This window comes from Arthrobacter globiformis NBRC 12137 (assembly GCF_000238915.1).
GTDB lineage: Bacteria > Actinomycetota > Actinomycetes > Actinomycetales > Micrococcaceae > Arthrobacter > Arthrobacter globiformis.
Window position 1 is genome coordinate 113253 of record NZ_BAEG01000080.1, and the last position, 57671, is coordinate 170923.

Below are 57671 nucleotides of genomic sequence, written 5' to 3' on the forward strand. Positions count from 1 at the left end.
GCAGCCGGATCTGGTGGACGTGGTGGCCGGGCTCCCCGCGGACCCCGCCGCAGCAGGACCCCAGACCGGCGGCGAGCCGGGCGCCGCCGGTGCCTCCGCCGTCGTCGTTCCCTTATTGCTCAGCGTGGGCTACCACGTGAAGGTGGACATTGCGAAGGCCGTTAAGAGCCGGCCAGGCACGGTGGCTGCGGCGCCGCTGGGGCCCGACCCCCGCCTCGCCGCCCTGTTGGACCAGCGACTGCGGGAAGCAGGTGTTACGGACAACGACGCGATCGTCCTCGCCGCGGCGGGTTCATCCAACGCGAACGCCGCCCTTAGTGTCGAGGAACTGGCCGGGCAGCTGAGGGATCTCCGCTCCAACCGGATTGTGCCCGCGTATGGCGCCTCGGCCAAACCGTCGGTGCCTGAAGCCGTCGCCATGCTCCGCGAGGAAGCCGCGGGTGGCGCTGGCGCGGGGGAGTCGGCCGGGGGCGTGAGTGTTGGCGGGCGCGTGGTGGTGGCCTCGTATCTCCTGGCGCCGGGCTTCTTCCACGACCAGCTCGCCAAGGCCGGGGCGGACCTCGTGACCGAGCCGCTGCTGCCCTCGCCGGTGCTCGCGGAGATCGCGCTGGAACGGTACGACGCCGCCTTGGCCGCCCAACCAGTTAAGTCCTGAAAGCGCCGGGAAGCAGGCCGCCGGGAAGCACAGCCGGCGGCGCCGTTCAAGGCCTCCCGGCGAGTCATGACGAAATGTTTCCTTAGGTGACTTAGCATTTCCGGTCCTTTGTGACGTATTTCGGCGCGGCTCTACAGTCGATGCATGACTGATACAGCTCTAGCCGGAGCGTCCACGGACAAGCCCGCGCGCCCCGCCCGTGCCTCCCGACCCGCCGCCAAGCCTCACGGCCAGTGGAAGGTGGACGGAACCACCCCGCTTAACGCCAACGAAACCTGGAAGCAGGAAGACGATGGCCTCAACGTCCGCGAGCGTATCGAGTCCATCTATGCCAAGGAAGGCTTCGACGCCATCCCCGGCCAGGACCTGCACGGCCGCTTCCGCTGGTGGGGCCTCTACACGCAGCGCAAGCCCGGGATCGACGGCGGCAAGACCGCAACGCTGGAGCCGCACGAGCTTGAGGATAAGTACTTCATGCTCCGCGTCCGCATCGACGGCGGTGCGCTGACCACCGAGCAGTTGCGCGTCATCGGCCAGATCTCCGTGGACTTCGCACGCGATTCCGCGGACCTCACGGACCGCCAGAACATCCAGCTGCACTGGATCCGCGTGGAGGACATCCCCGAGATCTGGCGCCGCCTCGAGAGCAACGGCCTGTCCACCACCGAAGCCTGCGGCGACGTTCCGCGTGTCATCCTCGGCTCCCCGGTGGCCGGCATCGCCAAGGACGAGATCATTGACCCCACCCCGCTCATCGAAGAGCTGGGCGAGCGGTTCATCGGCAACCCGCTGCTCTCCAACCTGCCGCGCAAGTACAAGACCGCCATCACCGGCCACCCCAGCCAGGACGTGGTGCACGAGATCAATGACTTCGCCTTGGTGGGCGTCAAGCACCCCGAACTCGGCATCGGCTACGATCTCTGGGCCGGCGGCGCACTGTCCACCAACCCGATGCTCGGCAAGCGCCTCGGCGCCTTTGTGAAGCCGGAGCAGGCCGCGGATGTGTGGCTCGGCGTCACCAGCATCTTCCGTGACTACGGCTACCGCCGCATGCGCACCAAGGCGCGCCTGAAGTTCCTCATGGCCGACTGGGGCCCGGAGAAGTTCCGCCAGATCCTCGAGGACGAATACCTCGGCTACAAGCTCGCCGACGGCCCCGCTGCACCCAAGCCGTCCACCCCGGGCGACCACGTGGGCGTGCACGAGCAGAAGGACGGCAAGTTCTTCATCGGCGCCACCCCCATCGCCGGCCGGCTCTCCGGCACGCAGCTGGTGAAGCTCGCGGACACCCTCGAGGCCCGCGGCTCCTACCGCCTGCGCACCACCCCGCACCAGAAGATCGTGGTGCTGGACGTGGAGAAGAACGAGGTGGAGCCGCTCGTGGCCGAACTCGACGCCCTGGGCCTCTCCGCCCGTCCGTCCGTGTTCCGCCGCGGCACGATCGCCTGCACCGGCATCGAATACTGCAAGCTGGCCATCGTGGAAACCAAGATGACCGCCGCAACCGCCGTAGCCGAGCTGGAACGCCGCCTCGCCGACCTCGCCGACAGCGGCCAGCTCCCGCAGGCACTGTCGCTGCACATCAACGGCTGCCCCAACTCCTGCGCCCGCATCCAGACCGCGGACATCGGACTCAAGGGCATGATGCTTCCCACGCCCGACGGCGACCCCACCCCGGGTTTCCAGGTGCACCTGGGCGGCGGGCTGGCTTCCGCCGACCGCGAGGAGGCCGGCCTGGGACGTACCGTCCGCGGCCTGAAGGTCTACGTCGCTGACCTGCCCGACTACGTCGAGCGGGTTGTCCGCAAGTTCGTCGCCGACCGCGCCGAGGGCCAGACCTTCGCCGAGTGGGCCCACGCAGCAGACGAGGAGGCACTCCAGTGAGCAAGCACGCAGCGGGGATTGACCCCGTAGTTGAGCCTGCCGTCGCCTCGGCCGAGGGGACGGCATCGCCTGCCGCGGCGCCCAAGCTCCGCAGCCACGACGAGCTCAAGGCCCTGGCCGAGGCCGGCGCTGCCGAGCTCGGCTGGGACGCCCCCGCCCGCGACGTCATCGCCTGGGTCGAGCGCAACTTCGACATGCCCGCCGTCGCCGTCGCGTGCTCCATGGCCGACGCCGTCCTGCCGGCACTGGTCGCTGACCAGCTGCCCGGCGTCGACGTCCTGTTCCTGGAGACCGGCTACCACTTCCCGGAAACCTACGCCACGCGCGACGAGGTGGCCGCGAACCTTCGCGTCAACGTGGTGGACGTGCTCCCCGAGAACACCGTCGAGCAGCAGGACCGGCTCCTGGGCAAGGACCTGTTCGCCCGCGACGCCGCCCAGTGCTGCGCCCTCCGCAAGGTGGCGCCGCTGCGCCGCACGCTGTCCGGCTATGAACTGTGGTTCACCGGCGTCCGCCGCGACGAGGCCCCCACCCGCACCAACACGCCGCTGGTGACGTGGGACGAGGCCAACGGCCTGGTCAAGGTCAACCCGATGGCCGCCTGGACGTTCGACCAGCTGGTGCAGTACTCCGACGACAACCTCCTGCCCGTCAACCCGCTCCTGTCCCAGGGCTACCCGTCCATCGGTTGCCAGCCCTGCACCCGTAAGGTGGCTGCCGGCGAGGACCCCCGCGCCGGCCGCTGGGCAGGAACCAACAAGACAGAATGCGGACTACACGTATGAGCACTTTCCTAACTGAGGAGACCACCCTGGTGACCGACGCAGCTGCCACAACGCGCCTCTCCAGCCTGGACACCCTCGAATCCGAAGCGATCCACATCATCCGCGAGGTTGTCGCCGAGTTCGAGAAGCCGGCGTTGCTGTTCTCCGGCGGCAAGGACTCCGTGGTCATGCTGCACCTTGCCACCAAGGCATTCTGGCCGGGCAAGGTCCCGTTCCCGGTACTGCACGTGGACACCGGCCACAACTTCCCCGAGGTCATCGACTTCCGCGACCGGACCGTTGAACGGCTGGGACTGAAGCTCGTCGTCGGCTCCGTGCAGGAATTCATCGACCGCGGCGAGCTGGCCGAGCGTGCCGACGGCACCCGCAACCCGCTGCAGACGGTTCCGCTGCTGGACGCCATCCAGTCCAACAAGTTCGACGCCGTCTTCGGCGGCGGCCGCCGCGACGAGGACAAGGCCCGCGCCAAGGAGCGAATCCTGAGCCTGCGCGACGAGTTCGGCCAGTGGGATCCGCGCAACCAGCGCCCCGAGCTGTGGAACCTGTACAACGGCCGCCACACGGTGGGCCAGCACGTGCGTGCGTTCCCCATCAGCAACTGGACCGAGCTGGACGTGTGGCGTTACATCGAGCGCGAAAACATCGAGCTGCCGGGCCTGTACTACGCCCACGAGCGCGAGGTCTTCGCCCGCGACGGCATGTGGCGCGCCGTGGGCGAGGTCTCCCAGCCGCTGCCGCACGAGGACGTCATCACCAAGACTGTCCGCTACCGGACCGTCGGTGACATGTCCTGCACCGGCGCCGTCGAGTCGGCCGCCGCCACAGTGCGCGACGTCGTGATCGAAGTTGCCGCCTCCACCATCACCGAACGTGGCGCCACCCGTGCGGATGACCGCATCTCCGAGGCCGCCATGGAAGACCGCAAGAAGGACGGCTACTTCTAATGACTACCGACATTGACACCGCCCGCGCCGCGGCGCTCCTGGACGAAGCCCCGCTCGCTTCCGCCTCGCTGTTCCGCTTCGCCACGGCAGGATCGGTCGACGACGGGAAGTCCACTCTGGTGGGCCGGCTCCTGCACGACTCCAAGGCCATCCTCGCCGACCAGCTCGACGCCGTTGCCCGCACCTCCGCAGACCGCGGCTTCGGCGGGGCGGCCGGCGGCATCGACCTGGCCCTCCTGACCGACGGCCTGCGTGCCGAGCGCGAGCAGGGCATCACCATCGACGTCGCCTACCGCTACTTCGCCACGGACCGCCGCAGCTTCATCCTGGCGGACTGCCCCGGGCACGTGCAGTACACCAAGAACACGGTGACCGGCGCGTCCACCGCGGATGCCGTCGTCGTACTTATTGACGCCCGCAAGGGTGTCCTGGAGCAGACCCGCCGCCACCTGTCCGTGCTGCAGCTGCTGCGCGTGGCCCACGTGATCGTCGCCGTGAACAAGATCGACCTCGTGGACTTCAGCGAGAGCGTGTTCCGCGAGATTGAAGCCGACGTGCAGCAGGTGGGCCGCGAACTGGGCCTGGGTTCGGACGGGATCACCGACCTGCTGGTGGTTCCGGTGTCCGCGCTCGACGGCGACAACGTGGTGGAGCGCTCGGAGCGCACCCCCTGGTACACGGGCCCGGCTCTGCTCGAGGTGCTCGAGACGCTGCCCGCAGCCGATGAACTCGAAAGCCACCTGGAGAGCTTCCGCTTCCCCGTGCAGCTGGTGATCCGGCCGCAGGGTGCGCTGGCGCCGGATGCCGTTGCCGGCGGGCTCGACGTCGAGGAATACCGCGACTACCGCGCCTACGCCGGGCAGATCACCGAGGGTTCCGTGAAGGTGGGGGACAAGGTTTCTGTGCTCACGCCTGGCCAGGACCCGCGCACCACCACGGTCACCGGCATCGACTTCGCCGGTTCCTCACTGGAGGAGGCCTCCGCCCCGCAGTCCGTGGCGATCCGCCTTGCCGACGAGTTCGACGTCGCCCGCGGTGACACCATCGCCGCCGCCGGTACCGTCCGCGAAAGCTCGGCCGACCTGTACGCGCAGCTGTGCTGGCTGTCGCCGAAGCCGCTCCGCGAGGGCGCCAAGGTCCTGGTCAAGCACGGCACCCGCACCGTGCAGGCCCTGGTCCGCAGCGTCAACGGCAAGCTGGACCTGGCCACCTTCAAGCTCGAAGGCGCCTCCAGCCTGGAGCTCAACGACATCGGGCACGCGCAGCTCCGGCTCGCCGCGCCGCTGCCGCTTGAGAACTACCTGCACCACCGCCGCACCGGTGCGTTCCTGGTGATCGACCCGCTCGACGGCAACACCCTCGCCGCCGGCCTGGTCAAGGACCACCCGGGCGACCACGAGGACGAGCGCTACTCGATCTGATCGCGTGTACCAAGCAGAGGCCCCGGTCCGGAAGTCATTTCCGTCCCGGGGCCCTTCTGTTCCTGCAAGACCTGTTTCCGCAGGACCTGTTCCCGCAGGACCGGTCTGCTAGGCGGGATCGCTTCCGGTCGCCGCGCCGGCTTCGAGGATCGACTTGAGCTTGTGCAGGTCCTTGCGGGTTGCCCTGCTAATCATTGGCGCCATGAACAGCCCCGCCAGCTGCGAGAATCCTGACGGCTCCAGGGGCGTTGTCCGGGTTCGCGGCGTAGTCGGCCACGTCGTCCCGCCGACGCCGGATCAGGATCTCGGTCTGAACATTCACCATGCTTGCGTCTCCTTCGGTAGGACCGGGGTTTAGCCTTGAACCTACGTTAGTCCCCGTTCATCCAATGGGAGGCCGCTGGTGGAGACCATCAACAGCAAGCTCATCAACTGGGCATCGATCCTGGACGAGAAGACCCGTGAACAGGCCCTGACCACCTCCCGGCTGCCCTTCATCTACCCGCATCTGGCCCTGATGCCGGACGCGCACCTGGGCAAGGGCGCAACGGTGGGATCCGTCATCCCGACGCTCGGCGCGATCATTCCGGCCGCCGTCGGGGTGGACATCGGCTGCGGCATGATCGCGGTGCGGACCCAGTACACCCTCAAACAGCTGCCGCGGGACCGGAAGCCGCTGCGTGAAAGCATCGAGCGCGCCATCCCGCTGTCCGCCGGTCACAACAACCGCAGGGTGGCGCACACCGCGGAGCCACGCATCGCCGAGCTGCACCGGCGGGCCGACAAGGCTGGGTTCAACCCCGCGCAGTACGTGGCGAAATGGGATCTGCAGCTGGGATCGCTCGGCTCCGGCAACCACTTCATCGAGGTCTGCATCGACGAGACCGACGCCGTCTGGCTGTTCCTGCATTCCGGCTCGCGCGGCATCGGCAACAAGATCGCCCAGCACCACATCAGGGTGGCCCAGGGAGTGGCCCGCGACAGGCGCATCACGCTCGAAGACCCGGACCTCGCGTACCTGGAGGAGGGCACGCCGGAGTTCACCCGGTACATCAAGGAACTGCGCTGGGCCCAGCACTTCGCCCTGCTGAACCGCGAGGAGATGATGGACCGCGTGATCCGGCAGTTCGGCGATTGGGTCGGCGGATCAGTCAGGGAGACGGAACGGATCAACTGCCACCACAACTTCACCCAGCAGGAGACGCATTACGGCAAGTCGGTCTGGGTGTCGCGCAAGGGCGCCATCAAGGCCGAAGCCGGAGACCCTGGCCTGATTCCGGGGTCCATGGGAACGGCGTCCTACGTCGTGGAGGGACTGGGCAACACCACGTCCCTGAATTCTTCGCCGCACGGTGCCGGCCGGGAGTATTCGCGTAATGCTGCGCGCAAGGCCTTCTCGCTGGCGCAGCTCAAAGAAGCCATGCACGGCATCGAATTCCGGGCCACCGAGGCGTTCATCGACGAGATCCCGGCAGCCTACAAGCCCATCGACCAGGTCATGCGTGACGCCGCGGATCTGGTGAAGGTGCGGCACCGGCTGCGCCAGCTGGTGAATGTCAAGGGGGATTAGCCCCGTAATCCCAAGGGCCCGCAGGCAGGCGGATTTTTGTGGCCGAATGTGACGTTGCATGAACCTGCGTGACCCCGGGTTTCCGCTCCGTTGAACCCCGTTTATGCCAGTCCCTATGGTGAATCCATGAGTACTTCCAGGCCGGGCATGACCCGCATTGTGGCCGGCGAAAGCCAGACGCCCAAGCGCCGCCGCGCCCTGGAAGTGGCGCTGGCCGTTGGCCTCGTCCTGCTGATCAGCGTGGGCGCGGTTGTTGCATCGGCGGTGGCCCGGGATTCCAATGCCACGGCGGCCCCTGACGCCGCCACCACCCCAGCGGCCGAGCTGAAGCTGGGCTACTTCGGGAACATCACGCACGCCCCGGCGCTGGTTGGCGTCCAGAAGGGCTTTATTGCGAAGGAGCTGGGCGGCACCAAGCTGAGCACGCAGGTGTTCAACGCCGGCCCGGCGGCGATCGAGGCGCTGAACGCCGGCGCGATCGACGCCACGTACATCGGCCCGAACCCGGCCATCAACTCGTTCGTCAAGAGCAAGGGCGAGTCCGTCAGCATCATCGCCGGGACGGCCTCCGGCGGGGCGCAGCTGGTGGTCAAGCCGGAGATCAAGACCGCGGCCGACCTCAAGGGCAAGACCCTGGCCTCCCCGCAGCTGGGCGGCACTCAGGACGTGGCACTGCGCGCCTGGCTGGGCAAGCAGGGCTACAAGACCAACACCGACGGCGGCGGGGAGGTTGCGATCAACCCCACCGAGAACGCCCAGACCCTGAAGCTGTTCCAGGACGGCAAGCTCGACGGCGCGTGGTTGCCTGAGCCGTGGGCCTCCCGTCTGGTGCTCCAGGCCGGAGCGAAGGTCCTGGTGGATGAGAAGGACCTGTGGGACGGGTCGCTGACGGGCAAGCCCGGCGAGTTCCCCACCACCATCCTGATCGTGAACAAGAAGTTCGCCGCGGAGCACCCGCAGACGGTGGAGGCCCTGCTCAAGGGCCACGTCGGGGCCGTGAAGTGGCTCAACGACACCCCGGCCGCCGAGAAGGCCGCCGTCGTCAACGCCGCCCTCAAACAGGACGCCGGCAAGGCACTGGCCCAAAATGTCATTGACCGTTCGCTGAAGAACATCGTGTTCACGGTGGACCCGCTGGCGGGAACGTACAAGAAGCTGCTGCAGGACGGCGTGGACGCCGGCACCACCAAGCAGGCCGACCTCAACGGCCTCTTCGACCTCCGGGCACTGAATTCAGTGGCCACGGAAAAAACCACAGCTGCAGGGCTGGGCCAGGACTAGCCCGGCCCGCATCTGCACCGCCGCATAAAACGCACCACGAACAAAGGACGGGACCATGCCAGTCGTACTGGAAAACCTGGGCAAGCGCTTCGGCGAGGGCGCCCCGGTGCTGGACGACGTCAACGCCACCATCGGCAAGGGCGAGTTCGTCGCCCTCCTCGGTGCGTCCGGCTGCGGCAAGTCCACCCTGCTGAACATCATGGCGGGACTGGAGCTCCCGACGTCGGGCGCCCTGGAGGTGCCCAGCGACGGCGCCGCCTTCATGTTCCAGGACTCAGCCCTGTTCCCGTGGCTCACTGCCCGCGAAAACGTTGAGCTCGCGCTGAAGCTGCGCGGCGTCGGCAAGGCGGAGCGGCGGGTCAAAGCCGCGGAGCTGCTGGAACTGGTCCACCTGGCCGAGGCGGCGGACCGGCGTCCGCACGAGCTCTCCGGCGGGATGCGCCAGCGCGTGGCCCTGGCCCGGTCGCTCGCGCAGGACCGCCAGCTGCTCCTCATGGATGAGCCGTTCGCGGCCCTGGACGCCATCACCCGCGACCTGCTGCACGACGAACTTGAGCGCATCTGGAAGGAAACCGGACGCACTATCGTCTTTGTGACCCACAACGTCCGCGAGGCGGTCCGGCTGGGCCAGCGCGTCCTGCTGTTGTCCTCCCGGCCCGGCCGTGTGGTGCAGGAATGGGAAGTCACCGAAGAACACCGTACCGACGCCGGTCTTGCCGGACAGCTGACCGGGGTCATCACCGCCCGGCTGCGAGAGGAGATCCGCCGCCATGCCAAATAATTCATCTCCCGTGGCCGAGCCTGTGTCCCCGCCGGTCGAGCCTGAGTCCCCGCCGGTCGAGCCTGTCGAGACCAAGGATCCGACCAGTGCTGCTGAGAAGGTCCATGCCGCGCTGACCCGGTCCTCCACCGGCTCGGCGGACCTGCGGGAACTGGAGTCCGGGCTGGACTCGCTGCAGTCGGACGCGGTGCGCAAGGCCCGGGTCGACTGGAGCCGCGTTCTGCTGCCGGTCGCCGCCGTCGTGGTGCTCATCATCATCTGGCAGTTCTACGTCTCGCTGGGCCTCAAGCGCCGCGACCAGGTTCCCGGCCCCATGGATGTGCTGGAGCAGTTCGGCACGCTGTGGGCTGAGGGCTCGCTGCAGGAGGCTGTCTGGACGTCGCTGCAGCGCGGGCTCCTGGGGTTCCTGATCAGCGTGGCGATTGCGACGCCGGTCGGTCTGCTCCTGGCCCAGGTGGCGCCGCTGCGCAGGGCGTTCGGTCCGCTGATTTCGGGCCTGCAGGTTCTGCCGTCAGTCGCGTGGGTGCCGGCCGCCATCATCTGGTTCGGCCTCACCGACGCCACCGTGTACTTCGTGGTGTTCATGGGCGCCATCCCGTCGATCATCAACGGCCTGATCTCCGGTGTCGACCAGATCCCGCCGCAGTACCGCAGCGTGGGCACCGTCCTCGGTGCGTCGCGGCTGCAGATGGCGGTGCAGATCATCCTTCCCGCAGCACTGCCGGGCTACCTCAGCGGCCTCAAGCAGGGCTGGGCCTTCTCCTGGCGTTCACTGATGGCCGCGGAAATCATTGCCGTGGGCGGCACCATCGGCTTCGGCCTCGGTTCCATGCTGAACCAGGGCCGCGACCTCGCCGACATGACCATCGTGATGTCCGCCATCCTCCTGATCCTGGCCGTGGGCATCCTGATCGAGCTGCTGGTGTTCGCACCGATCGAGAAGCGCCTGCTCCAGCGCCGCGGCCTCCTGGCAGGCAGCACCCGCTAAGCACCCCCAGACTGAACGTGAAAGCCCGACGGCGACTCCCGCCGTCGGGCTTTCTGCTGCCCTGCCGCCTGCACCCGCGACCAAACAGGGCGCCCGCGACAAACTGGGGCACATTGACCCGGGACACGCCGAGGATTGGCCGGATACAGGCCGACATCCCGGCCAAAGTGCCCCACGACGGCATGGGCCTTCCGGCCCCCAGGCACAAGAAAGCCCGACGGCGGTAATCGCCGTCGGGCTTTCAGCTAACCAAGGTCAGCCGCGGACCAGTGTCCCGCAGCCTTGGACCTCGAAGCCCTTTACCCAGGACGGAATCGTCACGATAACCCAGGCTGAACCCAAGTAGTTGTCGTAGATCTCGTCAAGGGTTCCGCCGAAGCCGCTCAGCATCGCCATGTAACAGGAACTGCCGGAGCCGTAGCCGTAATAGTCGCCGGGCAGGATGTCGATACCAACCCGGTAGGTTCCGTCTTTAGTGATGCTTGTTGCCTTTGCACCCGTGGACGGGACAGTGGTCCAAGCGCCGCAGCCACTGGACCTGAACCCTACGTCGCCGGGAAGGATCTGGACGTACGTCCGGGCGGACCCGTAGTAGTTCGCGTTGACGTAGTCCAGACTGCTGCCAAAGCCATTGAGCCGTTCCCAGTAGCAGCCGCTGCCCGTTCCCGTCGCCTTGTACAGGCCCGGCTTGATCTGCGTCCCCACCCGGTACGTGCCGTCTCCGCGAAGGACCGTCACAGCCCAGACCGGCAGCTTCAGCGCCGGGCTCATCGTGACCCGCGTGTCCGAGTAGATGAGGCTGGCGGAGACGCGGACCGTGATGGAGCGGCCGTTGTCCGCGGCAGTGAGGCGGTAGGTGCGGTACCGCGCGCCGGAGATGGCGGCACCGTTGCGGTACCACTGGTATGCGTAGGCGGACGGCGCGGGGGAGTAGGTGCCGGGATTGGCTGTGAGGACCGAGCCCAGCGATGTTGCGCCGGTGATGCGCGGCGCCGTCTTCAGGGTGATGAGCGCCCTGCCAACGGTGACTGCGCCGGTGGTTACCGATCGTGTTGCATAGCCTGGCTTGGAAACTGTGACCTTCACGTTCACCCTGGACCCGATGTAGCTGGGGTTGAAGTACAGCGCGTACCCGGTGCCGCCCCTGATTGCTACGCCGTTCCGGTACCACTGGTACCGGAACGTCGTGCCGGAGGGCCAGCCCTGGGACACCTTCACGGTGTTGCCGTAACGGTGGGTTCCCACCACGCTCAAGGGTTTGGTGGCAACAATCGTCCCGGCCGCAATGGTGCGTGCCGCGGAGAAGCGGTCAACGGTGACGAAGCCGGCCTTGGTTGCCCGGACCCGCACCTTGAGTGCTTTGCCGTAGTCGGCAGCGGACGTTGTGTACGTACGCCCAACCGCTCCAGCGATGGCCGCCGTTCCGCGGTACCACTGGTAGGACAGCGCGGCACCTCCGGGAGCCCACGTTCCTGCATTCGCCGTCTGCACCTGGCCCACGCGGGCGGTTCCGCTGACGGTGGGTACGGGCGCGGTCACGAAGGTTGCGCTGACTCCGGTGACCTGAACGGAGGACAGTTCCACCGAGGTGAAGCCGGGCGCGGACAGCGTCACTTTGGCCCACAGCTTCTGTCCGACATCGGAGGCTGTGACGGTGTAGCGGGAGGTGGTGGCCGATCCGATGGCCAAGCTACCGCGGAACCACTGGTAGGCCAGGGCTCCCTGGCTGGCGGAAGTATCCCACTGCGGTGTGCCCACCGACAGCTCCTGGCCGACGGCAGGCCTGCCGGTCACGGCGTTGCTCCAAACGACCCCTGTGAAGGCGGCCGGGCGTACAGTGACGGCCGCCGCTGACACTTCGGTTCCGGGAGCCTGGGCCTCCGTCGACGCCACCACAGTGAGCAGGATGCTCTTGCCCGCCATGGACGGGACAATGGCCAGAGCATCAGCTTCGCCGACCCCGTGACCTGCGGTCTGGACCGGAACGCCGTCGATGATCCAGCTGTACTGGATCCAGCCGGCGCCGTTCCACTGGCCGCCCGTGGATGTGAGGGTGCCGCCGACGACGGGGTCCCCCTCAATGGCCGGAAGGCTGATGTTTTCGGGAGCGGCCGGTGCCACTTCCGCGGGCACTGTTTCCTCGGGTGTAACCTCGGCGGGCGCTGTTTCCGTCGGCGTGGCCTCGGCCGACGGCTGTACTTCGGCAGCCGGACCGGCCGGTGCCGGGTCAGCCGGTGCCGGGTCTACGGGAGCCGGTGCGGGCTCCGTAACACTGCCGGTTTCCATCGGCAGCGCCTGTGCTGCCGGAGCCATCAGAAGTCCGGCAAGCAACGCCATGCTGCCGGCTATGGCTATGCTCCTGGTCGGCAGACCAGGGCGCGTCCGCGTACGGACGTTTTCGTGCAGAGACAACTAGTGTCCTTCCCCCATGTTGAGACCGATCGGTGATCCCGATCGGAGATATTGTAGGGCTCAGCACGGACAATTCCGGTCTGTCAGCCGCGTGCCAGTCAGCCACAGGACACTTGTCGGAATGTGACGCAGCGTTACCTTGCGTGAACTGGTGTTTCCGTGCCGTTGGTTGGGCCCGTAACACAGCCCTACCGTTGATTCATGGCAATTCAGGACATTTACCCCACGGCGCTGCGCCTCCTCGGCCGCCCCGTGCTGGTGGTGGGCGGCGGACGCGTGGCTGCGCGCCGCGCGAAGGGCCTGCTCGACGCCGGTGCCCGCGTCACCGTGGTTGCCCCCGAGGCCACCGCCGCGCTCCGCGAACTCGCCGATGCCGGCCTTCTCACCTGGGAGCCCCGCACCTACCGGTCCGACGACGTCGACGGCGTCTGGTTCGTTCAGACTGCCACCGGCGATCCCGCCGTTGACACCGCGGTAGCTTCCGACGCCGAAGCGCAGCGCGTCTGGTGCGTCAACGCCTCCGACCACGAATCCTCCGCAGCCTGGACGCCCGCCGTCGCCGTGGTGGACGACGTCAAGATCGCCGTCAATGCCGGGGGAGACCCGCGCCGTGCCATGGCCCTGCGCGACGCCGTCGCCACCGCCCTGGAATCCGGTGACCTGCCGCTGCGCCGCCGCCGCATATCGAAGGACAGTGCCCACCGGGGATCGGTTGCCCTTGTCGGCGGCGGCCCCGGAGACACCGGCCTCATCACCGTCCGCGGCCGCCGGCTGCTCGGCCAGGCCGACGTCGTCGTCGCTGACCGTCTCGGCCCGCGTGAGCTGCTCAACGAACTTGCGCCGGACGTGCGCGTCATCGAGGTCGGCAAGACCCCCGGCCACCACCCCGTGCCGCAGGCCGACATCAACCGGATCCTCGTCGAAGAGGCGCTCCAGGGCCACCGCGTGGTGCGCCTCAAGGGCGGCGACCCGTACGTCCTGGGCCGCGGCGGCGAGGAAGCAGAATTCTGCCGCCAGCACGGCGTCGAGGTGGAAGTGGTTTCCGGAGTGACATCCGCCATCTCCGTCCCCGCGGCCGCCGGCATCCCGGTCACGCACCGCGGCCTGGCGAAGGGCTTCAGCGTGGTCACCGGCCACGAGGAACTCTCCGAGGTCCCGGCCCGCGCCGACCACACTGTGGTGCTCCTCATGGGCGTCGGCCAGCTGCGCGAATCCGCGTCCGCCCTCGGCAGGGCCGGGCTGCCCCGTGACACGCCAGTTGGTATTGTGGAAAACGGCTACCTGCCGGACCAGCGCGTCACGATCGGCACCCTCGGCACCATCGCCGACCAGGCCGAGGCCGCGGGCGTCGCCAATCCTGCAGTGATCGTCATCGGTGACGTTGTCCGCGTCAGCCCCTTTGCGCCGTCGCACTTCAAAACCGCCGACTACAGCACCACCAGCCCCAACAAGCCCCGCACCAGCACCACCCGCGTTCTCACCCCCTGAAACCCATCGATTGCTCCATAACTGCCCTTATGAAGGTTCAAAAGGGCGTCTACGGAGCAACCGATGCAGAAGAAAAGGAACACAGCCGTGTCAACCAGCACCACCGTAGGAACCGCCGCCCGCCCGTTGCGCGTGGCCGTCATCGGATCCGGCCCGGCCGGCGTCTACGCAGCGGACATCCTCACCAAGAGCGAGGCCGTCAAGAGCGGCGAGCTGACCGTGAGCATCGACCTCTTTGACCGCTACCCGGCACCCTACGGCCTGATCCGCTACGGTGTGGCCCCGGACCACCCGCGCATCAAGGGCATCGTCAACGCCCTGCACAAGGTCCTGGACCGCGGCGACATCCGCTTCTTCGGCAACGTCGACTACGGCACCGACCTCTCCATCGAGGACCTGCGCACGCACTACGACGCCGTCATCTTCGCCACCGGCGCCATCAAGGACGCTGACCTGAACATCCCGGGCATCGAACTCGAGGGCTCCTTCGGCGGCGCCGACTTCGTCTCCTGGTACGACGGACACCCGGACGTTTCCCGCGAATGGCCGCTGGACGCCAAGGAAATCGCCGTGATCGGCAACGGAAACGTGGCCCTCGACGTGGCCCGCGTCCTCTCCAAGCACGCCGACGACCTCCTGGTCTCCGAGATCCCGGACAACGTCTACGCCGGCCTGAAGGCATCGCCTGTCACCGACGTCCACGTCTTCGGCCGCCGCGGCCCCGCCCAGGTGAAGTTCACCCCGCTGGAGCTGCGCGAGCTGTCCCACTCCAAGGACGTGGACATCATCCTGTACCCGGAGGACTTCGAGTTCGACGAGGAATCCGACCGCCAGATCCAGAGCAACAACCAGACCAAGACCATGGTCGGAACGCTCACCAACTGGATCGCCGAGCAGCCCGAGGATGTCTCCGAGCTCAAGGCCTCCCGCCGCCTGCACCTGCACTTCCTGCACAGCCCGGTGGAAATTTACGACGACGCCGAGAACCCCGGGCGCGTCAGCGGCATCAAGTTTGAGCGCACCGAACTGGACGGCACGGGCAACGCTCGTGGCACCGGCGAGTACATCGACTACCCGGTCCAGGCCGTCTACCGCGCCATCGGTTACTTCGGTTCCGCGCTGCCGGAGATCGAGTTCGACCACAAGAAGGGCGTCGTCCCGAACGCCGGCGGCCGCGTCCTGGACGCCTCCGGCGAGCACGTCCCGGGCATCTACGCGACCGGCTGGATCAAGCGCGGACCGGTGGGCCTGATCGGCCACACCAAGGGTGATGCCCTCGAAACCGTGACCTTCCTGCTGGAAGACCGCGAGAACCTGCCGGTTGCCGAAGCACCCGCTGCCAGCGCCGTCGTCGACCTGCTCGAAAGCCGCGGCGTGGAATACACCACCTGGGAAGGCTGGCTGGCACTCGACGCCCACGAGCTCGCCCTGGGTGCCGAGGCCACCGCTGCCGGCGGCTCGCACGGCGTTGAGGTTGTGCGTGAGCGCATCAAGGTGGTGCCGCGCGAGGACATGGTCTCGATCTCCCGCGACGGGATCGCCGCCAGCGTCTAACGCCTGACAGCGATGGGGCCCGCACCGACAGGGTGCGGGCCCCATTGGTTTAAGCGCCCGCGCCGCCGGCGGCCATGAGCTCGAGACGCTGCAGGGTTTCCCGGTTGCGCACCGTGATGATCGGGTCGCGAAGCGCCTTGGGAACAGCCAAGCCCGGGCCCCTGACCGCGTCCTCGGCCATCGTGACCCTGCACCGCTCGCCCAGGTCCTCGAGCGTGATGACCACCTTGGCCTCGCCGATCGGCCAGCCTCGGGCAATCAGCTCCAGCCGCTGTCCCGGTTCAACCGCCGTCACCTTGGTTGAATCGTTGATGAGCAGCGGCCAGGCGCCCACCGAGTGATGGAGCAGGGCGCCGACCTGCGGCCAGCGCGCGTCCACGGAACGGATTCTCGAGGCGCCCACCACCCAGCCGGAATAGAGCCAGCCGTCCGCGATCACGGTCCAGACTGCCGAGGCCGGTGAATTGAAGACCTGCGTGACGGTTGACATGGTGTTCCTTTCATCGGCCGAACCTTGACGCCGGGTGGCGGAGCTCCGGTCTGCGGCTTTCAGCCCGGCGGGGTGCGGGTCGCCGGAAACGCGCGGAGCGAGGCGCCGAGCGGCACGGTAGGAGCGCTCCCGGAGCCGGCGTGCCCAGGGATAGGTCCCGGCGCCGGGCAGGGGATGCTTTAGGGGATCGAAGCGGATGGCCGTGTCTCCGTGGGCCGTGCCTCCGCCAGCCGTGTCTCCAATGGCTGTTCCTCCGCCGGTGGGAGCGGCCCTCAGGTGCAGCACGCCGGCCTGCACCCACCGGCCTGTCGGGCTGGCGTACGACAGCGCCAGGCTCCAGTCACCGGTGGCCAGCGACTCCTTGAAGTTTCCGTCCGTGTCCGCCCTGCCTGTGGCGAGCCCCGGCAGGGACAATGTGCGCAGCCCCAGGAGGACGGGGCCGTTGGCACCCTTGTACGGCATCAGCGTGGTGAACCTGGCTGTGCCGGCATCCAGCTTGGGCAGCAGCATGAACCGGGCCGGCACACCCCAGCCGGTCGAGGCGAACAGGACATCGGCGACGTCGTCGGAGTCGCCAACACCAGTACCCACCCGAAGCGCCAGACCCAGAATATCCGGCAGCGACTCAGGGAATCCGACCGAGCGGGAGAACCGCCCGCGCACCTGGCGCGTCCCGGCGTCGTCGAGCCAGGAGATTCCGCTGGGCCCCGGGAGACCTGCTGCGGTGCGGCCTGCAGCACCGGTGAGGGTCAGTTCCCCAACCAGGCTGATACCCCGCGGATGAATGGGGCGGAAGGGGCGCACTCCCTTGACGGCGCGGAACACCGCGGCAAAACCGCGACCGGCGACCTCGGCTGCCCGCTCCGTCGCCCCTCCTGCCTGCGTCACCGTGCCACTGCTCGATTGTCCCCTCATGCGCCGCCTTTCCATGGCTACATCCTTCCGAACTTTGACCGGACCAGTGCGAAGATTCCGTAGCAAATGAAGCCTGCCCCGATGGCAAACAGCAGGTAGGGCCCGTACTCGTGGTCGCGGAGGGCCTTCAGGCTGCCGTCGAGGCCGGTGGATTCCTCGGGCGTGTGCTTGGCGGCCGCGATGGTGAACAGCAGTCCGGCCAGGAACAGTGCGATGCCTTTGGCCACATGTCCGGTCACACCCAGGGAGTCAATGAGTTTGCCGCGGCGGGTGCCGTCGAAGTGGAAGAGCTCCTCTTTGAAGCCCCGCCGGAGGCCCTTCACCACGAAGTAGATGCCCACGCCGATGACGGTCAGGCCGAGGGCACTAAGGATCACGCCGCCAAAAGGATTGGTGAGGAGGGCTGCGCTCACGTCCCTCGTGGAATCGCCGGAGTCACCGCGGAGCCCCACCGCAAATCCGCCGAAACTGAGCCCGACGCTGCCGTAAGCGACCGCGAGGAAGCCCGAGGAAATCAGCTTCCCGATCCGTTCCTTGCGGGGCAGGTGGCGGGCCCGGAGGGTGGCCTCGCTCAGCTGCCAGAGGGAGAGCCCCGCGCAGCCGATCAGGCAGGCCCACATGAGCGCCGGGCCCCAGGGATTGGCTGCCAGTTGTTCGATGGCGCCGGTGGCCTCGGCCTGCCCGGGATGCCCGAAGGCCAGGGCAATCGCAATGGCGCCCACGATGATGTGCAGCAGGGCCATGACAGCGAAACCGGAACGCGCGACGATGTCGAGCGCCTTGGTGTTCGATGCAGCCTCCGCGGCGTCGGCCGCCTCGCTGATCGTCGAGTCGTTGTCCGTCGTGCCCTCCGGTTGGCCGTTCCTAATTCAGCCTAACGGCGCTTAGCCGTTCATTGGCCCTTCAGCGTGGATGCGCTCCGAGCCCTCTCCCACGAGTTTCACCGTGCATCGCACCACGAGGTCGTCGGGTGCCGTGTCGATGTCGACGAGGGCTTCGCCCGCGCTGAGGACGGTGAATACTTCCGAGCCAGCCTCGACGTCGAAGCCCTTGCTCTTGGCAGCCTGCGTGGCGTTGGCCAGCGCCTCGCGCTTCAGCCCGTCTACGTATGCCTGGTCGTCCTCGCGTTCGGAGTCGCCGAATGCCCAGCCGAACAGTGTTCCTGTTGATCCCATGGCGTTGATTTTACGCACAGAACCATTGATATTACGGGCTATCGTAACGTTAGTAAGTGTGCTTACCATGTGGGGACCATGTCTTTGGTACGGCTGGCGCACTCCTGATCGCAGGGTCTGCGCCAGCTTGTGTTCCGGATTGAACCTCTCGTATTAGGAAGGACATCATGGCGGGAAATCTTATTGCGCGGTCTGTTCATGACCTCACGGCAGCAGCCTGGTTTGGCGGCTCGCTGATGGGCGCGGTCGGCCTCAACGGAGCCGCCGCAGAGGCGAAGGACCCGGCCGAGCGGACTCGCCTTTCGAGCCGCGGCTGGATGAAGTGGGCGCCGGTGCAGACGGCTGCCTTCGCAACCCACTTGTTGGCGGATCTGTTCATCGCACTGGAAAACAAGGACCGGATCGCCCAGCAGGAGGGCGTGGCCCGGGACACCATCTACAAGACGGCAGTCACGCTGGCGGGGGCAGCGGTCACCCTGTATGCCGGCGTGCTGGGAAAGAAGGTTGAGAAGCTGTCCGGGGAGGGCGGCGAGGGGGCCACTGAACCCCGGGCTGGCGCTTCGGAGAAGCTTCAGTCGGCGCAGAATCAGCTGAAGGCCCTGCAGTGGACCATCCCCGCCTTTGCCGCCTCGGTTATCGTCCTGGGCGCCAAGCACGGCGAAATGCAGCGGCCCAAGAATGTGTTCAAGGGTCTGCGCTGACCCTGTCCCCAAAACCCAATAGCGGACGACGGCGGCAGGGCAGCAAAGTGCCCGGCCGCCGTCGTGCTTGGTTCAGCCCAGTTGAGGCGGGGTTCTAGGTTGGCTGGCTGTCAGCCGGCGGCAGGTCCGGGTTCATGTCCTGCAGGTGGGGGTCCTCGGCGGTCCACACCTGGATGATCGCCCACGTCACGGCCGCCAGCGGCACGGACAGGACGGCGCCGATGATGCCCGCCAGGATGGTGCCCGCCGTCAGGGCCATGAGAATGACCAGGGCGTGGAGCTGCAGCGATTTACCCATGACGATGGGCTGCAGCAGGTCGCCCTCGAGCTGGTTGACCGCGATCACCACTGCCACCACAATCAGCGCCACCACGGGCCCGTTGGCGACGAGCGCCACCAGGGCGGCGAGGATCCCGGCCACGGTTGCCCCGACCAAGGGAACAAAGGCCCCGATGAACACGATGATGGCCAGCGGGATGGCCAGCGGCACCTGCATGATCAGCAGCGCGGCGCCGATGGCCACGGTATCCACCAGCGCCACGATGGCCGTGCCGCGAACGTAACCGCCAAGGACCTCCAGCGTCCGCTTGCCCACCCGCCGCAGCCTGGCTTCCCGCTCCCCGGAGAAGGGCCGCAGGAGGAAGTTCCAGATCTTCGCGCCGTCCTTGAGGAAGAAGAACAGGATCACCACCATGAGGCTCGCGCCGGCCAGGAACTCCGTCACCGCAGACAGGCCGGTGATGGCGCCTGACCGGACCTGGCTGCTTGTGGCGAACTGGACGGCGCCTTCCCTGGCCTGGTTCAGCTGCTCGCGGTCGATGGGGATCGGGCCGGAGAGGAGGAAGTTCTCAAGTTCGTCGAGCCCCTTGGACGCCTGCTGCACCAGGTCGCCCCACTGGCTGCGGACGGAGAAGTAGATCAGGGTGCCGATGCCGGCCAGGAGCAGCAGCAGGGCCACGAAGGCCACGGCGGTGGCGGCCCCGCCGGGAAGTCCGCGGCGCCGCAGCAGGTTGACGAATGGCCCGATGGCGGCTGCGAGGATCAGCGCAATCAGGACCGGAATGACCAGCAGCCGGATCTGCAGGAGGCCGTACACGGACACGGCCGCCACGGCGAGGACCAGCAGGGCCTGGGCGCACCGGATTCCCACCCTTCCCAGGCTGTCGGACCAGAGCTCCCGGGGCGGTTTGTGGTCCGGCCGCCGGGCTGCCGGCCGTGGCGTGCGCGGGCCGGCCGTTTGTTCTTGAAGCGGATCTTGCTCGGACAGTGGGGCTGTTCGGGCCATCGGAACTCCTCGTTATCAGCGGGCAACGGACACTACCTGGCGTCCCAGTCAGATAGTAAGCCTACTGATGTAACAGATGGCGGCGAAACCCGTTCATCCGCCGGAGCCGTGGGCGTCACAGCTCCGCATTGACGAAACCGACCACAATGGCGGTCCACCAGCACACCTGTGATATTGCCAGGCACAGGAGCATGTGGACGCGCTGGCCGATGGGCAGGCCGGCAAAAGTGGTGGTTGGCGGCATGACCACAAGGCGGCGCATGAGCGGAATCAGCATGATGCCGTTGAGCATCAGCACGAGCACCGCTCCCAGCTTTACGATCGTCCACGGGTTGCTGACGTTTGGGGCAAGGAAGGCGCCGGTGAGCAGCATTGCTGCGGTCCCGGACCAGATCAGCGGACTGGCGGCGCCGTCGAGCCGGATGGTCTCCGCCAGTTCGCGCTTCCCGATCAGCCACAGGAAGCCGTGCCAGTCCACCAAAAGGATGGCACCAAACGCCAGCACCATCGCCAGGATATGGACCGAGAGGGCCAAAGCGCGCGGCGGGCCGCTGACCGTGACGGACAGCCCCAGCATGACGGACAGCACCCAGGCCACCCCGGCCCCGACGCAGAGAATCCCGACCAGCCGCCGGGATGATTTGTGGGATTTGCGCGGAATCCTACGTCCCGCGGCTGCACTGTATGTCACGGTATGCCTCCAACTGCCTGAAGGATGTGCGAAGGGGGCGGAGTGCCGCCGCGAGGTAGACCGCTTCCCTGAGCATCAGACCGAAACCTTGGAAAAACCTTGGGAAAACCCTGTAAAAGCGGCTCGCGTCCCCCAAAAGAGTCCCCCTGTATGGGGGTGCAGCTACTCCCGCAGCCACTCCGCGCAGGAGTTGAGGTTCCGGTGCACGCTGGCCACGGCGGCATCGCCATCGTGGGCTTCGATGGCGTCCACGAGGTCCCCGTGGCCGGCCTGCGGCAGGCCGTTGAAGCCGGGGCGTCGGTGCTGCTTGAGCAGGTCCGCGTGGAACACGTCGCCAAAGCTGACATAGAGCTCGAGGAGGAGGGGGTTGCCGGAGGCCTGCGCCACCCGCTCGTGGAAGCCCCAATCGGCGGCGGCCCAGCGCGCAAAGTCCTCGACGTTCCAGGCCTCCTCACGCTCGGCGAGCAGCGCGCGCATGGCGGAGACGTCGTCGGCCGTTGCGTGCCTGGCGGCGAGGCGCGCGGCCTGTGTGTCCAGCCCCACGCGGACCTCGAGGACGTGTTCGTCCGTGTGTTCCTTGTAGAGCCGGCGGGCGGCTCCGGAGATTTCGCTGGTGGCGCGGACGTAGGTTCCGTCGCCGCGGCGAACCTCGAGCATCCCGCTGTGGGCCAGGGCCTTGACGGCTTCCCGGAGTGTCCCGCGGGACACGCCGAGCCCGGACATGAGCTCGGTTTCGGAGGGTATGCGCTGCTGCAGCGGCCATTCGCCCGTCTGGATCATTTCGCGGAGTTTGGCGGTGACTTCGTCCGCCAGCGGCGGGCGGTGCGAGGTGCTCAGGGTCATGGCGTCCTATTCTTTCATTCCGCGGCGCCGGTTCCGGCGGAGCTGGTTCCCGCTGTGCTCGCGCCGCTGGGGCCACTGGCGCTCACTCCGCCGGCCCGGCCGCTGCTGAGCAGGTGCGCCACAACGATCTGAACCAGGGCGATGACCAGGAGCAGTGCAAGCGGCAGCGTCCAGCTTCCCGTCGCGCTGTGCAGCAGGCCCATCCCGAACGGACCGACAGTGGCCAGGAGGTAACCGGTGGACTGCGCCAGCGTGGACAGTGCCGTGGTCTCGGCGGTGTTCCGGCCGCTGCGGCTGATGATCACCATCACCAGCGGGAAGATGCCCAGGCCGAAGCCCAGCAGCACCGCCGGAATGACGGCCAGCGAAACGGGAAGCAAGAGGAGCGCGGCAATGCCGGCCGTCATGGTGAGGGTGGCCAGATAGACGGCGGGACGCAGCATCCGCGGCCGGGAACCGATGGCGATCAGCACCATGCCGGCCGGAACCGAGACCAGCTGCATGATCCCGAACATGACGGCGCTGTCCGCCGGGCTGAGGCCCATGGTGGTGAGCATGTACGGGAACCAGCTGAGCAGCGCATAGGCGAGTAGTGCCTGCAGGGTGAAGATGCCGGTGAGCAGGAGGCCCTTCTTGGTGCGCAGCAGCGGCCAGGGGGAGATGTGTCCGGCGGCTTTCCGGGCCGTGTCCCGGTGGGCGTGCAGCGTCACGGGCAGGAAGCCCAGGAACGCGGACAGGGCCAGGATCCCGATGGTGCCCAGCCCGGCCGACGGCGACCCCAGCACCTGCGAGAGCGGAACCACCAGCACGGCCATGACGGTCGCTCCGCTGGTCATGGTCACCGTGTAGACGGCTGTCATGAGCGATGTGCGCGCGGCGAAGTGCTCCCGGATGAAGGACGGCATGGACACGTTGCAGACAGCCAGGCCCGACATCCCCACCACCGTGCCCACCACCAGCATGCCCGTGGTGGGGATGCCCCGGACCAGCAGCCCGGCTGCCAGCATGCCGAGGGAGAGCAGGATGGCTTTCTCGACGCCGAGCTTCCCGGTCAGCCAGGAGGTGGCGGCTCCGGCCACGGCGAAGCACAGCGTGGGAATGGAGGGGATGAGCGAGGCAACCAGCGGCCCGTAGCCCAGAACCTGCTGCAAATCGTGCAGCAGGGCCGATGCGCCGGTGATGCCGGCCCTCAGGTTCAGGCCGATGAGCACCAGGGCAATGACACCGGCGACGACGGCGGTGCGCGGCTTGGTCGGGTACGTGGCTGCGGTCGGGGGTGCTGAGGAAGTGGTCGCCATCCCTTAACGTTAGACGTTTGACGTTTGATGTCTAGAACTTTGTGGGGAAACTCTCGCGGGGCTTCCGGCCCGGGCATAGACTCGGGCCAGCAGGCGCATTACGCGCAGGAACCCGGCAACGGAAAAGGATGCCGCCCAGCCATGACTGCCGAAGGCCTTGAAACGGAGAAGAAGTACGACGTCGACGACGGCACGTCGCTGCCCGACCTCGCCGCCATTCCCGGTGTGGCCGGCGTGGGTGATCCCCACCAGGCTGAACTGGAAGCCGTCTACTTCGACACCGGGGACCTGGTTCTCGCCTCCCGCCGGATCACGCTGCGGCGACGCAGCGGCGGCGCCGATGCCGGCTGGCATGTAAAGCTGCCGCCAGATGCCGGGGCTGCGGCCGGATCCGGGTCCGCGTCGGAGGAGGGGCCGGGACAACGCCGGGAGATCCACGCCCCGCTGGGCCAGGCCGACGTCGTTCCCGGGAAATTGCTGGCCTACCTGCACGCCTACCTCCGGGGAGCGGATCCCGTGCCCCTGGCCCGCCTGAATACCCGGCGAACCACCCACGCACTCTACGGGGACGACGGTGTGCACCTCGCCGACTTTGCCGATGACACCGTGGACGCCGAGCTTCTTCAGGGGGCGGGCGGGATACCCGCAGGCCAGAAGCAGCAGTGGCGCGAATGGGAACTCGAGCTGGTTCACGGCGAGCCGGAGGTGTTCAAGTCGGCAGCAGCGGTCCTGGCCGCGGCCGGGGCCCGGCCGTCCGCGAACGAGTCCAAGCTGCGGCGCGCCCTGGGGGCGGCGCCGACAGCTCAAGCCAAGGAAACGGAAGGCGCTGGCGTAACTGACGGCACTGTCGCACCTGACGGCGGGGGAAAGCAGCCCGGCGGCAGGAAACCGGGCAAGCAGTGGCCGGCGTCCGCCGTCGTGAGCGCGTACCTGGCCGGGCAGATCAGCGAAATCCTGGCCAACGACGCCCGGGTGCGGCTGGAGGAACCCGATGCGGTGCACGCGATGCGCTCGGCCACCCGGCGCGTCCGGTCGGCCCTCGCGGTCTACCGGAAGCTCTACGGCCGGGGCGCGGTTGGCCGGCTGCGCGACGAGCTCAAGTGGCTGGGCCGGATCCTCGGCACGCCCCGTGACGCCGAAGTCATGCTGGACCGGCTGCGGACGAACACCGGCGAGCTGCCGGCGGGGGAGGGGGCGGACGACGTCCGGCGGCGGATCGAGCGCGAGCTGGGCACCAGGCTGGACGCCGGCTACCGCAAGACGCAGGAAGTGCTCCTCACGGACCGCTACTTCCGGCTCCTCGACGACCTCGAGGACTTCCGTGACCACCCGCCCGTCCTGCCGGCGGCCGGGGCGCCCGCGCGCAAGACCGCGCGCAAGCTGGTGCGCAAGTCCGCCAAGCGGCTGCGCCGCGCCCACAAGGCGGCTGCCCAGGCCAAGGACGGCGCCGGCGACAGGCCCGGCATGGAGCTCAAAGAGGCCACAGCGCACGAAACCGCACTGCACCAGGTCCGGAAGGACGCCAAGCGGCTGCGGCACGCGGCAGAGACCGTCGATCCCCTATTCGGCAAGCGCGCTGCGAAGCTCGCCAAGGCCGCTCACAAGCAGCAGAAAATTCTCGGCGACCACCACGACAGCGTGATGGCGCGGATTTTCCTTGGGAAGCTCGCCGGCGGCCCGGACCTGCCGGAACCGGTGGCCTCCGCCTACGGATCGCTCATTAAGCGGGAACAGAAGAGCGCCGCCAAGGCCGAAGCCAAGTACCGCAAGGCGCACCGGAAGTCCCGAAAGGCAATCCGGGGCGGAGTGGGATAGGGGGCAGCCGGTGGAAGGGCACGCAGACCGGCCTGCATCGCGCCCGGGGAACACGGTCATCAGCCTGGCCCACGTGGACGCGGACATGGTGCCTGAGGTGGGCGGCAAGGCTGCCAACCTCGGTGTGCTCCTGGCCGCCGGATTGCCGGTCCCAAGCGGCTTCTGCGTCACCACCGCTGCCTACCGGCGGGTGGCGGCCGCAGCAGGAGTGGAACCATCCGAGCCGGCAGAGCAGACGCGCAGCAGGCTGGCGTCGGCTGCCCTGCCCGCGGACATCGTCGAAGCCATCCTCGCCGCGTACGCTGGTCTGGGCGAGGACACTCCGGTGGCCGTGCGTTCCTCCGCCACGGCCGAGGATCTCCCTGAAGCCAGCTTCGCAGGCCAGTTGGACTCGTACCTCAATGTTGTCGGCGCCGACGCGCTGTTGGATGCGGTCCGCCGCTGCTGGGCCTCCCTGTGGACGGACCGGGCCGTTGCCTACCGCGCCGATCACGGGATTGCCCAGCGCTCCGTCGGCATCGCCGTCGTTGTTCAGGAAATGGTGGACGCCGGTGTGGCCGGGGTGATGTTCACGGCGAATCCGCTGACCGGCCGGCGCCAGGAAACAGTCATCGACGCCGCGCGCGGACTCGGCGAGGCGCTGGTCAGCGGGGCTGTGAACCCGGATCACTTCACGGTCGATGCTGCCACCGGGGAGATCCTCCAGCGCAGCCTGGGTGACAAACTCATCGAAAGCCGGCCGGCACCGGGAGGCGGAACCCGGGTGCTTCGCCGGCAGGATGGCGGAGCGCAGCCGTGCCTGACGGATGAGCAGGTCCGCTCGCTGGCCAGCCTCGGGACCCGGGTGGAAGTGCTCTACGGGGAACCTCAGGATCTGGAGTGGGCCATCGAACCGCGCGGCGGGATCCGGGTGGTGCAGTCCCGTCCGATCACCACGCTGTTTCCCCTGCCAGAGCCCCACTCCCACGACGACGGCGTCCGGGCTTACCTGTGCGCCAGCCTGCTGCAGGGGCTTACCCGGCCGCTGACACCCATGGGCCTGGCATCCTTCACGCTGATGAGCGACAGAGCCCGGCCGACAGCCGCTGGGGACGGACCGGGGGCCTACCGGTCCGCCCAGGTCGGCATGCGCATGTTTGTCGATGTCACCCCCATGCTGCGCAGCAAGGGCGGGAGGTGCAGTCTTCAAAGAGCCATGAAAGTGGCCGACGCCAGGTCCGTGGATGTGCTGGCCTATCTGGCTGCAGACCCCCGCTTCAGCCTCACCAAGGCCTCCGGTGCGGCGCTGAAAGCGGGGCTCCGGGGCACGCCGCCCTTTGGCCTGCTTGGGCACGTTCTCGCCGCGATGGCCAATCCCGCCGCCGCCCTGGACCGGGTCAGGGAATCGGACCATGAGCTGGACCGGATACTGATGTTGCCGGAGCCGGCCTCCGGTGTCCTGCGGCTCGATTTCGTGGAACGCCTCCTCAGCAAAGACATCACCCCCGCCGTGATGCGGGTCCTGCCCCCGGCGGCCGCAGGGTATATCTGGCTGGGTCTGGCGCGGCTGCTGCTGGGCCGGCTTGTGCGGGCCGGTGAGCTGCAGGCCGTACTCCGCGGCCTGCCGCACAATGTGACCACCGAAATGGATCTGGAGCTCTGGCGGACGGCCGCCTCGATCCGGGAGGACCCGGAGTCTGTCCGTGCGCTCACCGGGGAAGACCCCCGGATGCTCGCCGGCCGCTACACCGAAGGATCACTGCCCGCCGTCTGCCAGGGCGCCCTGCGCGGCTTTCTCGCCACATATGGACATCGCGCGGTGGCGGAAATTGACCTCGGAGTTCCCCGCTGGGGCGAGGATCCGGCCCACATCATTAACGTCCTGGCCAATTACCTGAGGCTGGCGGACCCGGAGCTCGCCCCTGACCGGCGGTTCCGGCGGGCCGCAGAGCAGGCCGAAGCCAAGGTTGCCGAGCTGGCAGAACGGTCCGCCCGGTCCAGGGGAAGGCCGTTCGGCAGAATCGTTGCCCACAGCCTGCGGCGGGCCCGGGAAACCGCCGGCATGCGCGAGTACCCCAAATTCCGGCTGATAACGGCCTTCGCCGTCCTCCGTAGACAGCTTCAACTGGTAGGCGAGGAACTCGCCGAGGCGGGCCGGATCGCCGTACCGGAGGACGTCTTCTTCCTTGACCTCGCCGAAGCCCGCGTGGCACTGCGAGGCGCGGACCTTCGCGGACCCGTCGCCGAACGCCGCCGGCGCTACGACCGCGAAATGCGGCGCCGGCGCGTCCCCCGCCTGCTGCTTTCCGATGGCACCGACGTCGAGGCGGCCATGGGCGCGCAGGCCCGTGCGGTGTCCTCCGCGGACGGGCAGCTGCCGCCGGGAACCCTGGCGGGGACGGCGGCCTCGGCCGGCAGCGTCACAGGCAAAGCCAGGGTGATCCTGGACCCGGCCGGCGCGCACCTGGAGCCGGGCGAAATCCTCGTGGCGCCGTCGACGGACCCGGGGTGGACGCCGCTGTTCATGACTGCCGGGGCGCTGGTCATGGAAATGGGCGGACCCATTTCCCACGGTGCCGTGGTGGCGCGCGAATACGGAATTCCCGCCGTCGTCGGCGTCCCGGACGCAACCACGCGGATTCAAACCGGGGACACCGTGACAGTGGACGGAGCCGCGGGGACGATTGTGGTGGACGCGGAGAGGCAGGAGAACCCGTGAGCACTTTCGTTCTTGTCCCGGGCGCCGGGGGAGTCGGGTGGTACTGGCACCGGCTGGTTCCCGAGCTGGAACGGCTGGGGCACCAGGCCATAGCGGTGGACATCCGCGAGGACGATCCCCGCCTGGGACTGCAGGACTACGCCGACACCGTCCTCGCGGCCATCGGGGATCGCCGCCCTGTGGTGCTCGTGGGCCAATCCCTGGGCGCCTTCACCGTCCCCGTTGTCGCGGCGCGGGTGCCGGTGGAGCTAATCGTCCTGCTCAATCCGATGGTGCCTCTTCCGGGTGAGACGCCCGGCGAGTGGTGGGAGGCCACCGGCCAGCCCCAGGCCCGCGAGCTCAATGACAGGCTGAACGGGCGCACCGGCGACTTCGATGAGCGCGTGCACTTCCTGCACGACGTTCCCCCGGAGGTGATCGCCGCGGGCGCCGGCGAGCAGCGCGCTCCATCCGACACACCGTTCGGCCAGCCCTGCGGGATCGACTGCTGGCCCGACGTGCCCACAAGGGTGCTGGTGGGACGCGATGACCGCTTTTTCCCCGTGGACTTTCAACGCCGCGTGGTCCGGACCCGGCTCGGCCTGGAGATTGACGAAATCCCGGGCGGGCACCTGGTCGCCCTGAGCAACCCGGCTGAACTCGCAGGCCGGCTGGATGGCTTTGCCCGCGGATCCCTGTGACGGAGCGGTGAACCGGCTCAGCCGGCGTGCCGGGCGCCAAGCCGGGCAACCGCAAGGGCAAGCCACAGCTGCACCCGGTCGGCGGTGACGGAGGGGTCGTACCCGGTGAGTTCGGTGATCTGGGCCAGCCGGTAGCGGACCGTGTTCCGGTGCAGGGTGAGCGCCTCGGCGACCGCGGCAACGGAGCCGTTGTTGTTCAGGTAGCTCTCCAGCGTGGCCATCAGCTCGGCGCCGTGGGCGGCGTCGAAGCTCCGGAGCGGGTCCAGCGATTCGTTGGCCATGTCCGCCAGCGGCACGTCCTCGCTGGCCAGGAGCAGGGAGGTCAGGCTGAGCCGTTCGGGCTCGTTCACCGGCAGCCCGTGGCTGGCGGCGTCACGCGCCTCGAAGTAGCTCCAGCGCAGGCCGTTCGGCTTGGTGTATGCGCCGCCGATGCCGATGGTGGCGTGGATGCCGGCCTCGGCGAGGTGGTCGCTGAGGCTCCTGGCCATCGCCGTGGCGCCGCGGCCGTCGTCGGGCACCACCGTGACCAGGTCCTTTCCGACGACGGCGGTCACCGCGTTCTCCAGCGACTGCGGCAGCGAGGAGCTGACCAGCTGCTTGTGGTGCGCCTCGGATCCGGCCAGAATCACCACGTTTTTGCGCGTGCTGTTGATGCCCGTCCCGGCGAGGCGGCGCTGGGCCTCGCTGGGGTCCAGGGTTCCGTGGATCACGTCCTCGAGCACCTGCCCGCAGAGCGCCCGCTCCGCCTGGCGCTGCTTGACCATGTTGTTTAGTTCCACGCTGATGAGGTTCTGCGCGTAGCCGATGATGCCGGAATCCTCGAAGGGCTGCTTCACCCAGAGCGTGCACGCGTCGCGGCGCCCGGTGGGAATGGGGTAGGTGGTCCAGGAGTCGGCAGTCGGCGGCTCGCTGCCGCTGTTGTACAGCTGGGCGGTGAACTGGGTGAGCGCGATCTCGGTGCGGAGCATGCCGCCCAGGTGCCGCAGGAGCTCGGCGAGGCCGCCGCCGGTCAGCAGCGCACGGGCCAGGATCTGGTGCCCGGCGATGAGACGCTCAAGCTTCGAATAGTGGTCCGCGGACTGCGCGTCGGCCACGAGTTTGCTGATGGCGATGAACGGGGTGCCGTACGGCACTTCGACTACGGGCAGCCCCCAGCGGTTCGCCTCCGCGATCAAAGCCGGGGGGACGGCTTCGTGCGAGAGCCCCACGCCGAAGCCGATCCCGACGGCGCCGGCGCGCTGGACCTGGCGCACGAAGCGGCGCTGTTCGGGCGCAGTTTTCATCCGCAGCCCGGTGGTCAGCACCAGTTCGCCGCCGTTGAGGAAGCGCTGCGGGTCCTCCAGTTCCGTGACCGCGACCCAGCGGATGTCCTGGTGGGAAGTGGTCTCCGCAAGGCTGGATTTCTTGAGTCCCAGAGACTGCACGGCCAGCAGCGCCGCGAGGGAAATTGCCATGGATCAAGGGTAGCGGGATGCTGGCCGATCGCACTAAAGCACCGGTTCAAGGGTGTGCAGGTGGCTATTCCCCGCGGTGTCGGGCTGGAATAGGCTCGAGTCAGCCGCATCACACCATTCAGGACGAAAGAGGTTGTACACCGTGGTTCAGACCTTGCAAAACTTCATCAACGGAGAGTTCGTCACGCCTGCAGGCACGGGCCTGCTCGACATCGTGAACCCCGTGACCGGCGACGTGGTGGCCAAGTCGCCCGTTTCCGTGGAGGCTGACGTCGACGCCGCCATGGCCGCCGCCAAGGACGCCTTCAAGACCTGGAAGCACGTGACCCCCGGGCAGCGGCAGCTCATGCTGCTCAAGCTCGCCGACGCCATCGAGGCCAACAGCGACGAACTCGTCGATGCCCAGCACCGCAACACCGGCCAGGTCCGTTCCCTGATCGCGTCCGAGGAAGTGGCGGCAGGCGCCGACCAGCTGCGTTTCTTCGCCGGTGCCGCCCGCATTCTCGAAGGCAAGTCCGCCGGCGAGTACTTTGAGGGCCACACCTCCTTCGTCCGCCGCGAGCCGATCGGCGTCGTGGCCCAGGTGGCACCGTGGAACTACCCGTTCCTGATGGCCATCTGGAAGATCGGCCCTGCGCTCGCAGCCGGCAACACGGTGGTCCTGAAGCCCTCTGACACCACGCCCGAATCCACCCTGGTCCTGGCCCGCCTGGCCGCGGACATCCTGCCGGCCGGCGTCCTGAACGTCATCCTCGGCACCGGCGAAACCGGTGCGCTGATGGTGGAGCACAAGGTCCCGGGCCTCGTGTCCATCACCGGCTCCGTGCGCGCCGGCATCGCCGTCGCTTCGGGCGCCGCGAAGGGCCTCAAGCGCGCGCACCTGGAACTGGGCGGCAAGGCCCCGGCCATCGTCTTCAAGGACGCCGACATCAAGAAGAGCGCCGCGGCCATCGCCGAGTTCGCGTTCTTCAACGCCGGCCAGGACTGCACGGCCATCACCCGTGTCCTGGTGGAGGACTCGGTGCACGACGACGTCGTCGCCGCCATGGTGGAACACACCAAGACCCTGCACACCGGCTCCCAGAACGACGAAGACAACTACTTCGGCCCGCTGAACAACGTCAACCACTTCAAGGCGGTCAGCGCCGTCGTCGATTCGCTGCCGGCGAACTGCCGGATCGAAACCGGCGGCCACCGCGCGGGGGAGAAGGGGTTCTTCTTCGAGCCCACCATCATCACCGGCGCCAAGCAGACGGACGACATCGTGCAGAAGGAAACGTTCGGCCCGGTCATCACCGTGCAGAAGTTCAGCACGGAACAGGAAGCGGTGGAGCTGGCCAACGACGTCGAGTATGCCCTGGCCTCCAGCGTCTGGACGTCCGACCACGGCACGGCCATGCGGCTGAGCCGCGACCTTGACTTCGGTGCGGTCTGGATCAACACGCACATTCTCCTCACCGCCGAGATGCCCCACGGCGGCTTCAAACAGTCCGGCTACGGCAAGGACCTCTCCATGTACGGCGTCGAGGACTACACGCGCATCAAGCACGTCATGTCCGCACTGGATGCCTAACCGGGCCCGTTGGTTGAGCTAGTCGAAAACCCCCGGAATCGTAGAAAGAAAAGAAACCCCATGACCACCACCGCCAACGAAATCACCTACCGCCTCGAGCAGAAGCGCCGCGTCCAGGCCGACTTCCCGGGCCCCAAGTCGGTGGCCCTCACCGAACGCCGCAAGGCAGTCGTCGCCGCCGGTGTCGCCTCCAGCGTTCCGGTCTACGTCGCGGACGCCGACGGCGGCATCATCCACGACGTCGACGGCAACTCCTTCATCGACCTCGGCTCGGGCATCGCGGTGACGAGCGTCGGCGCGTCCGACCCCGCCGTCGTCGGTGCCGTGAAGGAGGCCGTGGAGCACTTCACCCACACCTGCTTCATGGTCACCCCCTACGAGGGCTACGTCGCCGTCGCCGAGCAGCTGAACAAGCTCACCCCCGGCACCCACGAGAAGCGCACCGTCCTCTTCAACTCGGGCGCCGAAGCCGTGGAAAACGCCATCAAGGTGGCCCGCCTGGCCACCGGCCGGGACGCCGTCGTCGCTTTCGACCACGCGTACCACGGCCGCACCAACCTGACCATGGCGCTGACCGCCAAGGCCATGCCGTACAAGACCAACTTCGGCCCGTTCGCGCCCGAGGTCTACCGCATGCCGATGAGCTACCCGTTCCGCGAAGAAAACCCGCAGATCACCGGTGCCGAGGCCGCCAAGCGGGCCATTACCGCGATCGAGAAGCAGATCGGCGGCGACCAGGTGGCCGCCATCATCATCGAACCGATCCAGGGCGAGGGCGGCTTCATCGTCCCGGCCGAAGGCTTCCTGCCGGCGCTGTCCGCCTGGGCCAAGGAAAAGGGCATCGTCTTCATCGCCGACGAGGTCCAGTCCGGCTTCTGCCGCACCGGTGAATGGTTTGCCGTGGACCACGAGGGCATCGTTCCGGACATCATCACCATGGCCAAGGGCATCGCCGGCGGCATGCCGCTGTCCGCCATCACCGGGCGCGCAGACCTGCTCGACGCCGTCCACCCCGGCGGCCTCGGCGGCACCTACGGCGGCAACCCGGTGGCATGCGCCGCCGCCCTGGCCTCCATCGGTTCCATGCAGGAGTACGACCTCAGCGCCCGCGCCAAGCACATCGAGGAGCTGTCCTTCGGCAAGCTGCGCGAACTTGCCGCTGCGCTTCCCGGTGGCGCCGAAGGTTCCGTGATCGGCGACATCCGCGGACGCGGCGCCATGCTGGCCATCGAGCTGGTCCAGGCCGGTTCGAAGGAACCCAACCCGGAGCTCACCAAGGCCGTTGCCGCCGCCTGCCTCAAGGAAGGCGTCATCATCCTCACCTGCGGAACCTACGGCAACGTCATCCGCCTGCTGCCCCCGCTGGTGATCAGCGACGAGCTGCTGCTGGACGGGCTGGAGGTCCTCGCCACGGCCATCAGGGCCAACGCGTAGTTCGCGCTTTGATAAACGCACGACGACGGCGGGCCGGGTACCGAAAGGTGCCCGGCCCGCCGTCGTTTTCGCCGCCGTCGTACTCTGCTTTGTGTCCCGGCCCATGCTTCCCATCCTCCGGCCGGAGAGCCGCGGTAGAGTCATCTCACCACTGCACTTCACGCCGCAGGCCGGGGAGCGCCGCCGGGAGCCGGGCATCGGTCTGCACTACCCAAAGAGGGGTTTCGCATGCGATACGTAGTCGGCTACACACCCACCGAGCGCGGCGCAGACGCCGTTGCCTTGGGCACGTCACTGGCCTTGGCCCAGGGCGCCGAACTGGATCTGGTCTATGTGGTGAAGCCGGGCACTCCCTACGTGGCACTGAACCCGGAGGGCAGCCGGGTCAGCGCCGCGGAGCAGGAGGTGCTGACGGCGGAGCGGGAGGGCCTGGCACTGGTTCCGGAAGGATTGCCCGCGAAATTCCATGTGCGTGAGGCCGATTCCTTCGCCGGTGGTCTCATCGACGCGGCGGTGGAGTTCGAAGCCGGGCTCATCGCTGTGGGCGCCGCCAGCACCGGCCTGTTCAAGCGCTACTCGGTGGGGTCAGTGGCCAACGCGCTGCTGCACGCCTCGCCCGTACCGGTGGCACTCGCGCCGCGCGGCTACCAGCGGACAGCACCCGTTACCCGCCTTACCCTGGCCGTGGGGCAGCGGGCCGGCGCCGAGGCTGCGATCGAGACCGCCATCAGGGCAGCCAAGCGGCGGGGTGTGCCGCTGCGGCTGGTGTCGCTGGTGGAGCTCGACGCCGCCGGTGACGCCGGTGAGGCGATCAACGCGGCACACATCCACGCCAACACCGTCCTGACGGCGGCGTCGGGGAAGGTGCCGGCCGGGCACGAGGTCGGCGTGGCTGTAGCCCATGGCCGCACGATCGAGGAAGCCATCGACGGACTCGAATGGGACGACGGCGAGATCCTCATCGTCGGGTCCTCGCGCCTGGCCGAGAAGAACCGCATGTTCCTGGGCAGCACGGCCAACAAGGTCCTGCGCGCGCTGCCGGTGCCCATGGTGGTTGTGCCGCGCGACTACGACCGCTCTGACTCGGCACCCTGACCGCGGGGCTTAAGTGTTCGTTCGCGCTTCCCTGCGGGCGAGCCGTTTGGCCGCTGAACTCTTGCGCGTCGCGGCCAGCATGTCCACGGTGAGCACCAGCAGGGCAAGCCACACGACGCCGAAGCCGATCCACCGGTCCAGCGTCATGGCCTCGCGGAACACCACCAGGGCAACGATGAACTGCAACACGGGGGCGAAGTACTGCAGCAGCCCGATGGTGGTCATCGGCAGCCGGCGGGCCGAAGCGCCGAAGAACAGCAGCGGCACGGCCGTGATGACGCCCGACGCCAAAAGCAGCCAGAAGTGCCCGGGGCCGTGGGTGGTCAGCGACGCCGTGCCGCTCACCGCGAGGAAAATCATGGTGGCCGCGGCCAGGGGAGCGAGGACGATCGTCTCCACGGTGAGGCTGGTGATGGCGTCGGCACGCGGCCCCACCCGCTTCTTCACGAAGCCGTACAGGCCGAAGCTGACGGCCAAAGTCAGGGCTATCCAGGGCAGCTTGCCGTAAGACACGGTGAGCACCCCCACGGCGATGAAACCGATTCCGACCGCGGCCCACTGCAGCGGCCGGAGCGTCTCCTTCAGGACGAACACGCCGAGGAGGACCGATACGAGCGGGTTGATGAAGTACCCAAGCGAGGCCTCGACTGCCTGCCCGGTGGTGACGCCGTAGGTATACGTCAGCCAGTTCACCGCGATGAGGCCGGCGGCGGCCGCCAGGGTCCACAGCACGGAGCGGTTCCGCAGGGCAGCGCCCAGGACGCGCCACGCCCGGGTCACCGTGATCAGGAGGGCACAGAAGATCAGGGACCACACCACCCGGTTGGCCACGATTTCCACCGCACCGGCCGGCTGCAGAACGAAGAAGTACAGCGGAAGCAGCCCCCACAGCCCGTAGGCGCCGATGCCGAAGAGGATTCCCGCCGTCGTCTCCTTGTCCACGGCTTTGGGTGCGCCAGGCAAACTGCCGGCGCCAGGCTTGCCGGATGCCCCGGGAGTGGTCATGCCCGAGGGCGCGGCGCCGGGTGAAGGGACAGTCGGAAGAGCGGAGGAGACGGATCCGTCGGGGTTAGGCACAAGAGCCATAACACCATCTTAGGGAGCGGTATTCCGTGCCCACGGACCAGTGGTTGCCTGCCGAAGCAATTTAGTCAGTAGGCTTGCCATTATGAGTACGACTCACCGCCGGGCGACGGCCCGATGAGGCTCCGCCACAGCAACGCTTCCGGCCGAGGCTACCGCCGGGTGCGGGCCGGCTCCGGGTTCAGTTACAGGGACCTGGACGGGTCCACGCTGCCGCCGGGACCGGTCCGGGACCGGCTGGAAAGCATCGGCATTCCGCCCGCCTGGACAGACGTGTGGATAGCGCCGTTCGAGAACGGGCACATCCAGGCCACGGGGCTGGACGCCGTGGGCCGCCGGCAGTACATCTACCATCCGGAGTGGCGCGAACGGAAAGACCGCGTGAAATTCGACCGCGCGCTCCAGCTCGCCGAATCGCTGCCCACCGCCAGGCGGCTGGTCACCATTGATCTGAGGTCCGACGGCGTCACCCGCCAGCGCGTTTTGGCCGCGGCTTTCAGAATGCTGGACAGCGGCTCCCTGCGGGTGGGCTCGGAAAGGTACACGAACGAAAACGGCAGCCACGGACTCGCCACCCTGCTCTGCGCCCACGTCCGGGTCCGCAAGGAATGCCTGTTCCTCAGTTTCCCGGCCAAGAGCGGCAAAACCTGGGAGTCCCGCATCGATGACCCGGACCTGGCACCGCTGGCCCAGGCCCTGAAGCGGCGCGGCGGCAACGCGCGGCTGCTGGCCTACAAGAACGGCCGCACGTGGCACCCGGTGACCAGCGCCGACATCAACGGCTACGTCAAGGAACGCACGGGCGACGACTTCACCGCGAAGGACTTCCGGACCCTGCGCGGCACCGCTGCGGCCGCCGTCAGCCTGGCCCGGAGCGGGCCGCAGACAACCGAGGCAAAGAGGAAGCGGGCCATCAGCGTCGCCATGATGGAGGCGGCGGCGGTGCTGGGAAACACGCCGGCGATCGCCCGCAAGAGCTATGTGGACCCCCGGCTGCTGGACCACTTCGCGGCTGGCGAGACCATCGACCCCAAGCGGCTGGACTCGGCGGAATCGGAACTCCGGGCGCTGCTGTACCGCGAGGGTGATGTGGTGGCGCTGCGCAAGAGCGGCTGACGCCGGCCGGGCCGGGCCGGCCAGGCCGCGGACCGTCACGGACCGCCGTGCGCCGTCACGGGTGGGACGCCCGGCCGGGCGGACAATTAGAATTGAAAATTGCGCGCCGGTGGGGCGCGGTCTCCCGTTCCGGAAGGGCTTACGGTGTCCAACACAGCTGAATCCACGGCCAAGCGCCCGCTCCGCGTCGCGATCGTCGGCGCGGGACCCGCAGGCGTCTATGCCGCGGACATCCTGACCAAGTCCAACGGGGTCAAGGACGGCGACTTCGAGGTCAGCATCGACCTTTTCGAGGCCTACCCGGCACCGTACGGCCTGATCCGCTACGGTGTGGCCCCGGACCACCCGCGCATCAAGGGCATCGTCAACGCCCTGCACAAGGTCCTGGACCGCGGCGACATCCGGTTCCTGGGCAACGTCACCTACGGCCGGGACCTCACCCTTCACGACTTCCGCGCCTTCTACGACGCCGTCATCTTCTCCACGGGCGCCATCAAGGACGCCGATATGGACATCCCCGGGATCGACCTCGACGGCTCCTTCGGTGCCGCCGACTTCGTGTCCTGGTACGACGGGCACCCGGACGTTCCCCGCGACTGGCCGTTGGACGCCAAGGAAATCGCGGTCATCGGCAACGGCAACGTGGCCCTGGACGTGGCGCGGATGCTGGTGAAGCACGCCGACGAGCTGCTCGTTACGGAGATCCCGGACAACGTCTACCAGGGCCTGAAGAATTCGCCGGTCACCGACGTCCACGTCTTCGGCCGCCGCGGCCCCGCCCAGGTTAAGTTCACCCCGCTGGAGCTGCGCGAACTCAGTCATGCCCGCGACGTCGACATCGTGCTCTACCCCGAGGACTTCGAATTCGACGAGGCCTCCGACGACGCGATCCGGAGCAACAACCAGACCAAGACCATGGTGAACACCATGACCAACTGGCTGGTCGAGGAGCACGCCGAGGCTGAACAGCCGTCGTCGCGCCGCCTGCACCTGCACTTCCTGCACAGCCCGGTGGAGATTTACGACGACGGCGGGTCCGGCAAGGTTGCCGGCATCAAGTTCGAGCGCATGCAGCTTGACGGCACCGGCAACGTCAAGGGCACGGGGGAGTTCATCGACTACCCGGTGCAGGCCGTCTACCGCGCCATCGGCTACCACGGCTCTGCGCTGGACGAACTGGAATACGACGCCAAGCGCGGGGTCATCCCCAACGAAGGCGGCCGTGTCCTCGACGCCGACGGGAATCCTGTCCCCGGCATTTACACCACCGGCTGGATCAAGCGCGGGCCGGTCGGCCTGATCGGGCATACGAAGGGCGACGCCCTGGAAACCATCGGCTTCCTCCTCGAGGACCGGCTCACCCTGCCGCCGGCCCAGAACCCCGACCCGCAGGCGATCATCGACCTGCTCGAGGAGCGCGGCATCGAGTACACGACGTGGGAAGGCTGGAACAAGCTGAACGCCCACGAGGCCGCCCTCGGCGCATCGTGGACGGAATCCGCCGCCGGGAACGACGGCGTCGTGCGCGAACGCATCAAGGTGGTGCCGCGCGAGGAGATGATCCAAATCTCTCGCGGCTAAACCCAACTAGGTAGCAGCACAGGGTGTTCCCAGCACCGGGAACGCCCTCTACTGCTACCTAGTTGGGTGGACTAGACTGTCGCGGGCAAGCGTTTGGGCGAGTGGGAGTTCGATGAAGAACCTGATCCAGCCGGCGGCACCCGGATCCGTAGATTCGGTGCTGGTGCAGCGGCGCGCCCTGGCGAGCCACGAATTCCTGGACGGCCACGCGCAGAGCGAAGCGTTCCCCGACACCGATGAAATCCCCGGCCTGCGCCGCCTGATCCGCGAATCCTGGCAGCGGTCCGCCAAGCTGCGGGCCAACCCCGACAACCCCGAGGCGCCGCTGGCCATCGCCGCGGACGAGCTGGAAGAATACCGCCGCCAGCACCCCTTGGCCGCCATCATGCCCGTGATCCAGAAGCTCCTCATCCGCCCCAGCCACGACTGCGGACTGCTCGTTGCCGTGGGCGACGAGGTGGGCAGGCTGCTCTGGGTGGAAGGCGATACCGGCGTGCGCAGTCGCGCCGAAGGCATGATGTTCGTTCCCGGTGCCGACTGGTCGGAGGCCGCTGTGGGGACCAGCGCCCCCGGGACCGCCCTCGCCCTGGGCCGCGGCATCCAGATTTCCGGCGCCGAGCACTACAAACGTTCAGTCCACCCCTGGAGCTGCACAGCGGTGCCGTTCCAGGACCCCGATTCCGGTGCGCTGCTGGGGGTCGTGGACATCACGGGCACTGAGGCGGCCGTGGCGCCGCATACGCTTTCCCTCGTGGAGGCCACCGTGGCGGCGGCCCAGGCCCAGTTGCGCGTGGAACGCCTGCAGCTCGCGGCTGCCCAGGAACGCGTTAAAGCACGACGGCGGCACCCGGGTTCCGGGGCGGCCAGCGGTGCGGCGCGGGAAGGCAGCCTGTACCGCAACAGCCTGCAGCTGCTGGGCCGTGACCAGGCACTGCTCAGCATCGAGGGCCGCAGCGTGGTGCTCTCCGCCCGGCACAGTGAGATCCTGGCCCTGCTCAGCACCCACCCGGACGGCCTCAGCGCCGACGAACTGAGCGTCCTGTTGTACCCGGGGGACGGCTCCACAATCACCCTGCGCGCCGAGATGGTGCGGCTCCGGAAGGTCCTGCAGCAGCTGAACCCCGCCGCGGTACCGGAGTCGCGGCCGTACAGGCTGGCGCTGGAGCTCCTGCCGGACAGCAGCCAGGTGCTCACCTGCCTGCAGCGCGGCGCCCACCGGATCGCCCTGGAAATCTACCGCGGCGCCGTCCTGCCGCGCTCGGAGGCGCCCGGCGTCGTCGAGCTCCGGAACCGCGTGTCCGCGCTGCTGCGCGAGGCCGTGCTGACGGACGGCAGCGCCGAGTCGCTTCTCAAGTACGCGGAACTGCCGGAGGCGGCGGACGACGTCGACGTCCGGCGTGCCGCCCTGAAGCTTCTGCCGCCGCGCTCTCCCAAGCGGGCCGCCGTCGTCGCCGATCTGGAGCGGCTGGAAACGGAACTGAGCGCCTAACCCCAGCTGCCCGTGGCCGAGCTTGCGAGGTTAGGGGGCAGGTGGGGAAGCTCAATCGGCGGTGACCCGGGTCACACGGTTGCAACCTGGCTGCAACCTGCCCGCTCCTAGGCTCGATGCATCGGCGATCACCATGACACATCGCCACCGTGTTGCAGAGCAAAGGAGCTAGCAATGACCGTTTACGCACAGCCCGGCACCGAGGGTTCGAAGGTCACGTTCAAGGACCGCTACGAGAACTGGATCGGCGGCGAGTGGGTTGCACCCGTGAAGGGCCAGTACTTCGAGAACATCACGCCCGTCACCGGCAAACCGTTCTGTGAGGTGGCCCGCGGCACCGCCGAGGACATCGAACTCGCCCTCGACGCCGCGCACAAGGTAGCTCCGTCCTGGGGCCGGACCTCGGTGGCCGAACGCGCCGCGATCCTGAACAAGATCGCCGACCGCATCGATGAGAACGTCGAACTGCTCGCCGTCGCCGAGACCTGGGACAACGGCAAGCCGGTCCGCGAGACCCTCAACGCGGACATCCCGCTCGCGGCAGACCACTTCCGTTACTTCGCCTCCGCCGTCCGCGCCCAGGAGGGCAGGCTGTCGCAGCTCGACGACGACACCACGGCCTACCATTTCCACGAGCCGCTCGGCGTCGTGGGCCAGATCATCCCGTGGAACTTCCCCATCCTGATGGCCGTCTGGAAGCTGGCCCCCGCGCTCGCGGCGGGCAACGCCGTCGTCCTCAAGCCCGCGGAACAGACACCAACGTCCATTCTGGTCCTGATGGAACTGATCGGCGACCTGCTGCCGGCCGGCGTGGTCAACGTTGTCAACGGCTTCGGCGTCGAGGCGGGCAAGCCGCTGGCCTCCAGCCCGCGGATCCGAAAGATCGCCTTCACCGGCGAGACCACGACCGGACGGCTGATCAGCCAGTACGCCTCCAACAACCTGATCCCCGTGACGCTGGAACTCGGCGGCAAGAGCCCGAACATCTTCTTCAACGACGTCGCCGACTCCAACGATGCGTTCTATGACAAGGCTCTGGAAGGGTTCGCGCTGTTCGCCTTCAACCAGGGTGAAGTCTGCACCTGCCCGTCCCGCGCCCTGGTCCAGGAAGGGATCTACGACTCCTTCATGGCCGACGCCCTGGCCCGGACCGAGAAGATCATCCAGGGCAACCCGCTGGACACAGAAACCCAGATCGGTGCGCAGGCCTCCAACGACCAGCTGGAGAAGATCCTCTCCTACATCGACATCGGAAAGCAGGAGGGCGCCAAGGCGCTCACCGGCGGCGCCCGCGCTGAACTGTCCGGTGACCTGGCCGGCGGCTACTACGTCCAGCCCACGATCTTCGAGGGCCACAACCGGATGCGCATCTTCCAGGAGGAGATCTTCGGCCCGGTGGTCTCCGTGACCCGCTTCAGCGACTACAACGACGCCATGGGCCTCGCCAACGACACCCTCTACGGCCTCGGCGCAGGCGTCTGGTCCCGCAACGGCAACGTCGCGTACCGGGCAGGCCGCGAGATCCAGGCGGGCCGTGTCTGGGTCAACAACTACCACGCATACCCGGCCGGCGCCGCGTTCGGCGGCTACAAGTCCTCCGGCATCGGCCGCGAGAACCACGCCATGATGCTGGACCACTACCAGCAGACCAAGAACCTCCTGGTCAGCTACAACGAAAACAAGCTCGGCTTCTTCTAAGGAGTGGGGCCCGGCCCTCGCGCCCCACTCCAGTCCCTACCCGGGCGGGGACGGATCAGCTCCATCCGTCCCCGCCCGCACCATGCTTCCCGCCCCTACCGCGGCAGAAGAACTACCCCTGGCCACCCCTCAGGAGGCCAGCACCACCTTTTCCGCACCACCCAATCAACGCTCAAACGACGCAAGGATTTCGCCAATGACGACGACAATGCAAGCAGCCGTAGTATCCGAATTCGGCAAGGACCTCCAGATCCAGGCCATTCCCGTCCCAACGCCAGGCCGCGGACAGGCCCTCATCAAGGTGATCACCAGCGGGGTCTGCCACACCGACCTCCACGCCGCGGAAGGGGACTGGCCGGTCAAACCGTCCCCTCCGTTTGTGCCCGGCCATGAAGGGGTGGGCGAGGTGGTGGCCCTCGGCGAGGGCGTCACCGATCTCGCGGTCGGGGACCTGGTGGGCAACGCCTGGCTCTGGTCCGCCTGCGGCGACTGCCAGTACTGCCGCACCGGCTGGGAAACGCTGTGCGAGGCGCAGAAGAACGCCGGCTACAGCGTGGACGGCTCCTTCGGCGAGTACATGCTGGTGGACAGCCGGTTTGCTGCGCGGATTCCGGCCGGCTCGGATCCGGTGGAGGTCGCTCCGGTGCTGTGTGCCGGCGTCACCGTCTACAAGGGACTGAAAATGACCGAAGCGAAGCCGGGGGAGTGGGTCACCATCTCCGGTATCGGCGGCCTGGGGCACATCGCCGTCCAGTACGCCGTGGCCATGGGTCTGCGCGTCGCCGCGGTGGACATTGCGGACGACAAACTCGCCCTCGCCAGGAAGCACGGCGCCGAGCTCACCGTCAACGCGCTCCACGAGGATCCGGCGGAAGTCATCCAGCGTGAAACCGGAGGCTGCCATGGAGTCCTGGTCACAGCCGTGCACCCGTCAGCGTTCGGGCAGGCCATCGGCATGGCCCGCCGCGGCGGCACGATCGTGTTCAACGGCCTGCCCCCGGGCGACTTCCCGGCACCGATCTTCGAGATCGTCCTCAAGGGCCTCACCGTCCGCGGCTCCATCGTGGGGACACGGCAGGACCTCGAGGAGGCACTGGATTTCTACGCACAGGGCAAGATCCACCCCACTGTCTCCACCAGGGAACTCTCGGAAGTCAATGCGGTCTTCGACGAGATGAAGCATGCGAAGATCGACGGTCGTGTGGTGCTGAGGTTCTGATGCCCGACACCAGGCTGGACGCTGCGGTGACGCTGCCCGGGGAGGACTTCTCCCGGGTGGCGCTCACCGCCGAGTCGGTGTCGCTGCTCCGGAAGCTCTGGGCGCAGCACGGCCCGCTCATGTTCCACCAGTCCGGCGGCTGCTGCGACGGCTCGGCGCCCATGTGCTACCCGGCCGGTGATTTCATCACAGGGGAGTCGGATGTGCTCCTGGGGCGGTTTGACCTCTCGGCGGACGACGGCGGCCGGCCCGGTTCCGTGGACGACGGCACCCAGCCGCTGGAGTTCTGGATGTCCAGGGAACAGTTCGGCTACTGGAGCCACACCCACCTGACGGTGGACGTGGTGCAGGGCCGGGGGAGCGGATTTTCCGTCGAGGCGCCGGAAGGCAAGCGCTTCCTGATCCGCTCCACACTCATGGACTGGCCGGTCTGAGCAAACTCAGACCGATTGCAATACTCCTTTGCAGAAGAAGACGCTCAGGTGGGGCCGCGAGGTAGTGGCCCCGCCTGAGCGCTGCCGGTTAGTTGACTGGTTGAAAACCCCCAATTTGGGTGGACCAACAGCGCAAAGAGCTCCGGTTCGGTTGTATCCACAAGGTTTTCACGGGCAGGCCACCGCACGATGGCACGGTTACATCCCTCCTAGCGGCAGGTGTGCCATGAAACTCTCAGCCTGGAAGTCAGACGGGGGCGCGGATCAGAGTCGATCTGCATCACCCACCGATCCACCCACGAACCGGCGTCATCGACGCAAGAAGCACCGCAAACAGGCCATGTCCATTCGGACGGTGGCGGCAGTAACCACATTGATGATGCCAATCGCCATGGGGTTGCCTCTGGTGGCGGCCAACGCGGTGCAGGCGCCGGTGGGAGAGGGTTTCACCATCACCCCCTCCGATCTTTCCTTCATCCTGAAGCAGATCAAGATCGCTGAAGCACATGTGGCCAACACGACCTCGGCCACCGGCCCCTGCGGCGCGCTGATTGGCACGGGCCCCAACCAGATCCCGAGCCCCCTGGTCTCCCAGGGGCTCCGGACGGTGGACGGGTCATGCAACAACCTCCAGCCGGGCCAGGAAACGTTCGGTGCAGCCGACCAGAAGTTCCCCCGCCTGACCACCCCCGTTTTTAAGAGTGCCGAGAACTCGCCTCCCGCGTTCGGGCCTTCCCAGCCGACGTCGTACGCGCAGAAGAAGGGCAACGTCTTCGACTCCGAACCCCGCGTGATCAGCAACCTGATCGTGGACCAGACCTCGACCAACCCGGCGGCGGTCGCCGCGGCCGGCAACCCGGTCCGGACCCAGGGCAACACGGGCGTCGTTCCCTGCACCACGGACCCGGATCCCCTGGCCACCCCGCCCGTTGTTGGCGTTCCCGCAGACTGCGTCCCGTCCCACAGCACGCTGTTCATCGAGAACGTGACCACCGACGTCGGCCTCTCCCCGCCCTACAACTCGATGTTCACCCTGTTCGGGCAGTTCTTTGACCATGGCGTGGACCAGACCGTCAAGAGCGGCGGAACCGTCTTTGTTCCGCTCAAGGATGACGATCCCCTGATCGCGGGCCCGGACCACATCTTCGGCAACGGGGACGACCTCGATCCGAACCTGCGTTTCATGGTGCTGACCCGGGGCCAGAACCAGCCCGGTGCGGACGGTGTCCTGGGGGACAACCCCGCGACTGCCGCCGATGAAAGCGCTGACGACGTCCAGGATGCAAACAACACGGACTCGCCCTGGGTCGACCAGAGCCAGACCTACACCTCGCACGCATCCCACCAGGTCTTCCTGCGTGAATACGTGAACAACACGGACGCCAAGCCGGTCGCAACGGGCAAGCTGCTCGGCGGACCTGCCGGCCCCACCGCTGGGGGCATGGCCACCTGGGCCACCACCAAGGCCCAGGCCTCGGCGCTTCTCGGCATCCAGCTGCTGGACAAGGACGTCCTGAACGTTCCGATGATGGCGGCGGACCCTTACGGCAAGTTCATCCCCGGCCCGGCGCGCGGCCTGCCGCAGTTCGTGACCGCCACCGGACTCGTGGAAGCCAACCGCGCTGACAACGGCGGCCTCGGCACGCTCGTGCCGGCCAACGTCAAGTACTTCGACACCCCGTTCCTGACGGACATCGCGCACAACGCGGACCCGTCCCCGCAGGACACCGACCACAACCCGGCGACAGCAAAGGTGACTCCCGCGCCGGATCCGGACACGACGCCCTCAGCCGATTTCGCCAGCCAGGCCCCCGGCACCTACGACGACGAGATGCTGAACGCGCACTTCATCGCCGGCGACGGCCGCGTCAACGAAAACATCGGCCTGACCGCCATCCACCAGATCTTCCACTCCGAGCACGACCGGCTCGTCGACGACATCGAGAGCGTGCTGACCAACGACACGTCCGCGAGCGGCACGGCAGCACTGGCCGAATGGAAGCTGGCGTCCGGCGCCAGCGGCTGGAACGGCGAGCGCCTCTTCCAGGCGGCACGGTTCATCACGGAAATGGAGTACCAGCACCTGGTCTTCGAGGAGTTCGCCCGCAAGGTTCAGCCTGCGATCAACCCCTTCGAGCCGTTTGCATTCACCCAGACGGAGCTCAACCCCGCGGTCAAGGCTGAATTCGCCCACGCCGTTTACCGCTTCGGCCACTCCATGCTGACCGAAACGATCTCCCGCCGGAACGAGGACGGGGCCGGCCCCGACACCGTGTTCGGCACGTCCGATGACACCAAGGGCAGCCAGAACGACATCTCGTTGCTTGACGGCTTCCTCAACCCGCCCGAGTACACCAATGGCGGGCCCGCCGGGCCGCTGACCTCGGAAGAGGCCGCCGGAAGCATCATCATGGGGATGTCGGACCAGGCCGGCAACGAACTGGATGAGTTCGTGACCGACACGCTCCGCAACAACCTCCTGGGCCTGCCCCTGGACCTTCCCACCATCAACATGACGCGCGCCCGGTCCGAAGGAATTCCGCGGTTGAACGTCCTTCGCCGGGAGCTCTTCAACTCCACGAATGACGGCCAGCTGAAGCCCTACACCAACTGGGTCGACTTCGGCGAGAACCTCAAGCACCCGGAGTCGCTCGTCAACTTCGTGGCGGCCTACGGTCTGCACCCGTCGATCACCGGCGCAACGACGCTGGCGGGCAAGCGGGAGGCTGCACGGCTCATTGTCAGCCCTGCTGCCGGGGATGTTCCTCCGGCCGACGCCGCAGCGTTCATGAACAGCACGGACGCCTGGGTCAACAACGGCACGAGCTCAATCACCGGCCTCGACAACGTCGACCTCTGGGTCGGCGGCCTCGCGGAACAGACGGTAGTGTTCGGCGGTCTTCTGGGCAGCACGTTCAACTACGTCTTCGAGAACCAGCTGACCGACCTGCAGAACGGCGACCGGCTGTACTACCTGGCGCGCACCCCGGGCATGAACCTGAGGGCACAGCTGGAGGGCAACTCATTCGCCGAGTTGATGATGCGCAACACGAACGTGCACAGCCTGAAGGCCGACGCGTTCGCCACGTCGGACTGCAAGTTTGAACTGAAGAAGCTCGCAGGCACCACCGACGGCTTTGCAGCATCCGGCAACACCGTAGCCGACGACCCGGACTCGGAGTGCAGTGAGGCGGACCTGCTGATCCGCATGTCCGACGGCACGATCAAGTACCGTGCAAGGAACACCGTCGATCCCTCCGGCATCAACGGGCAGAGCGTCTACAACGGCACCGCCGGCGTGGACCGCGTCTACGGCGGAAACGACAGCGACACGTTCTGGGGCGGTGAAGGCAACGACATCATCGAGGGTGGTGACGGAGCCGACGTCGCGCTCGGTGGCGACGGCGATGACATTATCACCGACCTCGCCGGTGACGACGTTCCGAAGGGCGGACCGGGCAATGACGCGCTCGACGCCGGCCCGGGCCTGGACATCCTCATGGGTGGCGATGGCAAGGACTTCACCAACGGCGGAGCCAATGCCAACGAGACCTTCGGTGGAACCGGTGACGACTTCATCATGCTCGGTCAGAGCCTTGACGCCGCCTTCGGCGACAGCGGCGACGACTGGGAAGAGGGTGGAGACCAGCCCGACCTGATGCAGGGCGACAGCGGCAACCTGTTCTTCCTGGATGATTCGCAGAAGCCCGGACACGACATCCTCGTCGGCCAGGGCGGCGACGACGACTACGACATGGAGGGCGGCGACGACATCGGCGTCGGCGGTCCTGGCATTGAGAAAGTCGCCGGAGCCTCCGGCTACGACTGGGAGACCGGCCAGGGCGACCCGCAGCCGCAGGACCTGGACCTTGCCCTGCCGCTTGTTCCGCTTGACATCCTGCAGGTCGATGTCCGTGACAAGTTCAACGAACTCGAGGCCGCATCCGGCTGGAAGTTCGATGACAAGGTGCGCGGCGACGACGTTGTCCCCAGCGCCGTTGGAGGCGGCGGATTCATCGGGTGCAACGTGCTGAACCAGGAGGGTCTTGACCGCATTGCCGGTCTCGACGACCTGGTGCCGGCGCTGAACACCCCGGCGGATACGGTTATTGCGGCATCGGCAGGCAAGGACTGCCCGCTGCTCACGGCCGGTTCGAACGTCTGGGGCGATGGCAACATCCTCCTTGGCGGCGGCGGCTCAGACCTCCTCGAGGGACGCGGCGCTGACGACATCATCGACGGCGACCGGTACCTCGGTGTCCGGCTTAGTGTCCGCACCGACCCGAACAACCCGGCGACCGAGATCGGCAGCGCCAGCATTGAAGCGCTGGGGCAGAGCGCCATGACCAGCCGGTACCTGAAGGATGCCAACGGCAACCTCACGGGACCGACGCTCCAGGAAGCCGTCTTCGCGGGAACCGTGAACCCCGGCAACATCGTGGCCGTCCGCGAGATCCTCACGGGCTCCGGCGGCATCGACTCGGCAGTGTTCACCGGTCCGGAAGCCGACTACACGGTCACCACCACCGGCGGCGACGGCACCCTCGGCTCCCCGGGTTCCACCACCACGGTGACCGACAACGTGGGCACTGACGGTACCGATACCGTACGGAACGTCGAACGGCTCGTGTTCGCCGACACCGTTGCACCGTCGGCGCCCGTCATCGGCGCAGCAACGGCCGGCAACGGCCAGGCAACGGTCAACTTCACCCCGGCAGCAGGCGGTATCGCCACCAGCTTCGAGGTGCGGGTGGTCAATGCAGCCGGAACGCAGGTTGGCGCACTCCAGACGGCAGACGCCGATGCCACCAGCCTGGTGGTGACGGGTCTGACCAACGGAACCCCTGTACGGTTCCAGGTCCGGGCAGTAAACGCAATCGGCACCAGCGCCTTCTCGGCACTGTCCAACCCGGTCACTCCGTCGGCTCCCGTTCTTGCCAGCGCTCCGGCGATCGGCACGGCCACCGCCGGCACTGCCGAGGCCACGGTACGTTGGACCGCCCCCGCGGCGGTACCAGGCGCACCGGTCACCCAGTACCGGGTCCGCGTCTTCGTAGGAGCGAGTGCCACTCCGACCCGCGAAGACATCGTCGGGAACGTCACGAGCACGGTGGTGACCGGACTGATCAACGGCACCGGTTACACGTTCGATGTCTCGGCGATCAACGCGGCAGGCACGGGAGCAGCTTCGGCCCGTACACCGCTGATCACACCGCGGACCGAGTTCGTGGCACCGACGATCACTGCCAGGACGCCCGCCGCGGGCGCCACGTCCGTCAGCCAGACGAACAACCTGAGCGTGACCTTCAGTGAGCCGGTGGCGAACGTCACCACAGGCACCGTGGTACTGCGGCTCGGCGCCACCGTCATCCCCGCCACGGTCACGTACAACAACGCGACCCGGACGGCGACGGTGAACCCGAACGCCACCCTCGTGGCTGACCGCACGTACTCGCTGGCTGTCTCCTCGGTCCGCGACACTGCAGGCAACACCATCGCGTTCACCTCATGGCAGTTCACCACCGGTCCCGCTCCGACCGTTCTCTCCGTTACCCCAGGTATCGGCGCCAACAATGTGAGCAGGACGGCGAACGTCCTCGTCCGCTACAGCGAGCCCGTGACGAACGTCAACACGGCAACCGTGGTCCTGCGGCGAGGCACCCTCGCAGGGCCTGTAGTGACAGCGACGGTGACGTACAACGCGGCCACGAGGACGGCGACGCTCAACCCGTCGGCGACCCTCGCAGCCAACACCACCTACACCTTGGCAACGTCCTCGGTACGGGACCTGGCCGGCAACCCGCTTGCCTTCCGGTCCTGGACCTTCCGGACTGGCGCCGGGTAATTCAGTTGGCCGGTTGGCGGCTCCTGACAAGGGGCCGCCAACCGTCCCCCGGGACACCACGCCCGGCCCTCCACCACACCGCGCAGCCGCAGCGCGGAGGAGGGCCGGGCGTGGTTTTGCGTCCCGTCCGTCTCAGTATTCGGGACAAATGTGGCCGTCCACTGGATGGACACTATCCTTGATAGGTCTGTTTCCATCCCCTATCAGGACTGTGGACCTCCAATGAACCTTTTCCGGACCAAATCCATCGAGCAGTCAATTGCCGACGCCGATGAGCCCGGACGCAAGCTGAAGCGCTCCCTAAGCACCTGGGACCTGATGATCATGGGCGTCGCCGTTGCCGTCGGTGCCGGCATCTTCTCCGTGGGCGCCAAGGCCGCTGCAAACTTCGCGGGCCCCGCCGTCACCATCTCCTTCGTGGTCGCCGCCGTCACCTGCGCCCTGGCGATCATGTGCTACGCCGAGTTCGCCACCGCCATCCCGGTGGCCGGCTCCGCGTACGTTTTCACCTACGCCACCATGGGCGAGATTCTTGCCTGGATCATCGGCTGGAACCTCATCCTGGAGCTCTTCACCGCGGCAGCGGTGATCGCGAAGTACTGGGGCATCTACCTCAGCAAAGTCTTCGCCCTGATGGGCGTGGACATGCCGCCAGCCATCTCGCTCGGCGGGGTTGACCTGTACTGGGGCGCCTTCCTCATCGTCGCCGTCTTCACCGTGCTGCTGGTCCTCGGAACCAAGCTCTCCGCCCGCGTCGGCAACATCTTCACGCTGATCAAGATCGGCGTGGTGGTGTTCGTGATCATCGTCGGTTTCAGCTATGTGAAGCTCTCCAACTACAGCCCCTTCGTCCCGGCCTCCGAACCGACGGCCAATGCGGGGGCGGCCGACGTCATGAAGCAGTCGTTCTTCGGCTTCCTCACCGGCGCCGCGCCCGCGCAGTACGGCACCCTGGGGATCTTCGCCGGCGCCGCGCTGGTCTTCTTCGCCTTCATCGGCTTCGACGTCGTGGCCACCTCCGCGGAAGAGGTCAAGAACCCGCAGAAGACCCTGCCCCGCGGCATCTTCGGCGGGCTGGCGCTGGTGACGCTGCTGTACATCCTGGTGTCCCTCGCACTGACCGGCATGGTCCCGTACACGCAGCTTGCCGAGGCTGAGAGCCCCACGCTCACCACAGCCTTCGAGGCTGTCGGCAACACCGATGCCGCGAAGGTGATCGCCTTCGGTTCCCTCGTGGGCCTGACCACCGTGATCATGGTGCTGCTCATGGGCCTGGCCCGCGTGGTGCTGGCCATGAGCCGCGACGGCCTCCTGCCGCGCTCGCTGTCCAGGACCAGCGAAAAGCGTTCGACGCCGGCCCGCCTGCAGATCATCTGCGGCGCCGCGGTTGCCCTCGTTGCCGGACTCACCAACGTGGACCTGCTCGAGGAAATGATCAACATCGGCACCCTGTCCGCCTTCGTGATGGTCAGCCTGGGCATCATCGTGCTGCGCAGGAAGCGCCCCGACCTGAAGCCTGCCTTCCGCGTACCGTTCGGCAAGGTAATTCCCGTCCTGTCCGCGGTGCTGTGCCTGTACCTGATGACCAACCTCGCCGTGGAAACCTGGATCTTCTTCGGCATCTGGCTGGTGGTGGGCATTGCCATCTACTTCGCCTACGGACAGCGGCACTCCCGCCTCAACGAGAAGTTCGCCGGCGCCAAAGCCGCGGTGAACGGCACTGCAGGGGACCTCGACGACCGGGACGACGACGAAGACGCGCTGACCAAGGTCTAGCCGGACCCGATCCATGTGGGCGCCCGCCCGCTGGTGGTTCTGTTACGGGGCGGCATGCCGCCCCACCCAGTCCACCAGCGGGCGGAGCTGTTCCCAGCGGGCGGCAATCTCGCGTTCCGCCTCCGCTGAGCCGAGCCATTCGGGTTCCCCGAGGGTGACACCGGCGGAGAGCGACTTGTGCTTCAGCAGCTCGGCGCGGGGATGGTCCTTCGGGAAGCCCCGCGGCACGGTTTTCAGTTTCTCGCCTTCGATGGCGAATCCGGCCGCTGCGATGGCATCCACGATGTGCTGCAGCTGTTCGCCGGTGTTTCCCGCATCCACGGAATTGCGGTAACGGACCAGCTGCGCGGGTGAATGCGAGTGGTAGCCGCCGCCAACAAGCAGGCCGTCAGCGCTGATCTGGATGTAGTAGCCCACGCCTTCCTGGTAGGAGGCGAAGGCGCCCTGGGCGGTCTTGTAGGGGGAGTTGTCCGGGGAGAAGCGGACGTCACGGTTGGGGCGGAAAATCTTGCCCGGGCCAAAGCGTGGCTCAAGATCGGCGAGGAGTGCCTGGAACGGGCCCTTGACAGATTCCTGGTACACCGCGGCGTGGGACTGCCACCAGTCGCGGTTGTTGTTTTCCTCCAGCTCAGCGTAGAACTTGGTTGCCGCGGCGGGGATGCCCTCGAATGTGCTCATGGATGAAGCCTAGGGTTAGCCGGCGCCTCCGGCCACGGCCGCACCCGCCTATGTGGAACACCGGCCTATGTGGAAATCAGCGGCAGCCCGTGATGCGGTACAGCGTGCGGCCCGCTGCAGAAGCCACTTTTTCAAAGCCCCGGTCCGTGGGAACGTTGTAGAAGCCCGGCCACCGGCTCAGGCTGACACTGCCGTGCGACGCGCCGGGGGCGTCCTCGTAGAAGTGGGTGGCGCCGACCTTGCTCACCGCGTCACAGATCGCCGGGTCGGTTCCCAGCCGGTTGAAGCCGGTGCGGAGCAGTTCCTTGGCCGCGCTGCCGGCGGTGGGCGCACCCAGCTGGGTGTAGACGACGTGCCGTCCCGTCAGCGCATAGAAGTACGTTTCGCCGTTGAACGGATCCCCGATCACCACCGCATCTGCAGGCAGCATGGCACCCGACCTCTCGATGAAGGCCTGTTCCCCGCTGGACAGCACGCCGGTTCCCGGCTTGTTCGAGACAGAATAGTTCTGTGCGGCCACCGCCACGCGTTCCACCGACCGGTAGCTCCCGGAACCGACGTAAAGCGCCCCCGTAACCGCGACCACGGCCACGGTGAACAGGATGGCGGGAACGGGCCACCTTCCTGATGTGTTTGCCCGCGGCAGCCGGGCGGACAGGGCCCGTACCACGGCGCCGGTCACCACAGCAATGGCCAGGGCCGCCAGCAGGCTCCCCGTCATGGCGATGAACGGCGCGATCCGCTGGGTGTCCTTGTACCAAACGCCTGTCAGCCAGCGCAGCCCGTTTTCCGGTCCCGCGGCGAGCACGTAAAGTCCCACGAAGGCCAGCCAGGCGACGGCGAGCGGCCTCGCTTCCCGGACAAAAACGGCCACCACCGCGCCAAGAATCACCAGCAGCCCCACGGCTACGTTGAAATCGTCCGGGGCGGGCGGGGAGAGGGCCGGGAATCGGGGAAGGTCGAAGAAGGCAAGGGACAGGGAATCCGGGACCACGGCCCGCACGGCCCGGCGGTAGGCCATGACACCCGCCAGCAGCCGTGAGTTGGCCAGCACCGACCATGCCGCCGTGGCAAGCACTGCCGCCGCCACCGCAGCCCCGAGCGTCGGCAGAGGACGGTGCCGCACGCCCCGCACCAGCAGCGGCAGGAAGCGGGCGGCCACAAAAAGGCAGAAGCGCGACGGCCGTGGCAAACAGGGCACTGGGGTGCGCCGCTGCACAGCCGCCGAGGAGGGCGAGAAGGACGGCTGCCAGCAGGATCTTTTCCCGGGCCGGCGTTTCCGCCCGCCCGGCGGATGTCAGCCGGCGCAGCAGCAGGACGGCCACGGCAAGGGTTGCCGGCACAAGGGCGGTGGCCAGGCCGTTGGGCCACTGGCCGCTGCGGAGGAGCTGCGAGAAGGGAAAGCTGACGAAGGAGGCCGCGATCAGCGGCGTCAGAGCCCAGGCCGCAGGGTGCCGCGGCAGCACGGCTGTGGCCAGGAAGGCCAGGCCGGCCGGCCAGATCAGCCCGCCGATGACGATGGAGGACAGATTGGCCGCTTCCGACACGCTGCCTGGAACGAGGGCCACAGCGCCATGCCAGCCTGCGGGGTAATAGGTGGCGGTGCCTGCACCGAAAATGGGGGCGATGCTCCACGGGGTGGCCTCGCCGCTTTCCTGGATCCACCGCAACGCGTTCAGGTGGAAGATCGGGTCCCAGCCCTGCGAGGCAGTGGCAGGGTCCCCGATTCCGCGGAGGATGGCCAGGCAGGTCACCCCGGCTCCGACGGCAACCCCCGCGGCCACCGCCAGTGTCGCCGGCCGGTCCAGGCCCTCAGGCCACAGAGGCTTTCCAAAGGCGAACCACCTGCCGGCCAGCCAGGCAGCGACGACAAGCGGCAGGGCAGCCAGCGCGGCCGTGGCAATGTTCCACGGCAGGCCAACGGCGGCCGCCAGGAAACTGCCGGCCAGATACATCAACAGGGTGACGGCCGGACTGAGGGCGATGGCCGCCGGCCAGCCCGGCTTTAGCGGCAGCAGAACCAGCAGTCCCGGCAGGAAAAATGCGGCGGTCAGGAACAGGACGGTCGGGGCCGAGGGGGCCAGCCCGAAAAGCCAATCAAGCATGGTCGGTTCAGAGCGCTCCGGGCCGGATCCTGCTACGCCGCGGTGCCGCGAGTGCCTTGTTGAACAGCCTGGCCGTCAGTGACCCGGCCGCCGGGGATCCCGGCGTCCCGGACGCCGACTGGCCCGGCAGCGGCGGATAGATCTTATCCGCCTCGGCACGCTTGCGTGCCACCAAGGCCGGCAGCTCGTCGCGCAGCGAACCCCGGCTCTCAGGGATGCCGGGGTCCTCACTATCCAGCGCGAGTGACCAGCCGCTGCCCAGCGAAGCCAGCGACTCGTGCTTGACGTCGTAGTACCCCTTCTTCATTCCGACGGCGAGGCCGCGGGCCCCCGCCGACGCTGCCAGCAGGTGGAAGTGGAAGCGGCTTGTCACCCAGGTCTGGTGGGCGGACAGCGGAAGGCCGTGGGCCCAGATGTGCAGGAACGGCAGGAACCGTTCTTCCGGAATGAGGTCCGCCAGCTGTTCGTAGGCGACGCGGTCGGCGCCAGGGATGGCTTCGACGTAAAAGGCCTTGGCTCCGTCGGCCACGGCCTTTTCGACGGCGGCCCTCGCCAGACTCACGGCAGTTTCGAACCGCTCCGGATCGGCCGTGTCGCTCTGGATGCAGACATAGAGGCCGGGTTCGGCGGTGGAACGCGCCAACTCAGCGGTGACCCCCAGGAAGGCGTCGTCCAGGTCCTGGGTGATTCCGCAGGCCACCGCGCCGGCGTCGTCCCGGGCCGCCGCGTGCGCAAAGTCCTGGAACAGGGGCAGTTCGGCCGGGGCGGAGGTCAATGCGGGCATGAGTCCCTGGCCGGTGGCGATGAGGCGGGCGCCCGTCATCCCGTGCACGGCACGCATCGCCAGTACGAGTCCGGCGTGGTGGGACCAGTTCTCATTGATGAAGCCGCCGCCGATGAGGTGCAGGGACTCGGCTTCCCGCAGCTTGAGCAGGCCGAGGTCGTAGGAGGGGGAGCCCAGGCCGGTGACGCGGGCCCTGATGGTCTCGGCTGCGTCCTCCAGCGGAAGTTCAGCGGTCTCGTGCACCAGCCGCCACACGGTGTTCGTGACGCGCAGGCGCGGGTGCAGTCCATCGAAAAGGACCTGCGCCAGGCCCGGCTGCGGGCAGTCGAGCCAGACGTCGGCGTCGGGCCGCACTTCGGCAAGGTATTTCAGCCACGCGGCGGCGATGAATTCGTCGCCGAAATTGGGGTTGCCCGAAGGGCCGATCAGATAAATGGGACCCGACTGCATGCTGACGACTATATCGTCCTGCAGCCGGGAAACCGGTGTCGGCGCCGGAGCAGGCTCAGCCTGCGCTGCCCAGACGCAGGGAACCCCGCCGCGGCCGTGAGCGGGTCACTGTGCCGTGGCGGGGTTCCTGTATTGCTATCTGGTGCTGTTAGCCGATCTTGTTGGCGGCTTCGGCGTCGGAGAGCGGTGCTGCGCCGAGGTTCGCGCGGAGCTTGGCGCCGAGTTCGGCGTCAACGTTGGTCCAGTACTGGATGGCGCGTTCCTTGATGTCGGAGCGCTTCACGCCGCCCACGGCACCGGTGATGGTGTCAAGGAAGCGGGCCTTTTCGGCGTCGTTGTAAACCTCGCGGTACAGCGCGCCGGCCTGGACGAAGTCGCCGTCCTCGGCGTGCAGGGAGTGAGCGGCGTGCGTCAGCTCGCCGTCGTTCTCCCAGCCGCCGCCAACAGCAGCCGGTTCAACCGCAGCGGGGCCACCGAACGTGTTCGGTGCGTAGACCGGCACGGAGGGAGCGTTGAACAGGAAGCGTCCCGCGCCGTCCTGGCTGTAGTTGTTGACCTGGTTCTTCGGCTGGTTCACCGGGATCTGGGCGTGGTTGGTGCCCACGCGGTAACGGTGTGCGTCGGCGTAGGAGAAGATCCGGGCCTGGAGCATCTTGTCCGGGGACGCGGCAATGCCGGGCACGAAGTTCGACGGCGCGAAGGTGGCCTGTTCGATCTGCGCGAAGTAGTTCTCCGGGTTCCGGTTCAGTTCCATGGTGCCGACCTTGATCAGCGGGTAGTCCGCGTGCGGCCAGACCTTGGTCAGGTCGAACGGGTTGAAGCGGTAGGTCTTGGCGTCCTCGTAGGGCATGACCTGCACGTGCAGGTCCCAGGAGGGCAGGTTGCCGGCTTCGATGTTCTCGTGCAGGTCGCGGATGTAGAAGTCCGCGTCCGATCCGGCGAGGGCCTCGGCTTCTTCACCGGTGATGTTCTTCACGCCCTGGTTGGAGTGGAAGTGGTACTTAACCCAGAACCGCTCGCCTTCGGCGTTGATCCACTGGTAGGTGTGCGAGCCGTAGCCCTGCATTTCGCGCCAGGAGGCGGGCAGGCCGCGGTCACCCATCAGCCAGGTGACCTGGTGGGCGGACTCGGGGGACAGGGTCCAGAAGTCCCACTGCATGTCGGCGTCACGCAGGTGCGTGCCCGGCAGGCGCTTCTGGGAGTGGATGAAGTCCGGGAACTTGATGCCGTCGCGGATGAAGAACACCGGGGTGTTGTTGCCCACGAGGTCGTAGTTGCCCTCGGAGGTGTAGAACTTCACCGCGAAACCGCGAGGGTCACGCCAGGTGTCGGGGGAACCGTTCTCGCCTGCGACGGAGGAGAAACGGATCAGCATCTCGGTCTCAACACCGGGCTGCAGGAACGCGGCTTTAGTGTACTTGGAAACGTCCTCGGTGGCCTTGAACGTGCCGAAGGCGCCGCCGCCCTTGGCGTGCACCACACGCTCCGGAACCCGCTCGCGGTTGAACTGGGCCAGCTTCTCGACCAGGTAGTGGTCGGTCAGGATGATGGCACCGTCGGCGCCGACAGCCTTGGAGTGCGCGTCGGACGTAACCGGGGCACCTGACTGGGTCGTCGAAATGGCAGTCATTGTTCTCCTATTTCTTAATTACTTGTCATTTACGTTTGCAGGAAGTTTTTGGGCCCGCTGGCACTCTCCGCAGATCCCCTGGTACATGACATCCGCGATCTGGATGGTCATGGGGTGGGAATTCTCGCTCCAGTGCGGGGTCAGGCACGGGGCATGGCCGACAGCGCAGTCAACGTCCTCCACCCGCCCGCAGCTGATGCAGATCGCGTGGTGGTGGTTGTCTCCCACCCGCGTCTCATACAGCGCCGGGGAATGCGGAGGTTCGAATCTGCGCAGCATCTGCAGGTCAGTGAGATCACCCAGCACCACGTACACGGACTGCGCCGTCAGTTCCGGCAGTTCCTCGCGGGCAGCCGCAAGGATGTTTTCCGCCGGGGAGTGCGGGTGATGCTCGACGGCGGCCAGGACCGCCAGCCGCTGCTTGGTCACCCGGCGGCCGTGGGCGCGCAGAGCCGCGGCCCATGCTTCGTGGCTTTCCGGGTGATCGGTCATGACTCCATTGAAACACTTATTTTGACTAGATCACAATAAGGCGAGGCTAAGTTCCTGCTGAGACTAGAGTTGCCGGGTGGGAAAACTTCTGGCTGACATCACTCCGCTGCGCGAGAGCCCTGACTTCCGGCGGCTGTGGCTGGGGTCGGCGGTCTCCAATGTGGGCAGCCAGCTCACCCTCGTGGCGGTCGGCCTGGAGGTATACCGGCTCACCCAGGACAGCCTGTACGTCGGGCTGCTCAGCATCTTTGCCCTGGTGCCACTGGTGCTGGGCGGACTGCTGGGCGGATCAATCGCCGACTCCCACGACCGCCGGACGGTGGCTCTTCTGTCGTCCGCAGTGCTGTGGCTGACCACCGGCGGGCTCGCCCTCCAGGCGTGGCTGCAGGTGGGCAATGTGTGGCTGCTGTACGCCCTCGTGGCCGTGCAGAGCGGTGCCCAGGCGATCAACCAGCCTGCCCGCAGCGCCATCATTCCCGCGCTGTTGCGGAAAGAGCTCCTGCCGGCCGCCAACGCACTGAACATGGTGACGTTCGGGCTGTCCATGACGGCGGGGCCGCTGCTCGCCGGTGTCCTGGTGGCCAGCGTCGGCTTCGGGTGGACCTACACGCTGGACGTCGTCAGCTTCGTCTTTGCCTTCTGGGCCCTGCTGAAACTCCCTCCCATGCCGCCTGGCGAGGCGGCGGGCCGGGCCGGTATGCGGTCCGTGGTGGAGGGATTCCGGTTCCTGGGTACGCGGCCCAACCTGCGGATGACGTTTATCCTCGACCTCATCGCCATGATCCTCGCCCAGCCGCGGGCGCTGCTACCCGCCATCGGCGCCCTCATGATCGGCGGCGGGGAAACCACGGTGGGCGTCCTGCTGGCGTCCGTCGCGGTGGGCGCCTTCCTCGCCGGCCTCTTTTCCGGGCCGCTCGGCGCGGTGCGGCGGCAGGGGACCGCGGTGGTGTGGTCGGTCATGGGCTGGGGCGCTTCTTTTGCTGCGTTCGGCCTCGTGGTGGTGCTGGCCGGGCGGTCCGGCTCCGGCGGCGTGACCTTCTGGCTGGTTCCGGCGGCGATATGCTGCGGCCTGGCGGGCATTGCGGACTCGGTGAGTGCAGTCTTCCGCACCACTATCCTGCAGGCCGCGACCCCCGACCACCTGCGCGGCCGGCTTCAGGGAGTCTTCATTGTGGTGGTCGCCGGCGGGCCGAGGCTGGGCGACATGCTGGCAGGCGGCGGCACTAAAATTCTTAGTGAGGGCTGGGTCCTGCTGCTCGGCGGCCTCCTGTGCATCGTGGGGGCCTGGATGGTGGCGCGGTGGCAATCCGGCTTCCTGAAGTACGACGCGCGGAATCCCGTTCCGTAGCGGAGGTGCCGGTTCCGACTTCTGAGCTGTGGA

At 67.5% G+C, this 57671-nt stretch carries 42 protein-coding genes and 1 pseudogene (1 of these 43 only partly in view); 27 read left to right on the forward strand and 16 right to left on the reverse strand.

Annotated features, from left to right (window positions below; all coding sequences use genetic code 11):
• The 5 genes from ARGLB_RS15290 to ARGLB_RS15310 all read left to right on the forward strand — a co-directional run.
• Positions 1 to 655 carry the 3' portion of a sirohydrochlorin chelatase gene (locus ARGLB_RS15290; protein WP_003804165.1) on the forward strand. The gene continues 137 nt to the left of window position 1, outside the view, so the window shows 655 of its 792 coding nt (coding positions 138–792); the start codon falls outside the window, past its left edge; the stop codon is at positions 653 to 655.
• A 144-nt stretch (positions 656 to 799) separates the two neighbouring features.
• Positions 800 to 2539 (forward strand): nitrite/sulfite reductase, encoded by a 1740-nt coding sequence (locus tag ARGLB_RS15295; protein WP_003804167.1) that lies wholly within the window; start codon positions 800 to 802, stop codon positions 2537 to 2539.
• The gene (locus tag ARGLB_RS15300) at positions 2536 to 3324 is read left to right on the forward strand and encodes a phosphoadenylyl-sulfate reductase (RefSeq protein WP_003804169.1); all 789 of its coding nucleotides are present in this window, start codon (positions 2536 to 2538) and stop codon (positions 3322 to 3324) included. Before ARGLB_RS15295 ends, ARGLB_RS15300 begins: the two co-directional genes overlap by 4 nt.
• On the forward strand, positions 3321 to 4268 hold the full coding sequence (gene cysD / locus ARGLB_RS15305; RefSeq protein ID WP_003804172.1) for a sulfate adenylyltransferase subunit CysD: 948 nt from the start codon (positions 3321 to 3323) through the stop codon (positions 4266 to 4268). Before ARGLB_RS15300 ends, cysD begins: the two co-directional genes overlap by 4 nt.
• On the forward strand, positions 4268 to 5689 hold the full coding sequence (locus ARGLB_RS15310; protein ID WP_003804175.1) for a sulfate adenylyltransferase subunit CysN: 1422 nt from the start codon (positions 4268 to 4270) through the stop codon (positions 5687 to 5689). The genes cysD and ARGLB_RS15310 overlap by 1 nt, the downstream gene beginning before the upstream one ends.
• Before the next feature lie 187 nt (positions 5690 to 5876).
• Here ARGLB_RS15310 and ARGLB_RS23675 read toward each other — a convergent pair whose 3' ends face one another.
• Positions 5877 to 6014, reverse strand: coding sequence for a hypothetical protein (locus ARGLB_RS23675; protein WP_175305006.1), 138 nt, complete (start codon positions 6012 to 6014; stop codon positions 5877 to 5879).
• A gap of 78 nt (positions 6015 to 6092) precedes the next feature.
• Between ARGLB_RS23675 and ARGLB_RS15315 the strand changes: the two genes are divergently transcribed.
• The 4 genes from ARGLB_RS15315 to ARGLB_RS15330 all read left to right on the forward strand — a co-directional run bounded on the left by ARGLB_RS15315 (position 6093) and on the right by ARGLB_RS15330 (position 10309).
• Positions 6093 to 7259: an RtcB family protein gene (locus ARGLB_RS15315; protein ID WP_003804176.1), complete on the forward strand. Its 1167-nt coding sequence runs from the start codon at positions 6093 to 6095 to the stop codon at positions 7257 to 7259.
• 126 nt (positions 7260 to 7385) lie between these two features.
• Entirely contained in the window at positions 7386 to 8540 is a 1155-nt protein-coding gene (locus ARGLB_RS15320) for an ABC transporter substrate-binding protein (RefSeq protein WP_139023363.1), read from the forward strand.
• 55 nt (positions 8541 to 8595) lie between these two features.
• Positions 8596 to 9321: an ABC transporter ATP-binding protein gene (locus tag ARGLB_RS15325; protein ID WP_003804180.1), complete on the forward strand. Its 726-nt coding sequence runs from the start codon at positions 8596 to 8598 to the stop codon at positions 9319 to 9321.
• Entirely contained in the window at positions 9311 to 10309 is a 999-nt protein-coding gene (locus ARGLB_RS15330) for an ABC transporter permease (RefSeq protein WP_003804183.1), read from the forward strand. The genes ARGLB_RS15325 and ARGLB_RS15330 overlap by 11 nt, the downstream gene beginning before the upstream one ends.
• A gap of 255 nt (positions 10310 to 10564) precedes the next feature.
• On the opposite strand, the gene ARGLB_RS15335 is transcribed toward ARGLB_RS15330, so the two are convergent.
• On the reverse strand, positions 10565 to 12622 hold the full coding sequence (locus ARGLB_RS15335; protein ID WP_003804185.1) for an Rv1352/Rv1906c domain-containing protein: 2058 nt from the start codon (positions 12620 to 12622) through the stop codon (positions 10565 to 10567).
• A gap of 300 nt (positions 12623 to 12922) precedes the next feature.
• Here ARGLB_RS15335 and cobA point away from each other — a divergent pair, with 300 nt between their 5' ends.
• Positions 12923 to 14209, forward strand: coding sequence for a uroporphyrinogen-III C-methyltransferase (cobA, locus tag ARGLB_RS15340; RefSeq protein WP_003804187.1), 1287 nt, complete (start codon positions 12923 to 12925; stop codon positions 14207 to 14209).
• An 87-nt stretch (positions 14210 to 14296) separates the two neighbouring features.
• Complete coding sequence (locus tag ARGLB_RS15345; protein WP_043419396.1) at positions 14297 to 15763, forward strand: FAD-dependent oxidoreductase; 1467 nt, start codon at positions 14297 to 14299, stop codon at positions 15761 to 15763.
• Positions 15764 to 15812: 49 nt separating this feature from the next.
• On the opposite strand, the gene ARGLB_RS24175 is transcribed toward ARGLB_RS15345, so the two are convergent.
• The 3 genes from ARGLB_RS24175 to ARGLB_RS15365 all read right to left on the reverse strand — a co-directional run bounded on the left by ARGLB_RS24175 (position 15813) and on the right by ARGLB_RS15365 (position 18343).
• Positions 15813 to 17168 carry an SRPBCC family protein gene (locus ARGLB_RS24175; protein WP_245531545.1) on the reverse strand — a complete coding sequence of 452 codons (1356 nt, stop codon included), beginning with the start codon at positions 17166 to 17168 and terminating at the stop codon, positions 15813 to 15815.
• 17 nt (positions 17169 to 17185) lie between these two features.
• Positions 17186 to 17911, reverse strand: coding sequence for a DUF1206 domain-containing protein (locus ARGLB_RS15360; protein WP_003804192.1), 726 nt, complete (start codon positions 17909 to 17911; stop codon positions 17186 to 17188).
• A gap of 141 nt (positions 17912 to 18052) precedes the next feature.
• Positions 18053 to 18343, reverse strand: coding sequence for a hypothetical protein (locus ARGLB_RS15365; protein ID WP_043419329.1), 291 nt, complete (start codon positions 18341 to 18343; stop codon positions 18053 to 18055).
• Positions 18344 to 18510: 167 nt separating this feature from the next.
• Here ARGLB_RS15365 and ARGLB_RS15370 point away from each other — a divergent pair, with 167 nt between their 5' ends.
• Complete coding sequence (locus ARGLB_RS15370) at positions 18511 to 19044, forward strand: hypothetical protein (RefSeq protein WP_003804196.1); 534 nt, start codon at positions 18511 to 18513, stop codon at positions 19042 to 19044.
• Positions 19045 to 19138: 94 nt separating this feature from the next.
• Here the strand turns inward: ARGLB_RS15370 and ARGLB_RS15375 are convergent, their stop codons facing one another.
• From ARGLB_RS15375 to ARGLB_RS15390, 4 genes are all read right to left on the reverse strand, one after another.
• On the reverse strand, positions 19139 to 20329 hold the full coding sequence (locus ARGLB_RS15375) for an AI-2E family transporter (RefSeq protein WP_003804198.1): 1191 nt from the start codon (positions 20327 to 20329) through the stop codon (positions 19139 to 19141).
• Between the two features lie 115 nt (positions 20330 to 20444).
• Positions 20445 to 21020 (reverse strand): hypothetical protein, encoded by a 576-nt coding sequence (locus ARGLB_RS15380; protein ID WP_003804200.1) that lies wholly within the window; start codon positions 21018 to 21020, stop codon positions 20445 to 20447.
• 162 nt (positions 21021 to 21182) lie between these two features.
• Positions 21183 to 21863 (reverse strand): FadR/GntR family transcriptional regulator, encoded by a 681-nt coding sequence (locus tag ARGLB_RS15385; RefSeq protein ID WP_003804201.1) that lies wholly within the window; start codon positions 21861 to 21863, stop codon positions 21183 to 21185.
• A gap of 14 nt (positions 21864 to 21877) precedes the next feature.
• A complete protein-coding gene (locus tag ARGLB_RS15390; protein ID WP_003804204.1) occupies positions 21878 to 23161 on the reverse strand; it encodes an MFS transporter in 1284 nt (427 codons plus the stop codon).
• A gap of 141 nt (positions 23162 to 23302) precedes the next feature.
• Here ARGLB_RS15390 and ARGLB_RS15395 point away from each other — a divergent pair, with 141 nt between their 5' ends.
• The 3 genes from ARGLB_RS15395 to ARGLB_RS15405 are packed head-to-tail and all read left to right on the forward strand — an operon-like array spanning position 23303 to position 28354.
• Positions 23303 to 24976 (forward strand): CYTH and CHAD domain-containing protein, encoded by a 1674-nt coding sequence (locus ARGLB_RS15395; protein WP_003804206.1) that lies wholly within the window; start codon positions 23303 to 23305, stop codon positions 24974 to 24976.
• A gap of 10 nt (positions 24977 to 24986) precedes the next feature.
• Positions 24987 to 27674, forward strand: a complete 2688-nt coding sequence (locus ARGLB_RS15400) for a PEP/pyruvate-binding domain-containing protein (protein ID WP_003804209.1) — start codon at positions 24987 to 24989, stop codon at positions 27672 to 27674.
• A complete protein-coding gene (locus tag ARGLB_RS15405) occupies positions 27671 to 28354 on the forward strand; it encodes an alpha/beta fold hydrolase (protein WP_003804211.1) in 684 nt (227 codons plus the stop codon). Before ARGLB_RS15400 ends, ARGLB_RS15405 begins: the two co-directional genes overlap by 4 nt.
• Before the next feature lie 17 nt (positions 28355 to 28371).
• Here ARGLB_RS15405 and ARGLB_RS15410 read toward each other — a convergent pair whose 3' ends face one another.
• Positions 28372 to 29808 (reverse strand): PucR family transcriptional regulator, encoded by a 1437-nt coding sequence (locus ARGLB_RS15410; protein WP_003804214.1) that lies wholly within the window; start codon positions 29806 to 29808, stop codon positions 28372 to 28374.
• 142 nt (positions 29809 to 29950) lie between these two features.
• Here ARGLB_RS15410 and ARGLB_RS15415 point away from each other — a divergent pair, with 142 nt between their 5' ends.
• The 3 genes from ARGLB_RS15415 (at position 29951) to ARGLB_RS15425 (ending at position 33910) form a co-directional block, all read left to right on the forward strand.
• On the forward strand, positions 29951 to 31381 hold the full coding sequence (locus ARGLB_RS15415) for an aminobutyraldehyde dehydrogenase (RefSeq protein WP_003804216.1): 1431 nt from the start codon (positions 29951 to 29953) through the stop codon (positions 31379 to 31381).
• A gap of 60 nt (positions 31382 to 31441) precedes the next feature.
• Entirely contained in the window at positions 31442 to 32815 is a 1374-nt protein-coding gene (gene gabT, locus ARGLB_RS15420) for a 4-aminobutyrate--2-oxoglutarate transaminase (protein ID WP_003804217.1), read from the forward strand.
• A gap of 228 nt (positions 32816 to 33043) precedes the next feature.
• Positions 33044 to 33910 carry a universal stress protein gene (locus ARGLB_RS15425; RefSeq protein ID WP_003804219.1) on the forward strand — a complete coding sequence of 289 codons (867 nt, stop codon included), beginning with the start codon at positions 33044 to 33046 and terminating at the stop codon, positions 33908 to 33910.
• Between the two features lie 9 nt (positions 33911 to 33919).
• Here the strand turns inward: ARGLB_RS15425 and rarD are convergent, their stop codons facing one another.
• The gene (gene rarD, locus ARGLB_RS15430; protein ID WP_003804222.1) at positions 33920 to 34996 is read right to left on the reverse strand and encodes an EamA family transporter RarD; all 1077 of its coding nucleotides are present in this window, start codon (positions 34994 to 34996) and stop codon (positions 33920 to 33922) included.
• Between the two features lie 114 nt (positions 34997 to 35110).
• On the opposite strand from rarD, the gene ARGLB_RS15435 reads away from it, so the two are divergent.
• From ARGLB_RS15435 to ARGLB_RS15470, 8 genes are all read left to right on the forward strand, one after another.
• The gene (locus ARGLB_RS15435; RefSeq protein ID WP_003804223.1) at positions 35111 to 36109 is read left to right on the forward strand and encodes a DNA topoisomerase IB; all 999 of its coding nucleotides are present in this window, start codon (positions 35111 to 35113) and stop codon (positions 36107 to 36109) included.
• A 144-nt stretch (positions 36110 to 36253) separates the two neighbouring features.
• The gene (locus tag ARGLB_RS15440; RefSeq protein ID WP_003804225.1) at positions 36254 to 37690 is read left to right on the forward strand and encodes an FAD-dependent oxidoreductase; all 1437 of its coding nucleotides are present in this window, start codon (positions 36254 to 36256) and stop codon (positions 37688 to 37690) included.
• Positions 37691 to 37802: 112 nt separating this feature from the next.
• Positions 37803 to 39179: a GAF domain-containing protein gene (locus tag ARGLB_RS15445; RefSeq protein WP_003804226.1), complete on the forward strand. Its 1377-nt coding sequence runs from the start codon at positions 37803 to 37805 to the stop codon at positions 39177 to 39179.
• A gap of 174 nt (positions 39180 to 39353) precedes the next feature.
• Positions 39354 to 40877 (forward strand): acetaldehyde dehydrogenase ExaC, encoded by a 1524-nt coding sequence (exaC, locus tag ARGLB_RS15450; protein ID WP_003804228.1) that lies wholly within the window; start codon positions 39354 to 39356, stop codon positions 40875 to 40877.
• A 196-nt stretch (positions 40878 to 41073) separates the two neighbouring features.
• Complete coding sequence (gene adhP / locus ARGLB_RS15455) at positions 41074 to 42096, forward strand: alcohol dehydrogenase AdhP (protein ID WP_175305007.1); 1023 nt, start codon at positions 41074 to 41076, stop codon at positions 42094 to 42096.
• A complete protein-coding gene (locus tag ARGLB_RS15460) occupies positions 42096 to 42530 on the forward strand; it encodes a DUF779 domain-containing protein (protein WP_003804231.1) in 435 nt (144 codons plus the stop codon). The genes adhP and ARGLB_RS15460 overlap by 1 nt, the downstream gene beginning before the upstream one ends.
• A 376-nt stretch (positions 42531 to 42906) precedes the next feature.
• The gene (locus tag ARGLB_RS15465; RefSeq protein ID WP_175305010.1) at positions 42907 to 48375 is read left to right on the forward strand and encodes a peroxidase family protein; all 5469 of its coding nucleotides are present in this window, start codon (positions 42907 to 42909) and stop codon (positions 48373 to 48375) included.
• 222 nt (positions 48376 to 48597) lie between these two features.
• Positions 48598 to 50151 (forward strand): amino acid permease, encoded by a 1554-nt coding sequence (locus ARGLB_RS15470; protein WP_003804233.1) that lies wholly within the window; start codon positions 48598 to 48600, stop codon positions 50149 to 50151.
• Between the two features lie 42 nt (positions 50152 to 50193).
• On the opposite strand, the gene ARGLB_RS15475 is transcribed toward ARGLB_RS15470, so the two are convergent.
• From ARGLB_RS15475 to ARGLB_RS15500, 5 genes and pseudogenes are all read right to left on the reverse strand, one after another.
• A complete protein-coding gene (locus ARGLB_RS15475) occupies positions 50194 to 50829 on the reverse strand; it encodes a DUF2461 domain-containing protein (protein ID WP_003804235.1) in 636 nt (211 codons plus the stop codon).
• A 76-nt stretch (positions 50830 to 50905) separates the two neighbouring features.
• A pseudogene (locus ARGLB_RS24470) lies at positions 50906 to 52934 on the reverse strand (DUF6541 family protein).
• 7 nt (positions 52935 to 52941) lie between these two features.
• Positions 52942 to 54168, reverse strand: coding sequence for a polysaccharide pyruvyl transferase family protein (locus ARGLB_RS15490; protein ID WP_003804240.1), 1227 nt, complete (start codon positions 54166 to 54168; stop codon positions 52942 to 52944).
• A gap of 148 nt (positions 54169 to 54316) precedes the next feature.
• Positions 54317 to 55798 (reverse strand): catalase, encoded by a 1482-nt coding sequence (locus tag ARGLB_RS15495; protein WP_003804241.1) that lies wholly within the window; start codon positions 55796 to 55798, stop codon positions 54317 to 54319.
• A gap of 18 nt (positions 55799 to 55816) precedes the next feature.
• On the reverse strand, positions 55817 to 56290 hold the full coding sequence (locus tag ARGLB_RS15500) for a Fur family transcriptional regulator (RefSeq protein ID WP_003804243.1): 474 nt from the start codon (positions 56288 to 56290) through the stop codon (positions 55817 to 55819).
• Between the two features lie 76 nt (positions 56291 to 56366).
• Between ARGLB_RS15500 and ARGLB_RS15505 the strand changes: the two genes are divergently transcribed.
• Positions 56367 to 57638, forward strand: a complete 1272-nt coding sequence (locus ARGLB_RS15505; protein WP_003804246.1) for an MFS transporter — start codon at positions 56367 to 56369, stop codon at positions 57636 to 57638.
• Positions 57639 to 57671 lie beyond the last annotated feature (33 nt).

Bases quoted from the DNA above. Each gene is read 5' to 3' on its own strand.
- ARGLB_RS15425 (WP_003804219.1), top strand. From the start codon at position 33,044: ATGCGATACGTAGTCGGCTACACACCCACCGAGCGCGGCGCAGACGCC.
- ARGLB_RS15335 (WP_003804185.1), bottom strand. From the start codon at position 12,622: ATGGCTCCGGCAGCACAGGCGCTGCCGATGGAAACCGGCAGTGTTACG.
- ARGLB_RS15365 (WP_043419329.1), bottom strand. From the start codon at position 18,343: ATGGGATCAACAGGAACACTGTTCGGCTGGGCATTCGGCGACTCCGAA.
- cobA (WP_003804187.1), top strand. From the start codon at position 12,923: ATGGCAATTCAGGACATTTACCCCACGGCGCTGCGCCTCCTCGGCCGC.
- rarD (WP_003804222.1), bottom strand. From the start codon at position 34,996: ATGGCTCTTGTGCCTAACCCCGACGGATCCGTCTCCTCCGCTCTTCCG.
- ARGLB_RS15445 (WP_003804226.1), top strand. From the start codon at position 37,803: ATGAAGAACCTGATCCAGCCGGCGGCACCCGGATCCGTAGATTCGGTG.
- exaC (WP_003804228.1), top strand. From the start codon at position 39,354: ATGACCGTTTACGCACAGCCCGGCACCGAGGGTTCGAAGGTCACGTTC.
- ARGLB_RS15490 (WP_003804240.1), bottom strand. From the start codon at position 54,168: ATGCAGTCGGGTCCCATTTATCTGATCGGCCCTTCGGGCAACCCCAAT.
- cysD (WP_003804172.1), top strand. From the start codon at position 3,321: ATGAGCACTTTCCTAACTGAGGAGACCACCCTGGTGACCGACGCAGCT.
- ARGLB_RS15375 (WP_003804198.1), bottom strand. From the start codon at position 20,329: ATGGCCCGAACAGCCCCACTGTCCGAGCAAGATCCGCTTCAAGAACAA.
- ARGLB_RS15410 (WP_003804214.1), bottom strand. From the start codon at position 29,808: ATGGCAATTTCCCTCGCGGCGCTGCTGGCCGTGCAGTCTCTGGGACTC.
- ARGLB_RS15470 (WP_003804233.1), top strand. From the start codon at position 48,598: ATGAACCTTTTCCGGACCAAATCCATCGAGCAGTCAATTGCCGACGCC.
- ARGLB_RS15330 (WP_003804183.1), top strand. From the start codon at position 9,311: ATGCCAAATAATTCATCTCCCGTGGCCGAGCCTGTGTCCCCGCCGGTC.
- ARGLB_RS15385 (WP_003804201.1), bottom strand. From the start codon at position 21,863: ATGACCCTGAGCACCTCGCACCGCCCGCCGCTGGCGGACGAAGTCACC.
- gabT (WP_003804217.1), top strand. From the start codon at position 31,442: ATGACCACCACCGCCAACGAAATCACCTACCGCCTCGAGCAGAAGCGC.
- ARGLB_RS15370 (WP_003804196.1), top strand. From the start codon at position 18,511: ATGGCGGGAAATCTTATTGCGCGGTCTGTTCATGACCTCACGGCAGCA.
- ARGLB_RS15465 (WP_175305010.1), top strand. From the start codon at position 42,907: ATGATGCCAATCGCCATGGGGTTGCCTCTGGTGGCGGCCAACGCGGTG.
- ARGLB_RS15325 (WP_003804180.1), top strand. From the start codon at position 8,596: ATGCCAGTCGTACTGGAAAACCTGGGCAAGCGCTTCGGCGAGGGCGCC.
- ARGLB_RS15390 (WP_003804204.1), bottom strand. From the start codon at position 23,161: ATGGCGACCACTTCCTCAGCACCCCCGACCGCAGCCACGTACCCGACC.
- ARGLB_RS15475 (WP_003804235.1), bottom strand. From the start codon at position 50,829: ATGAGCACATTCGAGGGCATCCCCGCCGCGGCAACCAAGTTCTACGCT.
- ARGLB_RS15435 (WP_003804223.1), top strand. From the start codon at position 35,111: ATGAGGCTCCGCCACAGCAACGCTTCCGGCCGAGGCTACCGCCGGGTG.
- ARGLB_RS15310 (WP_003804175.1), top strand. From the start codon at position 4,268: ATGACTACCGACATTGACACCGCCCGCGCCGCGGCGCTCCTGGACGAA.
- ARGLB_RS15495 (WP_003804241.1), bottom strand. From the start codon at position 55,798: ATGACTGCCATTTCGACGACCCAGTCAGGTGCCCCGGTTACGTCCGAC.
- ARGLB_RS15320 (WP_139023363.1), top strand. From the start codon at position 7,386: ATGAGTACTTCCAGGCCGGGCATGACCCGCATTGTGGCCGGCGAAAGC.
- ARGLB_RS15460 (WP_003804231.1), top strand. From the start codon at position 42,096: ATGCCCGACACCAGGCTGGACGCTGCGGTGACGCTGCCCGGGGAGGAC.
- ARGLB_RS24175 (WP_245531545.1), bottom strand. From the start codon at position 17,168: ATGAGGGGACAATCGAGCAGTGGCACGGTGACGCAGGCAGGAGGGGCG.
- adhP (WP_175305007.1), top strand. From the start codon at position 41,074: ATGACGACGACAATGCAAGCAGCCGTAGTATCCGAATTCGGCAAGGAC.
- ARGLB_RS23675 (WP_175305006.1), bottom strand. From the start codon at position 6,014: ATGGTGAATGTTCAGACCGAGATCCTGATCCGGCGTCGGCGGGACGAC.
- ARGLB_RS15295 (WP_003804167.1), top strand. From the start codon at position 800: ATGACTGATACAGCTCTAGCCGGAGCGTCCACGGACAAGCCCGCGCGC.
- ARGLB_RS15500 (WP_003804243.1), bottom strand. From the start codon at position 56,290: ATGACCGATCACCCGGAAAGCCACGAAGCATGGGCCGCGGCTCTGCGC.
- ARGLB_RS15360 (WP_003804192.1), bottom strand. From the start codon at position 17,911: ATGGCCCTGCTGCACATCATCGTGGGCGCCATTGCGATTGCCCTGGCC.
- ARGLB_RS15395 (WP_003804206.1), top strand. From the start codon at position 23,303: ATGACTGCCGAAGGCCTTGAAACGGAGAAGAAGTACGACGTCGACGAC.